Genomic DNA, 44,936 nt, shown 5'->3' with positions numbered 1-44,936 from the left:
CTAATAAGCAGTCGGTTCTTGCCAATTCGAGACGGGCGGGCCCGCAAGGCCCGCCCTTTTGCTTGCCGGATACCGAGAATCACCATAAGCCGTAAGCATGGACTGGCAGGATGAAGGCGTTGTCCTCAGCGTGCGGCATCACGGCGAGAATGCCCGCATTCTCTCGCTGCTGACCGAATCCCATGGCCGTCATGCCGGGCTGCTGCGCGGCTCGGGCCAGAGCAAGTCCGGCGGCGCGATCCAGCCGGGGCAGGTCGTGCGGGCGGAGTGGCGCGCGCGGCTGTCCGAGCAGCTTGGCTACTACACCCTGGAAGCCCTGCAGCATCCCGCCGCACTGATGCTGGACGATCCGGCACGGCTGGCGGCTTTAAGCTGCGCCTGCGCCATGGTCGATGCCGCTCTGCCCGAGCGCGAGCCGCACCCGAATCTGTTCGCCGCCACCCGGGCGCTGTTCTCGCTGATGGCCGATCTGCCCGAACCCGAATCCTGGGGCGCGCTCTATGTGCGCTGGGAGATCGGCCTGCTGGCCGAGATGGGCTATGGCCTCGATCTGGACAGCTGCGCCGCCACTGGCGCGCCCGACAACCTCACCCATGTTTCGCCGCGCACCGGCCGCGCCGTCTCGGCCGAGGCCGCCGCGCCCTATGCCGACCGCCTGCTGGCTCTGCCAGCCTTCCTGGTGCCGGGTCGCAGCGGAAGAACAGCGGAGGGAGCAGGGGTACACGATTCGCGGCAGGACGTGCTGGATGGTTTTGCGCTCACCGGCCATTTCCTGGAAAACCGCCTGTTCGCCCAGTTGCATGCGCCGCTGCCGCTGGCCCGTGCCCGGGTTTTGGACATTCTTCTGCGCGCCTGAACCCGCGCCCGAGAATGGAAGCTTTGCCCCGTCTGGTGTAAAACACACGCCATGAGCAAGCATCTGCCGCCCAAAGACATCCCCGAATCGATTCGCAACGTGCCGCTGCCCGATGCGCTGTCCGAGCGTTATCTGGCCTATGCGCTCAGCACCATCACCTCGCGCTCGTTGCCCGATGCGCGCGACGGTCTCAAGCCGGTGCAGCGCCGCGTGCTGTTCGCGATGCGGCTGCTCAAGCTGGATCCCAATGCCGGCTACAAGAAATGCGCCCGCGTCGTCGGTGACGTAATCGGTAAATACCATCCGCATGGCGACCAGTCGGTCTACGACGCGCTGGTGCGCCTGGCGCAGGATTTTGCCCAGCGTTATCCGCTGGTCGATGGACAGGGCAATTTCGGCAATATCGACGGCGATAACGCCGCCGCGATGCGATACACCGAGGCGCGCCTCACCGAGGTCGCCAATATTCTGCTGGCCAATCTCGATGACGAGACGGTCGATTTCCGCCCCAATTACGACGGCGAAAATGACGAGCCGGTGGTGCTGCCCGCCGGCCTGCCCAACCTGCTGGCCAATGGCGCTAGCGGCATCGCCGTGGGCATGGCCACCTCGATCCCACCGCATAACCTGCCCGAGCTGTGCGATGCGCTGCTGCATCTGATCAAGCATCCCAATGCCGGCATCGAGAAGCTGGTGGAATTCGTGCAGGGCCCGGATTTCCCCACCGGCGGACTGCTGGTCGAGCCGCTGTCCTCGCGCATCGAGGCGTATAAAACCGGCCGCGGCAGCTTCCGCCATCGCGCCCGGTGGCAGAAGGAAGAGCTGCCGCGCGGCACCTGGCAGATCGTCGTCACCGAGATTCCCTATCAGGTGCAGAAATCCAAGCTGATCGAGCGCATCGCCGAGCTGATCACTGAGCGCAAGGCACCGCTGCTGGATGACGTGCGCGATGAATCGGCCGAGGACATCCGGCTTGTCCTGATCCCGAAGAGCAAGAATGTCGATCCCGACGTGCTGATGGAAAGCCTGTTCCGCAGCACCGATCTGGAAACGCGCTTCCCGCTGAACCTGAACGTGTTGGATGGCGGCAAGCTGCCGCGGGTGATGAACCTGCGCGAGGCGTTGCAGGCCTATCTCAATCACCGCCACGAGGTGCTGGAGCGCAAGAGCCGCTATCGTCAGGGCAAGATCGAGCATCGCCTGGAGGTGCTCGACGGTTACCTGATCGCCTATCTCAACCTCGACGAGCTGATCGAGATCATCCGGCGCGAAGACGAGCCCAAGCTGGTGATGATGAAGCGGTTCAAGCTCACCGACGTGCAGGCCGAAGCAATACTCAACATGCGCCTGCGGTCGTTGCGCAAGCTGGAAGAGATGGAGCTGCGCAACGAGCACAAGACGCTGTCGAAGGAACTGGCCGAGCTGAAGAAACTGCTGGCCGATGAATCTCTGCGCTGGCAGGCCATCGCCGGCGAGATCCAGGAGCTCAAGAAGCAGTTCGGCCCCAAGACCGCCCTGGGCAAGCGTCGCACGGCTATCGGCGACGCGCCGGTGATCTCGGAGGAGGTTTTCGAGGTTCTGGTCGAGCGCGAGCCGATCACCGTGATCTGCTCGGCCAAGGGCTGGATCCGCGCCATCAAGGGCCATGTCGCCGACGATGGCAGCGCCGCCTACAAGGAAGGCGACAAGGGCCGCTTCTGGCTGCATGCCGAAACCACCGACAAGTTGGTGCTGTTTGGCACCAATGGCCGCGCCTATACGATCAATTGCGACAAGCTGCCGCGCGGCCGCGGCCATGGCGAGCCGGTGCGGCTCACCGTCGATCTGGGCAACGACCAGGACATCGTGGCGCTGTTCAAATACCAGGGCGACCGCAGGTTCCTGGTGGCGAGCAGCGACGGGCGCGGCTTCATCTGCCCCGAAGCCGAAATGCTGGCCGCCACCCGCACGGGCAAGCAGATCCTGAACGTGCAGTCTCCGGCCGAGGCCTGCGTGTGCAGCATCGTTGAAGGCGACACCGTGGCCGTGGTGGGCGAGAACCGCAAGCTGCTGCTGTTCCCGCTCAACGAACTGCCCGAGATGACCAAGGGCCGCGGTATCACGCTGCAGAAATACAAGGATGGCGGCCTGTCGGATGCCAAAACCTTCACGCTCAAGCAGGGCCTGAGCTGGACGGATTCCTCGGGCCGGACCAAGACCGAGACCGACTTGAAGGAATATCGCGGCGACCGCGCCCAGGCCGGCCGCATCGTGCCGCGTGGCTTTAACAAGAATAACCGCTTCAGCTAGCCGGCCATTTTGATCAGAGACAAGAATAGACAACAAAAACAACAACTAAAACGAGTCTTGAATCAATGGGTGCATCCCTATAAGAGCATTGGTCAGGGTAGGCTCGTCTCAAAAGTAGCGCATGGTCGGTGCATACGGGGATGGCGACCAGAACGCCATCCGGGGGGAATATGGGCCGACAGAAGCTGGCGGCCTGGTCTACGCGCTGGTCGATCCGCGCGACCACTGCATTTTCTATATCGGGCTCACCCGTGATCTGGAGGCGCGCAAGCGCATGCATTTCGCCGGCGGTCATTCCGTGTCGGGTGAAAAGATCAAGGTGATCCGGCGCAACGGCCTGGTGCCGCTGGTGGTCGTGCTGGAGGCCGATATCGCCGAGACGAGATTGCGGTCGGCGGAAGCCTTCTGGATCGAGATCTTCCGCCAGCGCGGCGCGCCGCTGCTCAATGTGCCGAGCGACAGCGCGGAGCGCCGCCGCTTGTGGACCTCCGCACGCAGCGAGGGCTTCGGGGCGCCGAAGCTGACTACCACCATCCTCCGGGTCGAACCGGCCGACGAATTCGAGAATACCGCCGACAGCGAGGAGCGGCGGCGTCACCGCGTGCAACAGCTTGGCCAGCCGCCCAATACCGGCAAGCCCTGGACCGATCACGAAGAGAAGGCCTTGCGCAGCCTGCTGCAACGCGGCCTGCGCGCGGCCGAGATCGCCCGCCGCATCGGCCGTTCACGCGATGCCGTGGCTTCGCGCATGGGGCGGCTCGGGCTGGTTGAGCTGCGGGACAGACGCTTGCCGTCAGCCTCGCCCTAGCCGAGCACGCCGAACAGATACAAAAGAATGATGACGGGGATGGGTATCCCCAGCAGCCAGAGCAGAATGGCTCGCATGTTGCCTCCTGGGCCTGTGTCCTTGCCTAGTCGGAACGGTCGGCAAGACATTTTGTTTCCCCGGGCCGGCTGGGGCTTCCCGCGCTGGCGCTGCCGGGGTTTCATAGCGGCTGCATCCTGCTGAGTCGGGGTGTTTGTACCAACTATGTTCTTATTGTTCGCGAAGCAGGATCGCCCAGTGGCCCTCACAGCTTTTTATTCAGCGCGGCAAACCCGTTCGGGTCAGGGACTGGCCAGATGCTGATCGATTACCTGCAGGCTGCCTTCCTCGGCATTGTCGAGGGGCTGACCGAATTCATCCCGGTTTCCTCCACCGGGCATCTGATCCTGCTGGTCGATCTGCTCGGTTTCGAGGGACCGCCCGGCAAGGTGTTTGAGATCGCCATCCAGCTTGGCGCCATCCTGGCCGTTTGTGTCGTTTACTGGCAGCGACTGTTCGATACACTGATTGGCCTGGGGCGGGATGACACCGCCAACCGCTTTACCGTGAACGTGTTGCTCGGCGTGGTGCCGGCGCTGGTGATCGGCGCGGCGGCGCACGGCTTCATCAAAAGCGTCCTGTTCAATCCCTGGGTCGTTTCGGTGGCGCTGGTCACCGGCGGCATCGCCATCCTGCTGATCGAGCGGTTCACTGGGAAGGGCGAGGTGCGCAGCGTCGACGATTTCTCGTTCCGCCTCAGCCTCAGGATAGGCCTGCTGCAATGCCTGGCCATGATCCCGGGCGTATCGCGCTCGGGCGCCACCATCATGGGCGCACGGCTGCTGGGTGTGCAGCGCGCTGCGGCGGCCGAATATTCCTTCTTCCTCGCCGTGCCGACCATGGTGGCGGCTACAAGTTATGATTTGTACAAGAACTGGTCGGGCCTCACGCTGGATGGCCTTGGGCTGATTGCGGTCGGCCTCGTCGTGTCGTTCATCTGCGCAGCCCTGGTGGTGCGCGGTGTGATCGCCTTCATCAACCGCTACGGCTTCGTGCCGTTCGCCATTTATCGTATCGCCATCGGCCTGGTGATGTTGGCCGTGCTGGGCCTGCGTTGACAATGAAAAAAGACCCGGAGGAAACCGTCCATGCCAGAGGCGCTGCCGCCATCGGTTTATGAAGCCTTCGTCGCCACGGCGCGGAAGCATCCGGAAAACAGCTTCCTCTGCGTGCCGTCGCGTCCGGGGCGCGATTATGCGCCGGACGGGCAGGAGTTGGGCTACGGCGTGGTAGCGCGGATTGTCGATGACCTGCGCAGCCGTTATGCCGCCGCCGGCTATGGCATCGGCCATCGCGTCGGCCTGCTGCTGGAAATGCGGCCGGACTTCTTCTTCCATTACCTGGCGCTGAACGCGCTTGGCTGCGGCATCGTTCCGGTCAATCCCGATTACCGGCACGACGAGATGCTTTACCAGATGCAGCATTCCGAGGCCGATCTGGTGGTGGCCGCGCCGCATCGCGTTGCAGACATGCTGAAAGTGGCGGCCGACCGCAGCGAAAAGCCGCTGCCCGTCCTGGATGCCGGCAACCTGCCGGCCGTGTTTCCGGCGCCGCAGGTGCCGGCGCGCGCCGGCACGCCCGGTCATGATACCGAATGCAACCTGCTCTACACTTCGGGCACCACCGGCCGGCCCAAGGGCTGCGTGCTTACCAATTTCTATGCCCTGAACGCTGGCGCCTGGTATCGCGATATCGGCGGCCTGCTGACGGTGAGACATGGCGAGGATCGTTTCTATAATCCGCTGCCGCTCTTCCACATGAATCACGGCGCCGTGACGGCCACCTGCGCCATGCTGACGGCCAATTGCCTGATCCTCACCGAACGCTTCAGCCCGAATCGCTGGTGGCAGGAAGTGGCCGAGACGCGCGCCACCATCATCCATTATCTGGGCGTGGTGCCGCCGCTGCTGCTGAACCAGCCGGTGACGGAAGACGAGAAGCGCCACCACGTGCGCTTCGGCCTTGGCGCTGGCGTCGAACCGCAACTGCACAGGACCTTCGAGCAGCGTTTCGGTTTCCCTCTGGTCGAGGTGTGGGGCATGACCGAGACCGGCCGCATCTTTGCCGACTGCCACGAGCCGCGCCAGATCGACACACGCGCCTTCGGCCGGCCGCTGCCGGGCTTCGAGGCGATGGTGGCGGGCGATGACGGCCGCGAGGTGCCGCGCGGGCAGGAAGGCGAGTTGCTGGTGCGCCATTCGGCGGCCGATCCGCGCCGGGGATTCTTCTCGGGCTATCTGAAGAACGAGAAGGCCACCGAGGAATCCTGGGCCGGCGGCTGGTTCCATACCGGCGACGTGGTGCGGCAGGCCGAGGACGGCATGATCTATTTCGTCGACCGCAAGAAAAACATCATCCGCCGTTCGGGCGAGAATATCGCCGCCGCCGAGATCGAGGCCTGCCTGCAGGCTCATGAAGCCGTGGCGCAGGTGGCGGTGCTGGCCGCGCCCGACGAACTCCGCGAGGAAGAAGTGATGGCCTGCATCCTGCCCATGCCGGGACAGGCGGCGACGCCGGAACTGGCCGAGGCCCTGTTCGCCTGGAGCTTCGAGCGGCTGGCCTATTTCAAGGCGCCGGGCTGGCTGCTGTTTGTCGACAGCCTGCCCACCACCGGCACCCAGAAGGTGCAGAAGACGCAGATTTTCAGGCCTGGCGAAGACCCGCGCCAGCGGCCGGGGATTTACGATTTCCGGGCGCGGAAAAAGCGGTGAAAATGTCGCAGCCGCCGGGCTTGACCCGGGGCGGTGTGCGGTCTTTTTTCTGCCCCGGAGCGTAATGTGCAGGGTATGGCGATGACCAGTATGACGGCAGTACAGGCGGTAAGCGAAACGCGGCGGCAGGACGCCGAAGCCGTGGCGCGCTGGCTTTTTGCTGTGGCAGGGCTGGTGGCGCTGATGGTGGTGATCGGCGGTCTCACGCGATTGACCGAGTCCGGCCTCTCGATGGTGGAATGGAAGCCGATCACGGGCTGGCTGCCGCCGCTGTCGGAAGCGGCCTGGATGGCAGAATTCGAGAAATACAAGCAGTTTCCCGAATACCAGAAGGTCAATATCGGCATGACCCTGGCTGGCTTCAAGGAAATCTACTGGCTGGAATACATCCATCGCGTGCTGGGCCGCCTGATCGGGCTGGCTTTCGCGCTGCCGCTGGCCTGGTTCTGGCTGCGCAACCGCATTCCGCCGGGCATGAAGCCGCATCTGCTGCTGATGTTCCTTCTCGGCGGCAGCCAGGGCGCACTCGGCTGGTTCATGGTGAAAAGCGGCCTGGTCGACCAGCCCGATGTCAGCCACTACCGCCTCACCGCCCATCTCGGCCTGGCCTTCCTGATCTTCGGCTACCTGCTGTGGGGCGCCCTGTCCATGCTGCGCCATGGCCGCATGGTGGGGCTGCGCGGCAGCGGCATCGCCGGCTGGCTCGGCGCACTGGTATTCCTGCAGATCCTTTCGGGCGGCCTGGTTGCCGGCATGAATGCCGGACTGTCGCATAACACCTGGCCGCTGATGGATGGGGCTTTCATTCCCGATGGCCTGCTGATCATGCAGCCCTGGTGGTATAACATCTTCGAGAATGCGATGACGGTGCAGTTCCAGCACCGCATGGGTGCCTATGCGGTGGCCGTCCTGGCCGTTGCTACCGCTTTTGCGCTGAAAGGACAGGCGCCCACTGGCCTGCGCCACGCTCTGCTCACCGTCGTGCTGCTGCAAATCATTCTGGGCATCGCCACTCTGCTGATGCATGTGCCGATTGCGCTTGGCACGCTGCACCAGGCCGGCGCCGTGCTCGTGCTGGGCGTCGTCGTGGTCCTGTGGCACGACCGCGCCCTGGCGGCGCAGCGATGAGCGATATCGTTCTGCTCTATTGCACGGCGGCCAGCACGGCCGAGGCCGAGAAGGTGGCCGGGGCCGTGGTTGGCCAGCGCCTGGCCGCCTGCGCCAACATCATCCCCGGCATGCGCTCGTTCTACTGGTGGCAGGGAAAACTGGAACGGGGCGAGGAGGCGGTGCTGATCCTGAAAACCCGCCCCGACCTGGTCGAGGCCGCCACCGCGGCGATCAAGGCGGCGCATGGCTACAGCGTGCCCTGCGTGCTGCCCCTCAGCGTAGGCGAGGGCGGCAACGCGGATTACGTGGCCTGGCTGCTGGGCGAGACCCGGCGGGATTGAGTGTTGCGATACAATTTTGGGGTTGCCTGACGGTTGGCTGGAGCTAGTCTGTCGGGGCCTCCCGGAGTATCCAGAATGCAACGCCACGCCGGCTTTCTGACGCTGTCCTTTTCCAGCCTCGCCCACACCTATTCGCACCTGTTCACATTGCTCTATGCCACCGTGGTGCTGGTGCTGGAGCGCGAATGGGGCCTGTCCTATGCCGAGCTGTTCGCGCTTTCCATCCCGATGAGCGTGCTGTTCGGCGCCGCCGCGCTTCCCGCGGGCTGGCTGGGCGACAAATGGAGCGCCTCGGGCATGATGGCGCTGTTCTTCCTCGGCGTCGGCGGCTGCTCGATCCTCACGGGCTTTGCCGATTCACCTTTCGGCATCGTGCTCGGCCTGTCGGGCATCGGGCTGTTTGCGGCCATCTATCACCCGGTCGGCATCCCCTGGCTTGTGCGCAATGCGGTCAATCGCGGCCGGGCGCTCGGCGTCAACGGCCTGTTCGGTTCGGTCGGCACGGCCGGCGCGGCTCTGGTCGCCGGTCTGCTGGCCGATCTGTGGGGCTGGCGCGCCGCCTTCATCGTCCCCGGCGCCGTATGCCTGGTTACCGGCCTGGCCTTCGTCTGGGCGCGGCAGATGAACCTGTTGCTGGATCGCGGCGAGGATGCCGTGCCGACGCCCGTGCCGGTGAAGGGCGACATATGGCGCGTCTTCTGGGTGATGTCCGCCACCATGCTCTGCACCGGGCTGATCTTCCAGGCCACGGCCTTTGCCCTGCCCAAGGTGTTCGACAGCCGTCTGTCGGCCGTGTTCAACGACAGCATGCTGGGCATCGGCGGCATGGTCACCATCGTCTATACCTGCTCGGCGCTGTCGCAGCTTGTCGGCGGCGAACTGGCCGACCGCTATTCCCTGCGCGGCGTCTATATCGTGGTGCAGTGGCTGCAGATCCCGGTCATCCTCACGGCCATGCTGCTGATCCATCCGGCCCTGGTGCCGGTGGCGGCCCTGATGGTCAGCCTGAACGTGGCCGGCCAGCCGGCGGAGAATTCCCTGCTGGCGAAATACACCCCGCCACAATGGCGCGGCCGGGCCTTCGGCGGCAAGTTTGTGCTCACCCTTGGCGTCTCGTCGCTGGGCGTGGCGGTGATTCCGGTGATCTATCAGTTCACCGGCACGCTGGACATCCTGTTCATCCTGCTGGCGGCCTGCGCGGCCGGGGCGGGGCTGTTCGCCCTGCTGCTGCCGCGCGAGGCCAAGGATGCCGGGGCTGAACCGGTGCCGGCCCCGGCCGAATAAGGCTTAGTAGGGCAGGCCGACGTAATTCTCGGCCAGAGCCGTCATCGCCGCCTGCGACGAAACCAGGTATTCCAGCTCGCTGCGCTGGATCTTCTGGTCGAAGCCGCTGCTCTCGGGAAAGCGGTGCAGCTGCGAGGTCATCCACCACGAGAAACGCTCGGCTTTCCACACGCGGCTGAGGGCGCGGGCGGAATAGGCGTTGATGCCGGCCGGCGACTGGCGCTTGTAATACTCCACCAGCGCCTGCCACAGGTAATACACGTCGCTGGCGGCCAGATTCAGGCCCTTCGCGCCGGTCGGCGGCACGATATGGGCAGCGTCGCCGGCCAGGAACAGGCGGCCATGGCGCATCGGCTCGGCCACGAAGCTGCGCAGCGGTGCGATGCTCTTCTCGATGGAGGGGCCGGGCTGCAGGCGCTTGATCGCCTCATCATCCAGCCGGCGCTTGAGCTCCTCGTAGAAGGCCTCGTCCGACCAGTCCTCCACCTTGTCGTCCAGTCGGCACTGGATATAGAGGCGGCTGCGCGTCGGCGAGCGCATCGAGCAGAGCGCAAAGCCGCGCTCGTGGTTGGCATAGATCAGCTCGTCTGACACCGGCGGCTTGTCGACCAGGATGCCGAGCCAGCCGAAGGGATAGACCCGCTCGAAGGTCTTCAGTACCTCGGCCGGGATGCTCTTGCGGCTCACCCCGTGGAAACCGTCGCAGCCGGCGATGAAGTCGCATTCGATCTCGTGCGTCTGGCCATCCTTGCTGTAGCGCACTTTCGGCCTGTCGGTGCCGATATCGTGCAGGCTTACATCCTCCGCCTCGTAGATGGTCTGCGCGCCGATGGCGGCGCGACCGTCCATCAGGTCGCGGGTGATCTCGGTCTGGCCATAGACGATCACGCTCTTGCCGATCAGGTTTTTGAAGTTGATGCGGTGGCGCGCGCCGCCGAAGGAAATCTCGATGCCATCGTGGATCAGGCCTTCGCGATGCATGCGGGCGCCGCAGCCGGCCTCGTCCAGCAGGTCGGCGGCGCCTTTTTCGATCACGCCGGCACGGATGCGGCCCAGCACATACTCGCCGGTCTGGCGTTCCAGGATCACGTTGTCGATGCCGTGTTTGGCAAGCAACTGGCCGAGCAGCAGGCCCGAGGGGCCGGCGCCGATGATGGCGACCTGGGTGCGCATGGTGGTTTCCTCCTGAACCGTGTCGGGGGCAGAAGCTAGCGCCGGCCCGGCTGTGCGGCGATGGACAGGGGCAACAAAACCTAGGACAATCCAAACATCGGAAACAGCAGTCCCAGGAGCCCCGTGTCCGCTGTCCCCACCTACGCCCTCTACGGCGAGGCCGATCATACCGCATATGCGAACTGGCTGCATTGCGAATCGATTCCCGCCCGCTCGGCCCTGTTTGACTGGGAGATCGGGCTGCACCGGCACCAGCATTTCTTTCAAATTCTGAACATGACCCAGGGGCAGGGCGAGGCCCGGCTGGGTGGCCGGGCCGTGCCTCTGCAAGCCGGCATGGCCGTGACCGTTTCGCCCGGTATCGTGCATGGCTTCCGTTTCTCGCCCGATACCGAAGGGCATGTGATCACCCTGCTGGGCGAGCAGGTGAACCGCATTCTGGGTCCGGGATCGGGATTGCAGGCCTTGCTGGCCGAACCGCAGGCGATAACGCTGGGCGATGCGGCGCCCGAGATCGAGCGCAGCGTGGCGGCGGTGGCGCGGGAATTCCCCGGCAGCGCGCCCGGGCGTTTTGGCCTGATCGAGGCGCATGTCGGTATCCTGCTGATCACGCTGGGTCGGCTGGCGGCGCAGACGGCGCAGGCCGCCGAAGCGGCGCCGAACCGCACGGCCCGCTATGCGATGCAGTTTCGCATCCTGCTGGACCAGGCATACCGAACCGAGCGCAGCGTGGCCTTCTATGCCGGCCGCCTGGGCATATCAGAGGTGCATCTCAACCGCGTCTGCCGTGCGGCGCTGAACACATCGGCCCTGGGTGCAATCAACCAGCGCATCGTGCTGGAAGCCACCCGCGACCTCACCTTCACCGTGCTGTCGGTAAAGGAGATCGCCTATTCCCTGGGTTTCGACGATCCGGCCTACTTCACGCGCTTTTTCACCAGGCAGACCGGCCTGACGCCGACTCAGTTCCGCAAGTGCAACGCCGCCTGAGGGTCAGGCCGCATTGAGAGCCCTGTCCAGATCCTTGATCAGATCGGCCACATCCTCGATGCCGATGGACAGGCGGATCACATCGTCGCCCGAGCCGGCGGCAGCGCGCTGCTCGCTGGTCAGTTGGCGGTGTGTGGTGGAGGCCGGATGGATCACCAGGCTGCGCGTATCGCCCACATTCGCCAGATGCGAGAATATCTGTACGGTGTCGACGAACTTGAGCCCGGCCTCGTAGCCGCCTTTCAGGCCGAAGGTGAACGTCGATCCGGCGCCATTCGGCAGGTATTTCCTCGCCAGCGCATGATACCTGTCGCCTTTCAGGCCGGCATAGGAAACCCAAGCCACCTTCGGGTGTTTTGCCAGGAATTCGGCAATGGCCAGCGCATTGTCGCAGTGCTTGCGCATGCGCAGGGACAAGGTCTCCATGCCCGTCAGGATCATGAAAGCGTTGAATGGCGATATGGCCGGCCCCAGATCGCGCAGCGAAATCACGCGGCAGGCGACCGCAAAGGCCATGTCGCCGAAGGTTTCCCAGAAGGTGAGGCCATGATAGGCCGGCGAGGGCTGGGCCAGATGCGGAAACTTGTCGTTCTGGCCCCAGTCGAACTTGCCGGAATCGACGATCACACCACCCATCGAGTTGCCATGGCCGCCAAGAAACTTGGTGGCGGAATGCAGCACGATATCGGCGCCATGCTCGATCGGCCGGCACAAATAAGGCGAGGCCATGGTGTTGTCGATGATCAGCGGGATGCCGGCCGCGTGTGCGATATCGGCCAGTGCCGCGATGTCGCAGACAACGCCGCCGGGATTGGACAGGCTTTCGGCATAGATCGCCCTGGTCCTGGGCGTGATGGCGGCGGCAAAACCATCGATGTCGTCGGGATCGACGAAGGTGGTATGCCAGTCGAAACGCTTGAAGCTGACGCCGAGCTGGGTGATCGAGCCGCCATAGAGCTTGCTGGAGGCGACGATATGGTCGCCCGGATTCATCAGCATGTGAAAGGTGACGAGCTGGGATGCGTGGCCCGAGGCCACCGCGGTTGCCGCCCGGGCATTCTCCAGCGCCGCGACCTTCTGCTCCAGTACCGCCGTGGTCGGATTGGTCAGGCGAGTGTAGATGTTTCCGAAACTTTGCAGATTGAACAGCGACGCGGCCTGGTCGGCATCATCGAAGACGAAGGCCGTGGTCTGGTAGATCGGCGTGCTGCGCGCACCAGTGACCGGATCCGGCGCGGTACCGGCATGCACCTGCAGGGTATCGAACCCGAATGGCGAGGCGTTGTCTGCCGTACGCGCGGCAGTCTTTTTCTCTGAAGCCACGGTCAGATCCTGTTCTGCTTCCTGGAATTGATGACGCGGGTGTTGACGCCCATCCAGCCGATCTCCCGGCTGAGGCGGCCGAATTCGATCTTGGGGCAGCGGTTCATAACCACCTGCAGTCCTGCCGCCTCGGCCTTGGCGGCGGCCTCGTCATGGCGCACGCCGAGCTGCATCCACAGCACCTTAGCGCCGATCCTGATGGCCTCGTCGGCAATCGGCGGGATGGCGGCCGAGGCGCGAAAGCAATCCACCATGTCCACCTTCACCGGAATGTCGGCCAGGCTGGCATAGACCTTCTCGCCCAGGATCTCGCCGCCGGCTTCCTTTGGGTTCACCGGGATGACGCGGTAGCCCTTGTGCTGAAGGTATTTCATGGCGAAGTAGGAGGGGCGATTCCAGTTCGGGCTGGCACCCACCATGGCGATCACGTTCACGCGGCGCAGGATGCCGCGGATATAATCGTCGTCATAGTTGTCGTGGTCGATCTTGTCCAATGTCGCGCTCACGTCAGCGCCCTTCCCATTTCGGTTCGCGTTTCTGGATGAAGGCATCAATGCCTTCCTCGGCATCGTGGGCCAGCATGTTTTCCGTCATCACCCGGCTGGCATAATCGTAAGCCTGGGCCAGAGTCATATCGAGCTGGCGGTAGAAAGCCTGTTTGCCGATCTTGACGGTCAGCGGCGATTTCGCGGCGATCTGGCGGGCAAGGCCCAGCGCAGCATCGGCCAGACCGGCTTCCGGCACCACGCGGTTGACCAGGCCGATCTCGGCGGCGCGGCTGGCCGGCAGCATGTCGCCGGTCAGGAGCATTTCCATGGCATGTTTGCGCGAGACATTGCGCGACAGCGCCACCATCGGCGTCGAGCAGAACAGGCCGATATTCACGCCCGGCGTGGCGAAGCGCGCGGTGTCGGCCGCCACCGCCAGGTCACAGCTTGCGACAAGCTGGCAGCCGGCGGCGGTGGCGATGCCATGTACCTGGGCGATCACCGGCTGGGGCAGGGCGATGATGGACTGCATCAGCATCGAGCATTGCCGGAACAGGGCTTCGTAATGCTGCCGGCCCGGATTGGCGCGCACTTCCTTCAGGTCATGCCCGGCGCAGAAGCCCGGGCCGTTGGCGGCGACGATCACCGCCTTGATGGCGAGGTCGGCCTTGATCAGGTCCAGCTCGGCCTGCAATGCCGCCATCATCCCGACCGAAAGGCTGTTATAGGCCTTGGGCCGGTTCAGGGTCAGTCGGGCGATCCCTGCTTCAGGCTGGTCGCGCAGGACGGGCGTGGCGGTCAGGTCTGGCGCGGCGGACATTGGGGCTTTTCCTCGGGTGCGTCTTCGGGGCTTTCCTTCCGGCCGGGCATGATACGGCGGCGAGCCGGGCAGGGGAAGCAGGCCGGACCGCCCGCAAATCGGCCGCGAATGGCCGTATTTCTGCCCCATTACAACAGGATAAAGCCGATATGACTTGTTCGGCCGCCCCCATTGCACCGCCCATTGGGCCGGCGTAAAACCCGGCTGTGTCCCGGGAGGGAATCGTCCGGAAGACCAGAGCCGGGACATCAGGCCGAATCATCCGCCCGCAGCAACAACCAAGAAAGTCGCGCCATCCATGATCCGTCCGATCCGTACTGCCGTGTTCCCCGTCGGCGGCCTCGGCACCCGTTTTCTGCCGGCCACCAAGGCGATGCCCAAAGAGATGCTGCCGGTGGTGGACAAGCCGCTGATCCAGTACGCGGTCGAGGAAGCCCAGGCGGCGGGGATCGAGGAATTCATTTTCGTTACCGGCCGCGGCAAGCAGGCCATCGAAGATCATTTCGACCGGTCGTATGAACTGGAAGACGTGCTGCGCGAGCGCGACAAGACTGATCTGCTGGAGGCCATCAACAGCTGGATGCCCAAGGCCGGTGCGGTATCCTATACGCGCCAGATGGAACCGCAGGGACTGGGCCATGCCGTGCGCTGCGCCAAGTCGCTGGTCGGCAACGAACCCTTTGCCGTTCTGCTGGCCGACGACCTGATCCTCTCCCCGCGCGGCTGCCTGGCCGAGATGGTCGAGGCCTACAACAAGGTGGGCGGCAACATGATTGCCGCCATGGACGTGCCGCAGGAACACACCAAGCGCTACGGCATCATTCAGCCCGGCAAGGATGCCGACAGGATGGTTGAAGTGAAGGGTCTGGTCGAGAAGCCCAGCCCGGACAAGGCGCCGTCGCGCACGGCCGTTATCGGCCGTTATATCCTGCAGCCCAGCGTTTTCGATCACCTCGACAAGGTGCAGCGCGGTGCCGGCGGCGAAATCCAGCTCACCGATGCTTTGGCCCGCATGATCGGCGAGGTGCCGTTCCACGGCCTGCGTTTCTCGGGTACGCGCTACGATTGCGGCGACAAGATCGGCTTCCTGCATGCCAACATTGCATTCGCCCTGCATCGGCAGGACATGCGCAAGGATGCGGCCGACATCATTCGCGACATCAGCAAGACGCTCTGACAAGCCAGGGCTGGGGGATTAAACGATGCGTGTAGCCATGATCGGCACCGGCTATGTCGGCCTGGTATCGGGAACCTGCTTCTCCGAATTCGGCCACACGGTCGTCTGCGTCGATAAGAATCCCGACCGCATCGGCAGCCTTCTGCGCGGCGAAATCCCGATTTTTGAACCAGGGCTTGAGGATCTGGTCGCCCGCAATGTGAAGGCCGGCCGGCTGTCATTCACCCAGGACGTCAAGGCCGCGGTCAAGGCGGCCGATGCCGTTTTCATCGCCGTCGGCACGCCGTCGCGCCGCGGCGATGGCGAGGCCGATCTGTCCTACGTCTATGCCGCCGCCAAGGAGATCGCCGAGGCCATCGAGGGCTATACCCTGGTGGTGACCAAGTCCACGGTGCCGGTCGGCACCGGCCGGCAGGTCGAGCGCATCATCCGCGAAACCAGGCCGGATGCCGAATTCGAGGTGGCGTCCAATCCGGAATTCCTGCGCGAAGGCGCGGCGATCGAGGATTTCATGCGTCCGGATCGCGTGGTCTGCGGCGCCGAGAGCGAGCGGGCGCGCGAATTGCTGCGCCAGCTCTACCGGCCGCTCTACCTGAATGAAACGCCGATCCTGTTCACCGCACTGGAAACGGCAGAGCTGATCAAGTATGCCGCCAACGCCTTCCTGGCCACCAAGATCACTTTCATCAACGAAATCGCCGATCTGTGCGAGAAGGTGAATGTGAACGTGCAGGACGTGGCGCGCGGCATTGGCCTGGATGGCCGCATCGGCGGCAAGTTCTTGCATGCCGGTCCGGGCTATGGCGGCTCCTGCTTTCCGAAGGATACCCAGGCGCTGGTGGCGACCGGCCGCAAGTTCGATGCGCCGCTTCGCATCGTCGAGACCGTGGTCGAGATCAATGATCGCCGCAAGCGTCGCATGGCCGACAAGGTGATCGAGGCCTGCGGCGGCAGCGTGCAGGGCAAAACCGTTGCCGTGCTGGGGCTGACCTTCAAGCCCGAGACCGACGACATGCGCGACAGTCCCAGCCTGGAGATCCTGCCGGCCCTGCAGGCCAAGGGCGCCACGATCCGCGCCTTCGATCCCGAGGGCATGAACGAGGCGAAGAAGCTGCTGCAGAACGTGGTCTGGTGTTCGGATTCCTACGACGCGGCCAGCGGAGCCGACGCCCTGGTGATCATCACCGAGTGGAACCAGTTCCGTGCGCTCGACCTTGGCCGGATGAAGACGCTGCTGAAGCAGCCGGTACTGGTCGATCTGCGCAACATCTACAAGCCGGCGGAAATGCGCCAGGCCGGGTTCAGCTACTATTCGGTCGGCCGACCGGCCTTCAAGCCCTGAGCCGCGCGCTCGCCGCGCAGGAACCAGCCTAGCGTCAGCAGCAGCAGCGCCAGCGCCAGCCCAAAGGTCCAGCGATAGGCCTCGGCCGGATAGCTGCCGTCCGCGCCGCGCGGCCACAGGTCGATCAGCCAGCCCATCCCCGCCTGCGCGAAGAAGGTAAAACCGAACACCACGCCGTTGAGCAGGGTGTTCACGCGTCCGGCCTGCTCCAGTGCGAATTGCCCGCTCAGGATCGGATAGGCCAGCACGGTGGTGTTGCTGATGATGCCGAAGGCGATCCACAGCAGGGGATTGGTCGGCGTCCAGCCGCTGGCCATCACGGCCAGCACCACGGCATAGAGCACGACGCCCCACACCATCGTGCGGCTGAGCGGAATGCCACGTTTCTGCAGGCGGTCGGCGGCTATGCCGGTCAGCGTGAAGCCGGCGGTCAGCGCGGCGGCCAGCAGGAACAGCACCTGTGCGGCGGCGGCACGGTCGAGCCCACCCACATCGCGCAGATAGGGGCCGGCCCACAGGCCCTGGATCGCCATGCCGCTGGCCATGCCCATCATCGAGACCGGCGCGATGCGCCAGAAGCGGCGGTCGGTCAGGAACTGGCCGCATTCCCGCAGCTGCGTGCCCAGGCCGACGATCTGCGTCGCCGCGCGCGGGCGTTCGGGCACGACGAAGAAGATGGTGAGCGAAGCCAGGATCGTCAGCCCCGCCAGCCCCCAGAACAGCATGGTCCAATGGGCATGCTCCAGCGCCAGCTCCACCGGCAGGGTGGCAGCCAGGGCGCCGAGGCCGCCGGCGGTCATGAACACGCCATTGGCCAGGGCCCAGCGTTCCTTGGGCAGCCATAGCGCGATCGCCTTCATCGCCGACATCAGGCCGCCGGCCACGCCCAGACCGATCAGGGCGCGGCCGATGATCAGGTGGCCGAGATTGGCGCCGATGGCGAACACCACGGCGCCGAGCGCCGCCGAAAGCAGCAGCAGGGCCTGCACGCGGCGCGGACCGAAGCGGTCGAGCAGGATGCCCAAGGGAAGCTGGAAGGCGGCGAAGGCGACGAAATAGGCCGCCGTCAGCGTGCCAAGGTCGCCGGCGCCGATGCCCAGGTCGCGCTGCAGGTTCGGCGCGATCACGGCGTTCACGCTGCGGAACAGGTAGGACATGAAATAGCCGCAGGCAAAGGGCAGCAGCACACGGCCGGCGATAAACGCCATGCTGGAAGTCATGGGGGCGGACATTTCCTCGAACTCTTTTGTATCGTTACGAGACGGCGTACAGGGTTATAGCAGCGCTTTTGCCGGGGAGCGAGAATTCGCCGAGCGGCCGGGCCGCCGTCCCGGCCGGCAGCGCCGCCGCCAGCGCCTCGGCCGAGGCGATGGTGGCATGGTCCGGCATGGTCTTGGCGAGTTGTTCGATCCGCGCCGTGGTGTTGATGGTGTCGCCCAGCAGCACGATCTCGCGTTTCACTTCCCCCATTTCGCCGGTCACCACCTCGCCGGCATGCAGCACGGCGCGGAATTCCGGGGCCATGCCGAAATCGCGCAGGTAATCGTCGCGCAGGGATGCCAGCCGGGCATGGGCCTCGGCCACCGCGGCGAAGGCGCCCGCCGGATTGCGGCCGCCGCCCAGCGGCCAGGTCACGATCATCGAGTCGCCGACATATTTGTGGATCACGCCCTGCCAGGCCAGTACCGGCTCGGTCAGGTCGGAGAAAAAGCGGTTGAGCAGGCGGTGGAAGGCCAGGTCGCCGATGCGTTCGGCGATCGCCGTCGACCCCCGCATGTCGAAGAACACGAACAGGCGCCTTTCCCGGCGCGGATGGTGGTAGCGGCCCAGCAGCATGTCGCGCAGCACGCCCGGCCCGAGCAGCAGGGACATTTCCATCATGAAGGAAAACAGCGTGCTGAAGATCAGCGCGAAGGTGACGGTAATGATCGTGGTGCGGTTGAAGCCGGTGCCGGGATCGCCTTCGATGCGGAAGAGATGCCCGCCCAGCCAGATGCTGCCCAGGATCGCCGCGCTGTAATAGGCGCCCTTGATCAGGACCAGCCAGAGGAAGGGCAGGCTGCGCAGCCGGGCGCGGCCGGTATTGACCAGGAAGATATCGAACCAGCCGATCAGGCCGCCGATCATCAGGCCGGTGAAGATGCCGCGCAGCGTGCCGCGGACGATGTCCTCCAGCAGTTCATGGGGCTCGCCATGGGCCAGGATATAGGTGAGGACGCCGCCGTAGATCGCGCCGGCCAGGGCCGAGACCACCAGCACGTAGGTCAGGGTCTTCCGGTAGCGGCGCTGGAGGTTGGGCGAGGTCATGGGGAACTTGGAGCGGGAGGGGCCGCCATCATAGGAAGGCTGTTCCCGCCTGGAAAGCGCAGCCTGCGCACCGGTCCCGAAATGAAACCGCCGCGGTGATGGTCGTCACCGCGGCAGCAGACCGGGACCCGTCGGGCGGGCTCAGGCGTCGGGCGAAACGACGGAGCAGGTCAGCTTCTCGCGCTTGAAGCGCTGGCAGGCCGATTGGGCATCGGTCTGGCTCAGGCCGGTGAGGCGGGCGCGGTAGAGCGTGATCTTGCCGGCATCGACCGCATCGACCAGCGGCTCGGCCGAAGGCAGCTTGTCGCGCACCCGGTCGAGCAGCTTCTCGGCCGAGGCGGCCTGCTTGAAGGCGCCGAGCTGCACGGCCCATTCGCCGCCGCCGGCCGCTGCCTTGGCCGGACGGGGCTTCGTGGCCTTGGGCGTCGCGGCCTCGGCGCTGGAGATCAGGGCGAAGTTCCGGTCGGGCTGCTTTTCAACCATCACCGGCGCGTCGCGGTCGTCGATCTTCTCGAAGGCAGTGTCGAGCAGTTCGATCATACGGTTGTCGCGGGCGGTGACGCTGGTGCCGCCGAACACGACGCCGATCACGCGGCGGCCGTCGCGCTTGGCCGAGGCAACGAGGTTGAAGCCCGAGGCCCGGATATAGCCGGTCTTGATGCCGTCCACGCCCTCATAGCGTTTCAGCAGGTGGTTGTGGTTGTTGAACACCCGGTCGTTCCATTCGAATTCGGGCGTGGAGAAGTAGGTGTAGTAGGCCTTGTGGTTCTTCAGCAGGGCGAGGGCCAGGGTGGCCATGTCGCGCGCGGTCGATTTCTGGCCGGGATTGGGCAGGCCCGAGGCGTTGCGGAAAGTGGTGCTGGTCATGCCGAGCTGGTGGGCGCGGCGGGTCATCATGGTCGCAAACTGCGTCTCGCTGCCGCCGATCGCCTCGCCCAGGGCCACGGTCGCGTCATTGGCCGACTTGGTCACGGCGGCCAGGATGGCGTCGCGGACGGTGAGGGTCTGGCCCGGACGCAGGCCGATGGCCGAGGGAGCCTGGCCAGCGGCATGGGCGCTGACTGGAATGCGCTGGTCCAGCTTCAGGCGGCCGTCCTTCAGGGCGTCGAAAGCCATGTAGAGGGTCATCATCTTGGTCAGCGAGGCCGGGTAGCGCAGGGTATCGGCCTCATGCGCGTGAAGGACGCGGCCGGTATCGGCATCCAGCACGATGGCAGAATAGCCGCCGGCGTGGGCCGGGTTCGGCAGCAGGGCGGCAAGGGCCAGAATGAAACAGATTGTTACAACGGCGGGCAGAGTCCGACGCGAAAACCGACAAAAACCGTACATTATTCCCCCGCATCGTCCGCGCCTGACAGGCAGGCTGTTTCGGATGTGTGTCCAGGCTGGGTGGGTTTCCCCGCCGCGAATCGGATGTAGGATATTAACCATGCCACCCCTTGTCCAGCGGATTGTTTCGTAAGAACTTGAATCTGCTGGATTCATCCCCAGATTCAGCCGCGACTGGCGAGATAGCTTGAAAGACTAGGATCATGCCGCTTAAGAAATCGTTCTCAACGTTTTCCGCTCTGACGGGAGCCGTTCTGTTGCTGGCCGGGTGCGCGGCCGTCGGTCCCACGGACGACCCGTTCCTGCGCAGCCTGACCTGGCAGCGCTACGTGGGCGGCGACGATATCGCCCGCGCCTGCCAGCCCGGGCAGCCGGAGCGCTGGCGGCTGGTCTACAATGCCGTGGAGGACGAACAGCGCCGGACCTATGACCTGACGGCCCTGGCCGAGGGCGGGGCGATGCTTGAGGTGCAGGCGATCGGCCGGCCCAATCTCAACGACCCGAAGACCCCGATCTCGCTCCGCGATCCCCTGGCGCCCTGGCGTGGCCAGCGCGCCATGTATCGCCTGGATGCGGCGGAATATGCCCGTCTCAAGCAGGCGATCGCGGCGGCCGGCTTCGAGGCGCCGGCGCCCGAAGGCCTGTTCCTGCGCGGCGACAGCTTCTACTGGACGGCGAGTGCCTGCCGCAATGGCGGCTTCCATTTCCATGCCTGGTCCTGGCCCTCGGCGGAATTTGATCGCATGGCCGTGCCGCTGCTGGAGGCCCTGCAGCCCTTCGACAAGACCGGGGTGGAGGCGCGGCAGCCTTATCCCGTGGCCCTGCCGCCCTACAGCAGCTATCTCAATGCGCCGGATACCGGCAGCGGGCGACAGATTCCGCATCGCTTCCAGGTGCAAGGGAATGGGCTGCGGTACACCCAGGGAACCATCAATTAGCTGATTTTTATAAGTAATTGCCCGAATACTGCTGCGGCGCACAAGAAATTTGTGCGCCGCACAATTTTTAGGTTGACGTCGGGGCGGTCAGCCCCTATTTTTAGGCTTGTTGCAGCGCAGCATTTAACTCTCGCAGCCGCCCCGCAAAGCGGGTCCGGCCCGTTACCAACCGGACAAGCAAGGACGTTTCCCATGGCTACCAAGAGCAAGACCACCAAGACCGAAACCGAAGCCCTCGCCGGCAATCCCTACGAGGCCGTGATTTTCGCCTCCAAGGAGCAGATCGAGAAGGCCCTGAAGGCCTCGACCGATGCGGTTGAGAAGGCGTTTTCGATGAGCAAGGAGCGTTTCGACGTCGTTGCCAAGAGCGTCGATGATGCCGCCAAGCTGGGCAAGGACCAGGTCGAAGCCCTGGTTTCGGCCGGCAACGTTGCCGCCAAGGGCATCGAGAGCATCAACGCCGAGGTCATGGCCTTCACCAAGAGCCAGATCGAGGACCAGATCTCCGCCACCAAGGCGATGATGGGTGCCAAGACCCTGCAGGAACTGATCGAACTGCAGAACGATTTCGCCAAGAGCGCCTTCGAGGCCTACACCGCTCACACCACCAAGCTGAGCGAAGTGGCCACCAAGGTCGCCCAGGAGACCTTCGCCCCGATCAACGCGCAGGTTCAGGCCACCGTCGAGAAGATTGTTAAGCCGCTGGCCGCTTGAACAGGCGGGCCCGCAGCCCAAGTTTCCTCCCCAGAGTACATTGCGTCTGGAGCCCGGTGGTCACACCGGGCTCTTTTTTTGTCCCAAGGGTGCTGGTATTTTTAACACTTGAAGCCATATCATCGTTCCGTGCACCGCATTTCTGGTGCCGCTAAGCTTGGATTTGAGGCATGAGCGAACGGGATGGACGTGACGGGCGCGGGCGCACCGAGGTCGGCGTGGTCACCAAGACCCGGCCGAAGACGCAGAAGCCGCCCATGTACAAGGTGCTGCTGCTGAACGACGACTACACCCCGATGGAATTCGTCGTTCATGTGCTTGAGCGCTTTTTCAACAAGGCCCGCGAGGAAGCCACGCGGATCATGCTGCATGTTCACCAGAAGGGCGTGGGCATCTGCGGCGTGTTCACCTACGAGGTGGCCGAGACCAAGGTAACCCAGGTGATCGATTTCGCGCGTCAGCATCAGCACCCGCTGCAATGCACCATGGAACGCGACTGAGGGAGGCAACGGCGCATGGCATCATTCTCCCGCACGCTTGAGCAGACTCTGCACCGGGCCCTGTCGCTGGCCGGCGCCAAGAAGCATGAATTCGCCACGCTGGAGCATCTGCTGTTCGCCCTGACCGAAGATCAGGATGCGATTGCCGTGCTGCGGGCGTGCAATGTCGATGTCGAGAAGCTGCGCCAGCGCCTTGGCAATTTCATCGACGAAGAACTGCGCGGGCTGGTGGCCAGCGTGGCGCAGGATGCCAAGCCCACGCTCAGCTTCCAGCGCGCCGTGCAGCGCGCGCTGTTCCACGTGCAGTCGTCGGGCCGCGAGGAGGTCACCGGCGCGAACGTGCTGGTAGCGATTTTCTCCGAGCGCGAAAGCCATGCCGTGCATTTCCTGCAGGAGCAGGACATGACGCGCCTGGACGCGGTCAGCTATATCAGCCATGGCGTCGCCAAGGCTCCGACCCGCAACGAGCGGCGTCCGGTGCGCGGTGCCGACAGCGATGTCGAACAGCGGGCGGAGCGCGCCGAGCGTACCGAGCGCAATACGTCGAAGGACAAGGAGGCGCTCAGCGCCTATTGCGTCAACCTCAACGAGAAGGCCAAGGCCGGCAAGATCGACGCGCTGATCGGCCGCGAGGCGGAGATCGAGCGCACGATCCAGATCCTGTGCCGCCGCACCAAGAACAACCCGCTCTATGTCGGCGATCCGGGTGTTGGCAAGACGGCCATCGCCGAGGGGCTCGCCCGCCGCATCGTGCGCGGCGAGGTGCCGGAAATTCTGAAGGATGCCACCATCTACGCGCTGGACATGGGTAGTCTGCTGGCCGGGACCCGCTATCGCGGCGATTTCGAGGAGCGCCTCAAACAGGTGATGCAGGAGCTGGAGGCCCAGCCCGGCTCGATCCTCTTCATCGACGAAATGCATACGGTGATCGGCGCCGGCGCCACCTCGGGCGGAGCGATGGATGCCTCCAACCTGCTCAAGCCCGCACTGGCTTCCGGCGCGCTGCGCTGCATCGGTTCGACCACCTACAAGGAATTCCGGTCCTATATCGAGAAGGACCGTGCGTTGCTGCGCCGGTTCCAGAAGATCGACGTCAACGAACCGTCGCTGCCCGATGCCGTGAAGATCCTGAAGGGGATCAAGACCTATTACGAACAGCATCACGGCGTGCGCTACACCGAGGATGCGATCAAGGCGGCCGTCGAGCTCTCGGCCAAGTACATCAACGACCGCAAGCTGCCCGACAAGGCCATCGACGTGATCGACGAAGTCGGCGCGGCCGAGCTGATGAAGCCGGAAAGCAAGCGCCGCAAGACCATCGGCGTGAAAGAGGTCGAGGCCATCGTTGCCAAGATCGCCCGCATCCCGCCCAAGTCGGTCTCGCGCGAGGACAAGGAAAGCCTGCGCAACCTGGATGCCGAGCTGAAAAGGGTGGTCTACGGCCAGGACGAGGCCATCGATGCGTTGGCCAGCGCGATCAAGCTGGCGCGTGCCGGCCTGCGCGAGCCCGAGAAGCCCATCGGCAATTACCTGTTCTCCGGCCCCACCGGCGTCGGCAAGACCGAAGTGGCGCGGCAGCTCGCCCAGATCATGGGCGTGGAACTGATCCGCTTCGACATGTCGGAATACATGGAACGCCACAGCGTCTCGCGCCTGATCGGCGCGCCGCCCGGCTATGTCGGTTTCGACCAGGGTGGCCTGCTGACCGATGCCGTCGACCAGCATCCCCATTGCGTTCTGCTGCTCGACGAAATCGAAAAGGCCCATGGCGACCTGTTCAACATTCTGCTTCAGGTCATGGATCACGGAAAGTTGACCGACAACAACGGCAAGCATGTCGATTTCCGCAACGTGGTCCTGATCATGACCACGAATGCCGGCGCATCCGAGATGTCGAAGCAGGCCATCGGCTTCGGCCGCGGCATGAAGGAAGGCGAGGACGAGGAAGCGATCAAGAAGCTGTTCACGCCGGAATTCCGCAACCGGCTCGATGCCGTGATCGCCTTTGCGCCGCTCTCCACCGATGTGATCAACCGCGTGGTCGACAAGTTCGTGGCGCAGCTGGAAGGCCAGTTGGCCGACCGCAACGTCACCATCGCATTGACCGACGAAGCGCGCGCCTGGCTGGCCGAACGCGGCTATGACAAGCTTTATGGCGCGCGACCGCTGGGCCGCGTGATCCAGGAAAACATCAAGAAGCCTCTGGCCGACGAACTGCTGTTCGGCCAGCTCGTGAAGGGCGGTCATGTCCTGGTCAAGGTGGCCGACGACAAGCTGGCCTTCGAATTCACCGGGGAAAAGGGCGGCGGCGACAAGGGCGGTTCGGCCGGCGGCGGCGCCGGGAAGGTACCCGAGTACGTGCACTGAGGGTTGCCGGACCCGGGCTCTGCCCGGGTCAGCCTGCTCCGGGTTGCCTAACTCTGGGTAAACCTGCCGCGGACCGCGAGTCCGTAGACATCATATCTCCGTAAAATTACAGTCGCGCCCAGGACGCGCGGAATCCTGCGATTCCGCGCGGTCGCTATATAGAAAAACAAGGAGGCAATGTATGGCCGTTATCCGATTGAAGGCCGCCCTGCTGGCCGGCGCCTTTGCGCTGGCTGCGCCGCTGGCGATGCCGCTGATGGGTGGAGAAGCATTCGCACAGGGCAAGACCCTGCGCTGGGCGAGTCAGGGCGATTACCTGACCATGGACCCGCACAGCCAGAACGAGGGCCTGACCCGTACCGGCAGCTTCCAGACCTATGAAGGCCTGGTGGGCTACAGCGCCGACCTGAAATTCGTGCCCGCGCTGGCCACCTCGTGGAAGCCGGTCAACGACACCACCTGGGAATTCAAGCTGCGTCAGGGCGTGAAGTTCCATGATGGCAGCGATTTCACCGCCGATGACGTGGTCTTCTCGGTGAAGCGCGCCCAGCATCCGAATTCGGATTTCAAGACCTACATCGCCAGCGTCAAGGACGTGAAGAAGATCGACGCGCAGACCGTGCATGTCGAGACCAACGGTCCGAACCCGATCCTGCCGAACCAGATCGCCAACATCTTCATCATGTCCAAGGCCTGGGCTGAGAAGAACAACGTGGTCAATCCGCAATCCTACAAGGACAAGGAAGAGACCTTCGCGGTGCGCAACACCAATGGCACCGGCCCGTTCATGCTCAAGCTGCGCGAACAGGATGTGCGCACGGTGATGGCCCGGAATCCGAACTGGTGGGGCCTTAAGGACAATCCGCACAACATCGACGAGATCGTCTATACCCCGGTCACCACGCCGGCCACCCGCGTCGCCGCGCTGATCTCGGGCCAGCTCGATTTCGTGCTCGACGTGCCGGTGCAGGACGTGGAGCGCGTCAAGCGCTCGCCGGGCCTGCAGGTGAAGAAGACCAACGAGATCCGTTCGATCTTCCTCGGCCTGGATGTCGGTAGCCCCGAGCTGAAATACTCCGACGTGAAGGGCAAGAACCCGCTGGCCGACAAGCGTGTGCGCCAGGCCATGTATCACGCCATCGACATGAACGCGATCGCGCAGAAGGTGATGCGCGGCGATGCCGTGATCGCCGGCATGATCACTTCGCCCGGCGTGCATGGCTACGACAAGGCCATCGACAAGCGCCTGCCGTATGACGTGAACAAGGCCAAGGCCCTGCTGAAGGATGCCGGCTATGCCAACGGCTTCGGCATCCGCCTCGACTGCTCGAACGACCGCTACGTGAACGACGAGGGCATCTGCCAGGCAGTGGTCGGCATGCTGGCCCAGGTCGGCATCAAGGTCGAACTGGTGGCGCAGTCCAAGACACTGCATTTCCCCAAGCTGCAGAAGAAGGATACCAGCTTCTTCATGCTCGGCTGGGGCGTGCCGACCTTCGACTCGCATTACGTGTTCTCGTATCTGGTGCAGACTCCGGACGGCAAGAACGGCGCCTGGAACTTCACCAACTACTCGAACCCGAAGCTGGACGGCATGATCAACGCCATGCTGAACGAGCTCGACCAGGGCAAGCGTGACAAGCTGATCGCCGATGCCTGGCAGATCGTGAATGACGAGATCATCTACCTGCCGCTGCACCATCAGGTGCTGAACTGGGCGATGAGTGACAAGCTCGACATGCCGATCATCGCGGACAACGTGCCGCGCTTCCACTTCGCCAAGATGAAGTAATCGGCCCTGCCGCCCCCGGTTCTGCCGGGGGCGGCAGCCTCTTTTATAAGTAAAGTCCCATGCTCGGTTATATCGTCGGACGCCTGGCCCAGGCGGTGGCTGTCATGCTCGCCGTCGCGCTGGTGGCGTTCCTGCTGTTCAATTATGTCGGCGACCCGATCAACAACATGGTCGGCCAGGAGGCCACCACGATCGATCGCCAGGAGCTGCGCGACCAGCTTGGCCTCAATGACCCGGCCCCCGTGCAGTTCGGTCGTTTCCTGGCCAATGCCGCCGAAGGCAATTTCGGCCTGTCCTATCGTCTCAAGCGACCGGTCGCCGTCCTGATCCAGGAGCGCCTGCCGGCGACGCTAGAACTGGTCTTACTTTCCGCCCTGCTGGCGCTGGCCGTCGGTCTGCCGCTAGGCGTCTATACCGCCTTGCGGCGCGACAGCTGGATCAGCCAGTTCATCCTCACCACTAGCCTGATCGGCGTGTCGCTGCCCACCTTCGTGATCGGCATCGGCCTGATCTACCTGCTGTCGGTGCAGTTCGACCTGCTGCCCAGCTTCGGCCGCGGCGAGGTCGTGTCGCTGGGCTGGTGGAGCACCGGCTTTCTCACCAAATCCGGCTGGGCTGCCATCATCATGCCGGCGATCACGCTGAGCCTGTATCAGCTCACCCTGGTGCTGCGCCTGGTGCGCACCGAGATGCTGGAGGTGCTGCGCACCGACTACATCAAGTTTGCGCGCGCCCGCGGCCTGACCGACCGCATCGTGCATTTCCGCCACGCGCTGAAGAACACCATGATGCCGGTGATCACCATCGTCGGCCTGCAGATCGGCTCGCTGATCGCCTTTTCCATCGTCACCGAGACGGTGTTCCAGTGGCCGGGCATGGGCCTGCTGTTCATCCAGGCGGTCGGTTTCGCCGACATTCCGGTGATGGCGGCCTACCTGGTGATGGTTGGCTTCATGTTCGTGGTGCTGAACCTAGCCGTGGACCTGATCTATTTCCTGATCGATCCGCGCCTGCGCATCGACCGGGCCAAGGCGGCGGGGAAGGCGACATGAGCGACGCCACGATGCACGGCACCCTTGCAACCCTGCGCCGCTGGTACGACAGCGATCTGGCCTACAGCTTCCGCCGTTCGCCCGCCGTGGTCGTCTCGGCGGTGGTGGCGCTGACGATCATCCTTGCTGCCGTCTTCGCCCCGCTGGTGGCACCGTTCAACCCCTTCGACCCCGGCGCGGTGCGGCTGATGGACGCCTTCACGCCGCCGGCCTGGGCCGGGCAGGGCATGGGCGCCTATCTGCTCGGCACCGACGACCAGGGCCGCGACCTGCTCTCCACCATCCTCTACGGCAGCCGCATCTCGCTGCTGGTCGGCTTTTCCGCCATCGTCTTCGCTGCCGTGTTCGGCACGCTGCTCGGTGTGCTGTGCGGCTATCGCGGCGGCTGGCTCGACATGGTGGTGATGCGCGCGGCCGACGTGCAGCTCACCATTCCCAGCATCCTGATCGCCCTGATGATCGACGGCATCGCCCGCACGGCGCTGCCGCGCGAGCTGCATAATGAGATCGCCATCTTCGTGCTGATCTTCGCCATCGGCGTGGCGGACTGGCCGCAATTCGCCCGCGTCGCCCGCTCGGCCGCCCTGGTCGAACGCAACAAGGACTATGTGGCCGCCGCCCGCGTGATCGGCCAGCCCGACTGGGTGATCGTGCTGCGCCATGTGCTGCCCAACACGCTGGGGCCGGTGCTGGTGTTGGCGACCGTGGGCCTGGCGCTGGCGGTGCTGTCGGAGGCCACGCTCAGCTTCCTCGGCGTCGGCGTGCCGCCGACCCAGCCCTCGCTGGGCACGCTGATCCGGGTGGGCCAGAGCTTCCTGTTCAGCGGCGAATGGTGGATCACCTTCTTCCCGGCGCTCACGCTGGTGCTGCTGGTGCTGGCGGTGAACGTGCTGGGCGACTGGCTGCGCGACGCGCTGAATCCCAAGCTGCGCTAGGCTTTCCCGGCTAGTTCTTCATGGCCTTGCGGGCGGCGTCTTCCCACTGGCGCTGCTTGGCTGCATCGGGCGGCAGGCCGGGACGGCCCTCGGCATGCAGCCGGGCCAGTTCCTGCATGGCGGCGACATAGCCGCTGTTAGCGGCGCGCTCCAGCCAGTGCAGCTCCTGCCGCGGATCGGTCGCGACGCCGTCGCCGCTGCCATAGCGCATGCCGAGCGCATAGGCCTCGGCGGCATCGCCCAGTTCGGCGGCGCGCAGGCCGGCGCGCAGGGCCTGCGGCTTGTTCTTCAGGTAGCGGTAACAGTCGGCCAGCAGGGTCCAGGCCTTCACATGGTCGGGATTGTCCTGCACCAGGCGCTCCAGCTCGGCCGCCGCCTGCGGATATTCGTTGATCAGCGCGGCATAGCCGGCGAAGCGGTAGCGGTAGTCCGCCGCGCCGTTCGACATCGCGATGGCCTGCCGCAAGGCCGCCAGCCCGTCGCCGTAGAAACCGCTGGCGAAATAGGCCTCGCCCAGCAGGGCATGCAGCGCCGGATCGCGCGGCTGTTTGGCGATGGCGGCCTCGCAGGCCTTGGTCAGGCCGCGCTGCGCTTCGTCCCGGCATTGCGTGCGCAGGTCCTGGGCTGTGGCCGGCAGGGCGAGCAACGCGGCTCCCAGCGCGAGGGCGGCAAGGCGGATCACAGGCAGGCCCGGATGTCGGCGGCCAGTTTCGCGATGCTTTCGTGGTCGCCCGGCGTCAGGCTCCAGTTCAGGCTGCCATTGTCGCCGAAGCGGCGCGGCAGCACATGCACGTGGTAATGCAGCACCGACTGTGCCGCGCCCTGGCCGTTGGCCTGCACAATGTTGATGCCGTCAGGTTTCACGGCCTCGTTGACGGCGGCGGCGATCTTCTTGGCCGTGCGCGCCACGGCCGCGACGCTCTCCTCGCTGGCCTCGTGCAGGTTGGCGAAATGGCCCTTGCTCAGCACCAAGGCATGGCCCGGCATGAAGGGGTTGATGTCCATGATCGCGAAGGTGAGCTCGTCTTCATAGAGTTTGAAGCTGGGCGCGTCGCCCTTCACGATCTTGCAGAAGATGCAGCCGGCATCATGCGGCATGGCAGCCATCCGAGTCCTCCCATTGTTTTCGCCGATCTTAGCCGGCTGTGCCGGGGCAGGCTATTCCGTTTCGGGCTCGGTCTGCACCTGACGAAAAGGTGAATGCTGGTCCAGCGCCTCGATCATGCCGGCCATGTAGGCCCGTTCTTCCTCCAGATAGCGTGCCACGGCCTGCTGGAAACCCGGATCGGCCATCCAGTGGGCGGAATGGATCGGCACCGGCAGATAGCCGCGCGCCAGCTTGTGCTCGCCTTGGGCGCCGGCTTCCACCCGGGCCAGGCCATGGCGGATGGCATAGTCGATGGCCTGGTAATAGCAGCATTCGAAATGCAGCCCCGGATGGTATTCGACGCAGCCCCAGTTGCGGCCATAGAGCGCATCCGATCCCAGCATGTTCCAGGCGCCGGCGATCCAGCGGCCCGCGCGGCGCGCCATCACCAGCACGATGCGCTCAGGCATCGTTTGATGCAGGCGGGCGAAGAAGTCGCGGTTCAGATACGGCCGGCCCCATTTGCGATTGCCGGTATCCATGTAGAACGCGAAGAAGGCATCCCAGTGTTCGGGGGTCAGCGCGTCGCCCTGCAGCGTGACGATCTCGATGCCGGGCGCCACCGCCTCGCGGCGTTCCTTGCGGATCGCCTTGCGCTTGCGCGAGGCAAGCTGGGCGAGGAAGGCCTCGAAATCGGCGTAATCATCGTTGCGCCAGTGGAACTGCTCGCCCAGCCGCAGCAGCAGGTCCGGCTGTTCCCCGGCCCAGCGCGCCTGATCTTCGGGCAGGAAATTCACATGCAGCGAGGACAGGCCATGCTGGCGCGCGATGCCCTGCGCGCCCCGCAGCAGCGCCGCAGCGACAGTGTCGAAATCCTGTCCCGGCGCCACCAGGAAACGCGGACCCGTCACCGGCGTGAAGGGCACGGCGCACAGCAGCTTGGGGTAATACTGCCCGCCGGCCCGGGCACAGGCTTCGGCCCAGCCATGGTCGAAGATGTATTCGCCCTGGCTGTGGCCCTTCACATACAGGGGCAGGATGCCGGCAACCGCGCCGTCGATCTCGGCCACCAGATGCAGGGGCTGCCAGCCGGTGCGCGGCGTCACGCAGCCCGATTGTTCCAGCGCGTTCAGGAAGGCATGGGCGACGAAGGGATTGTCCCGGCCGGCGCAGCGGTCCCAGTCGGCAGCCGTCAGGTCGGCGACGCGCTTCAGGCTGCGCAGCTCGATCCGCTCGCTGGAGGCCGCGCTGCGTGTCATGCCAGAACGCTCATGCTTGGGTAGATAGGTCCTCGAAGATCACGTTGTCGGCATGGGCGGCCGCGCGGGCGCGTTCGGTGGGCGTGCGCACGGTCCAGCTTAAGATCGGCAGGCCGCGCCGCCGCGCCGCCGCCGTGATCTCCGACGGCAGGTCGCGCACGTCATAGGCCAGGAAATCCGGCTCGCCATAGCCGTTCATCAGGGCGCGCTTCAGCTGCCACCGGGTGAACCAGTTAAGGCCTTTTGTCATGTCGGCAAGGTTGGTGGAAATCTGCCCGCGCACGATCTGCGGCGCATGCTTGTGGAACCATTTCACGGTGCGCGGATTGAACGACTGCACCACGCAGGGGCCGGGATAATGCTGCAGCATGCGGGCCACGCTGTCCTCAAGCTGGCCCGGCAGCTCGCCCTTGTCCTTCTTCAGTTCCACCACCAGCGGCACCTGGCCCTTCACCTGGTCCAGCAGGTCGCGGAAGCTTGGCACGGTCTCGCTCGTGCCCAGCAGCGTCAGCGGCTTCAGCTCGGCCAGCGGCATCCGCTTCACGATGCCCTCGCGGCCGCACAGGCGCGTCAGGTCCGGGTCGTGGAACACCACCACCTGGCCGTCGCCGGTGATGCGCACGTCCGTCTCGATGGCAAAGCCCGCATCGATGGCCTTCTGGAAGGCCAGCCGCGAATTTTCCGGCACGCCCTTGGCGATGTCATGCAGGCCGCGATGGGCCACCGGGGTCTTGGTCAGCCACTTGGGCAATTCCCGTTTGCTCATGGTCTTGGATCTCAATGCAGCAGGAAGATGGCATCGGCCTCGAAGGCGATGTCGAAGGGCAGGGACGGCGCGGTGGTGGCGCTGCGGATCGGCAGGGCATCCGTGCCGAACAGATCGGCGAACAGGTCGGTCACGCCGTTGGCCACGCGATGCGCTTCGGTGAAATCCGGCCCCGCATTGGTCAGGCTCAGCACCTTCACGCAGCGCGCGATGCGCTGCAGATCGCCGTCGCAGGCCAGGTTCATGTGCGCCAGCAGGTTCAGGCCGGTAAGGCGGGCGGCGGCATAACCATCCTCGATGCTCAAGGCTTGGCCCACCTTGCCGCGATAGCGGATTTCCTTGCCCCAGGTGGGCCCCACGCCGGCCACATGCACCAGCTTGCCGGTCGCGAAGAAACCCATATAGGTGGCCACCGGCGGCGGAGCCGGCGGCAGCTCCAGCCCCATGGCCTTCAGCTTCGCCGCGACGTGGCTCATACGCTCAGGCGATCTCGAAGATGGCGTCCACCTCCACCGACACGCCGCGCGGCAGCGACACGGCGCCGACGGCAAAGCGGGCATGCTTGCCGGCATCGCCGAACACCTCGACCATCAGGTCGGAGGCGCCGTTCACCACCTGCGGATGGTCGATGAAATCGGGCGTGCAGTTCACGAAGCCGCCCAGCTTGGCCACGCGCTTCACGCGGTCCAGGCTGCCGCCCAGGGCATGGCGCGCCTGCGCGATGATGTTCAGGCCGCAGAGCCGCGCGGCCTGCTTGCCGGTCTCGATATCCATGTCGGCGCCCAGCTTGCCCAGATAACGCACTTCGCCGTTGAAGATGGTGATCTGGCCGGCCACGAACAGCAGGTTGCCGGCGATCACGGTCGGCACGTAATTGGCGGCCGGCGCGGCCGGGTTGGGCAGTTCGATCTTGAGGGCGGCGAGGCGGGCGTCGTGGCTCATGGTGGGCCTTTCCGGTCATCTGGGGATGACCGGTTCTAGCCCGGAAGCCGCCGCCATGGCAACGCGCCGGCAGGGTATTGGCCCATGCCTGAAAGGAGTCAGTTCTGGCGCCCGGTCAGGAACGTCTGGCCTGCTTGCGGGCATACATGGCCCGGTCGCTGTCGCGCAGCAGGGCGGGCAGGTCGGTATCGCCGTCATAGCCGGCAAAACCATAGCTCAGGCCGGCCGGGATCAGGGCATCGCCGTGGCGCACTGGCTGGCGTTCGATCTGCGCGGTCAGGTCGGCCAGGCGGGCCTCGGCCTGGGCCAGGCTGGCGCCGGGCATGGCCAGCACGAATTCGTCGCCATGCAGGCGGGCGAGGCAGTCGGTGGCGCGCGCGGCGGGCCGCAGGCGCAGGGCGATCTGCCGCAGCACGGCATCGCCGGCGGCATGGCCGTGGCGGTCGTTGATCGCCTTGAAGCGGTCGAGGTCGAGGAAGGCGAGGCAGCCGCCGCGCTGCTCGCGCCGGGCGCGGGCCAGCTCGGCCTGCATGAAGGATTCAAAGGCGCGGCGGTTGGGCAGACCGGTGAGTTCGTCGGTGGACGACATCGCCTGCAACTCGTCGATGCGGGCCTGCTGCTCCACCAGCCGCTGCTCGCTTTCGGCCGCCGCCGTCAGGATCTGCTCCACCAGCTCACGCTTGCGCGGATCGGGGTCGCGCCGCAACGCCAGCCGCAGGCGCAGCACCAGACTGGCGAAACCCGGGCCGGCATGGCGGGACGCAGCCTGGGCGTCGCCCGCATTGGCGGGCCAGGAAGAAATCGGGGAATCGTTGGCTGGAATCATGGTGTTCGGTCCTCACACCATGACAAAGCAAGCAGTATGCCAGAAGAAAATGGCGGAAAAACGGTATTAATGGCGCGGGCCGGCCGGCAGGATTTGCCGGGCGGCCAGCAGCGGGACAGGGCCTGCTTTCCGTTTGTCCCGGCTTCCCCGGGCGATATCATTCCGGGCATCCGCCACACGCTCCGGCCTTCGCCCTGGCCCGCACCGTATCATTGAGATCACCCCTCGTAGGATTTATGGTGTTGTCCACAACCACCGAGGGAGGCCATATGAAGAAGAAAATCGCGCTAGCCGGCGCAATCGCTGTGGGCCTTGTTATTTCTGGCATTGCATACGCTGAACTTGTCAATCCTCGGACTGTTCACTCGTTCTTCCCCGGGCACACGCATGATGACGACGGACTGACCACCAGCGCCCCCCAGCATAGCGGGGGCACGGATCGCTTCGGCTGCCATAATGCCTCTGTGCCGTACCATTGCCATTGAACAGTAACTGACGTTCATAATGACTGATGATGGCCCTGCTTTATTGGCAGGGCCAATTTTCTAAGGAATTGCCCGGCCTGGAATAGTGGCTGCACGCAATTGGGGTCCGACCCCAATTATTGGAAATAGCGACCTTCTATCTGAGAAGGCGGCGGCAGTATTTCTGGCTATGCTTTCTGTTCATCGTCTTGGTACTTGATGAAGCCGGTGACGACGCAAAGTAGTCTGTACAGATTGCTGTGGATGCGAGCGGCGTCCGCTATCAGAGACAGAATTCTTGCCTCATCGTATGTTTCGGCGACCCGCTTCTGTTTGCGGTCGGCGTTGAACGTGAACTTTCCTGCGGTCGTCTGGTTGACATGCCCGAATTCCCAACCGCCATGCACCAGATAATTCCGGTGATTAAAGGTGGTTTTTATGCCGTCGAGTGCTGCGGTGAGGTCAGTAATAAACTTCGGGTCACCTCTAACCTTTGCCAGTTGCTTCAGGAGCTTAATCTTTCGGCTGATGCTGGTAATCCCGGAAGTGATTGTTTCCCCGCCGTCTCTGTCGACTTTAAGGATGAACCAAAGAAGGCGGTCGATTATGGATTCAATATGGCCGCAGTATATGCAAAGCACGCCAATTCCAGGGGCGAATGCCGCCGGCACCACGGTTTGCGCTATTTCTCCGGCATGGACGAAATGGCTCAACTTAAGGTCTGCTTTTTTCATTGAGGCCCCATGAAACGCGATGATCAGAAGCGAGACGTAACAGAAAGTAGCCGAGGACAGACCTCTATTTCAGTGGATCGCCCGCCATAAACATCCTTATAGCCTGATCTCCGTCTGGATGCGGTCGAACGGCACGGTGAAGCCTTCATCCTTCTGCTTGCGTAGCAGGCCGATATCCAGCAGGGCTTTCACGTCCTGATGCACGTTCTTGTAGCTGCGCTTCACGCCAGCGGCGATTTCAGTGATGGTACGCGCCTTGTGCCGGCGCAGGTATTTCAGCAGGTCCTGCCGTTTGGGCGAGAGGATGCGGGCGGCATCGTCCAGCGTCTGGAAATGGATATGGGTTTCGGCGATGGCCGCGCCGCCCTCCAGCGCATGCCATTGGTCGAGGAAGTCTCGGCCCATGGCCTCCAGGCTCTGCCGGCCAACAGTCACGCGCACGCGGGAAGGTGCCTTGGTGGGGGATGCTGTCTTGGTCATAGCTTGTCGCCTCCGTTCCTGCGTACGTCCGCGATGAAATCCGCCATCAGCTTTTCCGGGGTGGTGAAACGGTAGGCCGTTTCCTGGCCCCGGATGTGCTTGTGGTCGCCCTTGCCGCGTTCGTTGTCGTAGCCGACGATCCGCTCGCCCATCCGGCCGAAGAACAACCGGTATTTGAAGCCGTGCGCCGATCCCGGCACGGGCGAGGGCACGAGCCATATCGTCATCTCGATGATGTGGCCGTCGGGGTAGACCGTCTTGGACTGGTAGAACCTCGTCGCGGCGATCATATGGCGTGAGATACCATAATTGGCTGTATGGCGTACAGCGCCATAATCGGCCCACCGCCTGGATAGCAGTCTGCTCTGGACTTTCCGCTAATAGTTCCTATAATGTTCCAATAGAGTCAAGTGCCATTTGCCACAGGCGGAGTCCCGGGCCGGGTTCAGAGCCCATCAAGGCATGCAGATGTATGCGATATGCGGCGATAGCGCCCGTTAGGTCGCCATGGCCCGCCTTAACGTCTGATACGCGCCGATAAGCGAAACGAACTCAAACGAACCTGAGTGGACCCAAATGAACCTGAATGAACCCAAATGAACTGAAATAAACCGAAATGAACCTGAACGAACCCCAATGAACCTGAACGAACCGGAACGGGCAGAAATGAAGCCAGGCGAATGACGCGCGGCCGATCTTTGCGCAGGGGCCGCCGGCCACCCACCGCCCACCTGCGCCGCCAATCGCCCAACCGGGCAGGCGTTTCTTTCTTGCAGTGCGAAGGGTATTCTTGAGTCGGATCATATTTTCAGCGCCGGGCCATATCCGGCCCCATTCGAAGGCCCCCATGTCGGCTGTTGCCAGATTGCGCGTTTTCATCCTGCTGCTCGCCCTGGCCGCCTTGCCGGCCGGCACCGCACCTGTTGTTGCCCGCGCTGCCGATACCAGCGACATGGCTTCCCTGGCCCAGGGCCTGGTCAGCCACAAGGCGCTGTATGGCCTGTCGGTTGCCAAGCTTGATGCCCGCAATTATCGCAACGGCATCGCCGGGGGCTTGAGCCTGGAATTCGTCAATGCCTGCGACGGCTATGTGCTGAACCAGCGCTTCCTGATCGAGACCAGCACCGAAGACGGCACGCTGCTCAACAACATGGTGCTGAATTCCTGGGAATCGCTCGATGGCCTGCGATTCCGCTTCAAGATGAAGGACGAGGTGAACGGCGACCTCGATCAGGAGATCGCCGGCGAGGGCAGCCTGAAGGCGCGCGGCGAGGCCGGCCTCGTGCGCTTCACCCAGCCCGAGGATACCGAGCTGGCCCTGCCGGCCGGCACGGCCTTTCCCACCGACCACACGCTGCGCCTGATCCTGATGGCGCGCAAAGGCGGCAACTGGCTGCATGCCGCCATCTATGACGGCGCCTCGGCCGAGGGCTACAGCGAGGTGGGCGGGTTCATCGGCGCCGAGCTGCCGGTGGAAAAGGGCGAGACGCCCATGCTGGCGCCGCTGAAAGGGCAGCGCTCCTGGCGCGTGCGGCTGGCCTATTTCATGTCCGACAAGCCGCAGGACACGCCCGATTACGAGATCGCCTACCGCCTGTTCGAGAATGGTGTGGCCGACGACATCGTGTTCGATTACGGCGACTACGCCATCCGCGCCACGCTCAAATTCCTGGAGCTGAAGCCGCGCGATCCCTGCTGATAGTTTAGGCCTCGCCCGGCGCCCATAACCAGGCGGCGCCACGCACGCCGGAACTGTCGCCATGGCGGTTTTTCACAAGCTTTGTCGTGACGGTGTCGGAGAAGACGTAAGCGCCCCACAGGCGCGGCACGGCATCATACAGGCGCTCCAGATTGGAAAGCCCGCCGCCCAGCACGACGATGTCGGGATCCAGCACGTTGAGGATCGCCGCCAGGCCGCGCGCCAGCCGGTTTTCGTAGCGCTGCAGGGCCGCTTCCGCCGCCGCGTCGCCCGCTTGCGCCGCGGCTGCGATGGCGGGGCCGTCCAGCGCGCGGCCGGTATGCTTGCGGAAATCCAGCTCCAGTCCGGTGCCCGAGAGGAAGGTCTCCTGGCAGCCATGCTTGCCGCAGTAACAGAGCGGGCCGGGCGTTTCGTCGGGGTGCGGCCATGGCAGAGGGTTGTGGCCCCACTCGCCGGCGATGGCATTGGGGCCGGTCAGCGCGCGGCCATCCACCACCACGCCGGCGCCGCAGCCGGTGCCGAGGATGGCGCCGAATACCACGGCATGGCCCGCGCCGGCGCCGTCGCTGGCCTCTGAGAGGGCGAAGCAGTTGGCGTCGTTGGCCAGCCGCACGCGGCGTCCGGTCGCCGCGGCCAGGTCGCGGTCCAGCGGATGGCCGATCAGCCAGGTGGAGTTGGCATTCTTGATCAGGCCCGTGGCCGGCGAGATGGTGCCCGGAATGCCCACGCCGACCGGCGCCTTCATGGTCGCCTCTTCGGCCTCTGCCGCCACCGCCGCCGCCAGGTCGCGCAGGGCGGTCACGGTGGCGCGATAGTCGCCGCGCGGGGCCTTCACGCGGCGCCGGGCCCGGATCCGGCCGTCATCGGCCAGCGCGATGGCCTCGATCTTGGTGCCGCCCAGGTCGATGCCGATGCGCATGGTCACGTCGCCTCCAGCAGGCCGGCGATCAAATCGCGCAGGTCCGGCCATGTCTCGGCACGGTGATGGCAGTCGGCGGCCGGGCCGAGCAGGGCGGCCAGCCGCGGATCGGCGATGAAATGCAGGCGATGCACTGCGGGCGCCAGTTTGGCCACCGAGGCGTGGTTGTGGGGGATGTCGTCGATGAACACGGCCGGCGCGGCGGCGCGGGCGATGAGTTCCGCTACGGCAGGGCCTTTCGGGCCGCTATTGGCGATCAGCGGAAAATCCATGCCGTGCCGCCGCAGCGCCCGCAGGCGGGCCTCGCGCGCCGACAGCGGCACGTTGCTCAGCACCAGCACGCGGCCCCTGGCGCTCAGCGATTCCAGGGCCGCGGCGGCGCCATCCACCGGTTCCAGGCTTTCAGTCGCCTCGTCGAAAAAGCGCTGCAGCAGGGGATGCAGCAGTTCGGCGGCGAGCGGCTGGTCGTCCTGCCGCTGGCGGATGTTGCCGTAGAGGGCATAGGAGGCCCAGTCGAAATACAGCCCCTGGCCGGCCAGGAAGGTCTCCAGACCGCGCATGAAATAGAACAGCACCTCGTCGGCATCGACGATGATCAGGGGCTGGCCCGACGCGATGGTTAGCCCGGCGATCTGCTCGGCAACCGGCGCGGGAAGGGGCGGAATTGGGTCGGGAATCTGCATCATTGACTGTATAATGGACGAACTATTGTCATGGTAAACGGCTTGGCCGGGCCGATCCAGGATGCTACAAAACCCTGGATACTCAGCAAAATATGGCGCAGGGCAGCGATAGAATATCCGGGGAAGGCGTCTGATGAGCAAGACAGTACTGATCGTCGAGGACAACGAGCTGAATATGAAGTTGTTCCACGACCTGCTTGATGCGCATGGTTACCAGACCCTGCAGACCAAGGATGGCATGGAAGCGCTGGCCATGGTGCGCAAGCACCGGCCCGACCTGATCCTGATGGATATCCAGCTTCCCGAGGTGTCGGGCCTGGAAGTGATCAAGTGGATCAAGGAAGACGACAACCTGCGCACCATTCCCGTGGTTGCCGTCACTGCCTTTGCGATGAAGGGTGATGAGGAAAAGATGCGCGAGGGCGGCTGCGACGCCTACATCGCCAAGCCCATCTCGGTCGGCAAGTTCATCGAGACGGTCAAGCAGTTCCTTGAGCCCCGGGCCTGAAGCCAGCACTGATTCCCGATGACCGCGCGCATATTGGTCGTCGATGACATCCGCACCAACATCAAGGTGCTGGAAGCCAAGCTGACCAGCGAATATTACGAGGTGATCACCGCCGGCTCCGGACCCGAGGCGCTGGATGCCGTTGCCATGCAGAAGCCCGACCTGATCCTGCTCGACGTGATGATGCCGGGCATGGACGGCTTCGAGGTCTGCCGCCGGCTGAAGGCCGATCCCGATGCCGCCCACATCCCGGTGATCATGGTCACCGCGCTGGGCGATCCGGAGGACCGCGTGCAGGGCCTCAGCGCCGGCGCTGACGATTTCCTCACCAAGCCGGTGGATGATATCGCCATGTTCGCGCGCGTGCGGTCGCTGCTGCGCGTCAAGCTGATGCTCGACGAGCTGCGCATGCGCGAGCGGACCTCTGCTTCGCTGGGCGTGATCTCGCCGCCGGTGCCCAAGCTGGATGAGGATTACGCATCGGCGCAGATCCTGATCGTGGAAGACAATCCGCGCGACCAGGTGCGGCTGCAGCGCATGCTGGACGGGCAGTTCCGCACCGAACTGATCGCCGACGGCATGGAAGCGCTCAATCGCGCGCGCCAGACGGAATATGACTCGGTGGTCGTCAGTCTGAGCCTGCAGAATCCCGATGGCTTGCGGCTGTGCTCGCAGTTCCGCACCACCGAGGAAACCCGCAACGTGCCGATCCTGCTGCTGGTGGGGCCGGACGACCAGAAGCAGCTGGTGAAGGGCCTGGAGATCGGCGTCACCGATTATGTAGTGCGGCCGATCGACCGCAACGAATTCATCGCCCGCTTGCGTGCCCAGGTGCGCCGCAAGCGCTATCAGGACCGCCTGCGCCAGCATTACCAGCAGAGCATGGAAATGGCGGTGACCGATCCGCTGACCGGGCTCTATAACCGCCGCTACATGGCCTCGCACCTGGCCACCTTGCTGACCCAGAGCGCCAGCCAGCACGGCACCGCCGTGGTGATCCTCGATCTCGACCATTTCAAGCAGATCAACGACAGCCACGGCCACCAGGCCGGCGACGAGGTTCTGCGCGAGGTGGGCAACCGCATCGTGCGCAATATCCGCGGCATCGACATGGCCTGCCGCTATGGCGGCGAGGAATTCGTCGTGCTGATGCCCGACACCGATCTTGATTCCGCCGAGGTGGTCGCCAACCGCCTGCTGCATGCACTCGCCGACAAGCCGGTCATGACGCGCAATGCCGGCGGGCTGACGGTCACCTGTTCGATCGGCTGCACGTCCTCCGGCCCGAACGACAATGCCGAGAGCCTGCTCAAGCGTGCCGACGAGGCGCTGTACGAAGCCAAGAACGGCGGCCGCAACCGGATCATCTACCGGTCGGCATAAATCCGGCAGCCACCATCGGCACAAACGAAAAGCCCCGCCGAAAAGCGGGGCTTTTTCTTGGCGCCACCCGTGCGGATGCGCCAGCGAAAGCTGGATTACTTGATCTTGGCTTCCTTGAACTCGACATGCTTGCGCGCCACCGGGTCGTATTTCTTGAACGACAGCTTCTCGGTCTTGGTGCGCGGGTTCTTCTTGGTGACGTAGAAGTAGCCGGTGTCGGCGCTGCTCACCAGCTTGATCTTCAGGGTAGTCGGCTTGGCCATGACTTACGATTCCACAATTGGCGGTCGGCTTGGGATTGGCGGCGCAGCATAGGGATTCGCACCCCGATGTCAACCGCTTATGGTTTTTCCCAGCTGATCAGGGGTTTACCCCGGCGATAGCGCCAGAAAACCGGCCGTCCGGGCCGCAGGTCGGGCCCCAGCCGGCCGACCACGTCGCGCAGCATGAATTCCGTGATGTCGGCCAGCGGCAGGCGCAGGGCGGCTTCCAGCGGCCGGAAGGCCAGGTCCAGCAGCTCGCCCGAACCGCCCAGACTGACCGGCAGGCCGCTGACATCCTGCAGGAAAAACCGGGCATGGAACCGGATCGGGCTTTCGGCGGGCGTTATCGCCCGGCCAAGATACTGCAGGCCGGAAGCGTCGGGCCGCAGCCGGCCGCCTTCCACCCGGCCCAGCACGATCCCGGTTTCCTCCCAGGTTTCGCGCAGGGCGGCCAGCGCAAGGGCCTGGGCCAGGGGTGGCTGGCAGCCTATGTGTGATACGGTATTATTATTTATATTCATATTACTATCAGAAATATCTCGCAGATCGCTTAAATCCACGCGTCCACCCGGAAAGGCATAAACATCGGGCAGGAAGCGGTGTTTGCCAGCCCGGCGGCCGAGCAGTATTTCCAGCGGGCCGGGCCCGCTGCGGCGCACCAGGATCAGGCTGGCGGCATCCCTGGGCTTTACCGGTCTGGAGGGGGGCAGGCTCATTCCCAGTCCAGCCGGCGCTGGCCATGGCGCATGTAGTGGAAGGGCACGCGGCAGGCCGGATCGCCGGCGCTGCCCGGTTGCAGCCAGTCTTCCAGGGTGGCGATAACGAACTGGGTGATGTTGGGCAGCGGCAGGCTTTCGGTCTCCTGCCGGGTCACCCAGCTCAGCTTGTCGAGTTCGGGAGAGGGGCGCAGGGTGCCGGTGGCGGCCTCGGCCGGGGCGGCGAAGAAGCGGGCATCGAAACGCCTCGGGCGTCCCGGCGGGGTGATCGCCCGGCAGACATAGAGCAGGTGCGAGGGGTCCGGGGCCAGACCGCCGTTGCAGAAGGCCACCCAGTTGGCCGGGGCCGGGCCGGGCCGGGCGTCCGGCTGGGCAGCGGCTGGGATTGCAATGCGCAGGCCGGACTCCTCGAATGTCTCGCGGATCGCGGCCAGGGCGAGCGCCAGGGCCTTGCGCGGGCCGGTGCCCCTGCAGCGGGCCAGCCGTGTGGCACTGACCGGGTTCAGCGGCGCGGCAGGGCGGATTTTATAGTCGGCAAGGTCGAGCCGGCCGCCGGGAAAGACGTAGCGGTTGGGCATGAAGGCGCTGGCGCCGTGGCGTTCGCCCATCAGCACCTCGAGCCGGTCTCCGCGCCGGCGGTAGAGGATCAGCGTGGCCGCGTCGCGGATCGGTTGTGGCGGTTTCGGTTTTTCGTGCTGCGAGTCGCCGGACGTCATCCGCGGCAGTATAGCGCGTTTGCCGGATCAGTGCGGCTCGCTGCCGAAGCCGTGCATGCGCCGGGCCCATTGCAGGCCGATCAGGGCGCCCTTGATATGCGGCAGCAGCCACAGGCAGAGCAGCAGGGTCAGCGGCAGCCACAGCGCCATATGCAGCCATTCGGGCGGCTGCACATGCTGTTCCAGCATCAGCATCAGCGGCACGATGATGTGGCCGACGATCAGGATGGTGAAATAGGGCGGCGCATCGTCGGCGCGATGGCCGGCCAGTTCCAGTCCGCAGGACGGACAGGCGTCGTTGACCTTGAGATAACGGCCGAACATGCGGCCCTGGCCGCAGGCCGGGCAGCGCGCGCGCCAGCCACGCATCATCGCCTCGCCCATCGGGCGCTCCGTCAGGTCGTCGAGCGAGACCTTAATCACAGCCAGCCTTTCCGCTTGAAGAACCAATAGGGCAGCACGGCAGAGGCAACCATCAGGCTGATCGCCACCGGATAGCCGAAATCCCACGACAATTCGGGCATGTGCTCGAAATTCATGCCGTAGATGCTGGCGATCAGCGTGGGCGGCAGGAACACGGTGGCGGCCACGGAAAAGATCTTGATGATCTTGGTCTGCTGAATGTTGATCAGGCCCAGCGTCGCATCCAGCAGGAAATTGCCCTTATGTGCCAGGAAGGCGGCCTGCTCGTTCAGCGACTGCACGTCGCGCGCCAGCGTCTTCAGCCAGGTGCGGCTTTCCTTGGTGCCGCGCTGTTCGGCCATGGTGAGCGTCAGGAACGCGATCAGGCGCGTGAGCGACACGAGGCTGTCGCGGATGCGCGAATTCAGGTCCTCGACATGGCCCAGCTTCCGCACCGCTTCCTCAAGGTCTACCTCGTCAGCCGATTCATGCTCCTTCACGCCATGGCCGAAGATGTTGCGCGATACGCCATCCAGGTCCTTGCCGGCGATCTCCAGCACGTCGGCGGCGCGGTCGATGATGGAGTCGAGCAGCCCGCACAGCGCCGCATCGGGCGAGGCGGCCAGGCTGGGCTGGCGCTGGGCGCGGGCGACGAACTGTCGGAAAGACAGCGGATCGGCAAAGCGCAGCGTCACCGTGGCGCGTGGCGTGCGCATGAAGGTGACGGCCGTGGTCTTGGGCTGCTCCGTCTCGGCATGGAACAGGATGTTCGCGGTCATGTAGCTGGCATCGCCTTCGCGATACAGCCGGCTGGAAATCTCGATCTCCTGCATCTCCTCGCGGGTCGGCATCTCGATGCCGAGCAGGCGTTCGATGGCCTTTTCTTCCGACTGGCTGGGTTCGAGCAGGTCGATCCACACCACGCCGTCGGGCAGCGTGGAGTCGGGGGTAAGCTCGATGCGTTGCAGCTGGCCGCCTTGCGGCAGGTAGGCAGTGATCATGCTGGCCATCCCTGGTTCCGGCGCCGACCCGGCGGTGCGGCGCGGCGCCCTTTTAGCCCCGGATGCCGGACCTGGGAAGCCCTGAAACCATCCTGCGGCAAATTTGTCCTCAGCCGCAGGATGCCGCCCGGATGCGAAGGATTTATGGCGATACCGGGGCGGCGGCCGGCAGGGGCAGGCCGCGCGCCTGCAGCGCGGCGCGCAGGCGGTCGGGGTAGTCGGTGATCAGGCCATCCACTTTCAGGCCGATCAGGCGATCCATCTCGGCCGGATCGTTCACGGTCCAGGGAATCACCTGCAGGCCCAGGGCATGGGCCTCCGTCACCAGGTCTGCCGTCACGTTGCGCCAGAAGGGCGACCACACCTGGCCATTTGCCGCTTTCACGAGTGCCGGCGTGGAGACATGGTCATCGGCATCCAGCCCGCCCAGCCAGGGGCTGGCATCCGGGCGGCCGCGCTGCACGTTATCGGAGGCCGTGCCCTCGATGGTGAGATGCACGCGCGGAATCTCGGGGGCCAGCCTGGCGGCCTCGGCCAGCGTGCGCCAGTCGAAGGACTGGATGCTGGCGCGCTGGCTTGCGTCGGCCTTGCGGATGGCCTGCACCACGGCCTGGGCAAGCTGTGCCGGCGTTGCCGTTTCATCGGGCTTGAGCGGGCTGAGCTTGGTCTCGATGTTGAAGCGTACGGACGTATTGCCGCTTTTCGCCGCCAGGGCAAACACGTCCTCCAGCGTCGGCATGCGGGTGCCATCCGCCGGCTTCTGCTCGGGATAGGTCTGGCCGTAACGGCTGGCCGGATCGAGCCGGCCGACATCGTAACGCTGAAGGTCGGCCAGCGTGCTGTGCCAGATTGCGGGGCCCGGCGCGGCGATCCATTTGCCGTCCAGCCGGGCAAGATGCGGTTGCAGCAGCGGATCGTGGCCGACCATCAGATGGCCGTCGCGCGTGAGCCCCACATCCAGTTCCAGCGTGCTGACGCCGAGCGTGAGCGCGGTGGCGAAGGCGGGCAGGGTGTTTTCCGGCGCCAGGCCGCGCGCGCCGCGATGGCCCTGCAGGTCGAAGGCAAAGGCCGGTGCAGACAGCAATAAGAGAGCAAGAGTGGCCGTGACGCGGATCATTTGCGTTTCCTGCTGCGATGCTTGGTCCAGCTCGGGCGGTTGGTGGTTTTCTTGATTGCCGGCTTGCCCCCGCGGGCGCGCGGTACGCTGCCCCCGCTGCCCAGGATCTCGAAACGCAGCCCGCCGGTGACGGGCGTGGCTTCTTCCAGCCGCACGGTGACGGTATCGCCCAGGCGGTAGCGTTTTTTCGTGCGCTTGCCGACCAGGGCGCGATGCGCCTCGTCATGGGCGTAGAAATCATCCGACAGCGACGAGATCGGCACGAAGC

47 protein-coding genes (1 of these 47 running past the window's edge) are annotated in these 44,936 nt (G+C 64.7%); 21 read left to right on the top strand and 26 right to left on the bottom strand.

Annotated features, from left to right (window positions below):
- The first annotated feature begins 97 nt into the window (after positions 1-97).
- The 8 genes from recO (at position 98) to ACK4FK_RS11000 (ending at position 9,456) form a co-directional block, all read left to right on the top strand.
- The gene (recO, locus tag ACK4FK_RS11035; protein WP_409745002.1) at positions 98-856 is read left to right on the top strand and encodes a DNA repair protein RecO; all 759 of its coding nucleotides are present in this window, start codon (positions 98-100) and stop codon (positions 854-856) included.
- A gap of 51 nt (positions 857-907) precedes the next feature.
- Positions 908-3,145 carry a DNA topoisomerase IV subunit A gene (gene parC, locus ACK4FK_RS11030; RefSeq protein WP_409745001.1) on the top strand — a complete coding sequence of 746 codons (2,238 nt, stop codon included), beginning with the start codon at positions 908-910 and terminating at the stop codon, positions 3,143-3,145.
- 121 nt (positions 3,146-3,266) lie between these two features.
- On the top strand, positions 3,267-3,953 hold the full coding sequence (locus ACK4FK_RS11025) for a GcrA family cell cycle regulator (protein WP_409745000.1): 687 nt from the start codon (positions 3,267-3,269) through the stop codon (positions 3,951-3,953).
- A gap of 314 nt (positions 3,954-4,267) precedes the next feature.
- Positions 4,268-5,068 carry an undecaprenyl-diphosphate phosphatase gene (locus ACK4FK_RS11020; RefSeq protein WP_409744999.1) on the top strand — a complete coding sequence of 267 codons (801 nt, stop codon included), beginning with the start codon at positions 4,268-4,270 and terminating at the stop codon, positions 5,066-5,068.
- A 30-nt stretch (positions 5,069-5,098) separates the two neighbouring features.
- Entirely contained in the window at positions 5,099-6,721 is a 1,623-nt protein-coding gene (locus ACK4FK_RS11015; protein ID WP_409744998.1) for an AMP-binding protein, read from the top strand.
- An 81-nt stretch (positions 6,722-6,802) separates the two neighbouring features.
- A complete protein-coding gene (locus ACK4FK_RS11010; RefSeq protein WP_409744997.1) occupies positions 6,803-7,849 on the top strand; it encodes a COX15/CtaA family protein in 1,047 nt (348 codons plus the stop codon).
- A complete protein-coding gene (cutA, locus tag ACK4FK_RS11005; RefSeq protein ID WP_409744996.1) occupies positions 7,846-8,172 on the top strand; it encodes a divalent-cation tolerance protein CutA in 327 nt (108 codons plus the stop codon). Before ACK4FK_RS11010 ends, cutA begins: the two co-directional genes overlap by 4 nt.
- A 75-nt stretch (positions 8,173-8,247) precedes the next feature.
- Positions 8,248-9,456, top strand: coding sequence for an MFS transporter (locus tag ACK4FK_RS11000; RefSeq protein WP_409744995.1), 1,209 nt, complete (start codon positions 8,248-8,250; stop codon positions 9,454-9,456).
- A gap of 3 nt (positions 9,457-9,459) precedes the next feature.
- Here ACK4FK_RS11000 and pobA read toward each other — a convergent pair whose 3' ends face one another.
- The gene (pobA, locus tag ACK4FK_RS10995) at positions 9,460-10,629 is read right to left on the bottom strand and encodes a 4-hydroxybenzoate 3-monooxygenase (protein WP_409744994.1); all 1,170 of its coding nucleotides are present in this window, start codon (positions 10,627-10,629) and stop codon (positions 9,460-9,462) included.
- Positions 10,630-10,752: 123 nt separating this feature from the next.
- Here pobA and ACK4FK_RS10990 point away from each other — a divergent pair, with 123 nt between their 5' ends.
- Positions 10,753-11,619, top strand: coding sequence for a helix-turn-helix domain-containing protein (locus ACK4FK_RS10990; RefSeq protein WP_409744993.1), 867 nt, complete (start codon positions 10,753-10,755; stop codon positions 11,617-11,619).
- A gap of 3 nt (positions 11,620-11,622) precedes the next feature.
- Here ACK4FK_RS10990 and ACK4FK_RS10985 read toward each other — a convergent pair whose 3' ends face one another.
- Genes ACK4FK_RS10985 through ACK4FK_RS10975 form a run of 3 tightly spaced genes read right to left on the bottom strand, consistent with a single transcriptional unit; the run spans position 11,623 to position 14,250 of the window.
- Positions 11,623-12,942, bottom strand: a complete 1,320-nt coding sequence (locus ACK4FK_RS10985) for an O-acetylhomoserine aminocarboxypropyltransferase (RefSeq protein ID WP_409744992.1) — start codon at positions 12,940-12,942, stop codon at positions 11,623-11,625.
- 2 nt (positions 12,943-12,944) lie between these two features.
- Complete coding sequence (locus tag ACK4FK_RS10980) at positions 12,945-13,448, bottom strand: CoA-binding protein (RefSeq protein ID WP_409744991.1); 504 nt, start codon at positions 13,446-13,448, stop codon at positions 12,945-12,947.
- A 1-nt stretch (position 13,449) separates the two neighbouring features.
- Positions 13,450-14,250 (bottom strand): enoyl-CoA hydratase, encoded by an 801-nt coding sequence (locus ACK4FK_RS10975; protein WP_409744990.1) that lies wholly within the window; start codon positions 14,248-14,250, stop codon positions 13,450-13,452.
- Between the two features lie 298 nt (positions 14,251-14,548).
- On the opposite strand from ACK4FK_RS10975, the gene galU reads away from it, so the two are divergent.
- Positions 14,549-15,427 (top strand): UTP--glucose-1-phosphate uridylyltransferase GalU, encoded by an 879-nt coding sequence (galU, locus tag ACK4FK_RS10970; RefSeq protein WP_409744989.1) that lies wholly within the window; start codon positions 14,549-14,551, stop codon positions 15,425-15,427.
- 25 nt (positions 15,428-15,452) lie between these two features.
- The gene (locus ACK4FK_RS10965; protein WP_409744988.1) at positions 15,453-16,769 is read left to right on the top strand and encodes a UDP-glucose dehydrogenase family protein; all 1,317 of its coding nucleotides are present in this window, start codon (positions 15,453-15,455) and stop codon (positions 16,767-16,769) included.
- On the opposite strand, the gene ACK4FK_RS10960 is transcribed toward ACK4FK_RS10965, so the two are convergent.
- The 3 genes from ACK4FK_RS10960 to ACK4FK_RS10950 form a co-directional block, all read right to left on the bottom strand.
- Positions 16,736-17,989, bottom strand: coding sequence for an MFS transporter (locus tag ACK4FK_RS10960; protein ID WP_409744987.1), 1,254 nt, complete (start codon positions 17,987-17,989; stop codon positions 16,736-16,738). The two genes, ACK4FK_RS10965 and ACK4FK_RS10960, sit on opposite strands and share 34 nt — an antisense overlap.
- Before the next feature lie 34 nt (positions 17,990-18,023).
- Positions 18,024-19,076, bottom strand: a complete 1,053-nt coding sequence (locus ACK4FK_RS10955; RefSeq protein WP_409744986.1) for an adenylate/guanylate cyclase domain-containing protein — start codon at positions 19,074-19,076, stop codon at positions 18,024-18,026.
- Positions 19,077-19,217: 141 nt separating this feature from the next.
- The gene (locus ACK4FK_RS10950) at positions 19,218-20,405 is read right to left on the bottom strand and encodes a serine hydrolase (RefSeq protein ID WP_409744985.1); all 1,188 of its coding nucleotides are present in this window, start codon (positions 20,403-20,405) and stop codon (positions 19,218-19,220) included.
- Positions 20,406-20,662: 257 nt separating this feature from the next.
- Here ACK4FK_RS10950 and ACK4FK_RS10945 point away from each other — a divergent pair, with 257 nt between their 5' ends.
- The 7 genes from ACK4FK_RS10945 (at position 20,663) to ACK4FK_RS10915 (ending at position 28,703) form a co-directional block, all read left to right on the top strand.
- The gene (locus ACK4FK_RS10945) at positions 20,663-21,343 is read left to right on the top strand and encodes a hypothetical protein (protein ID WP_409744984.1); all 681 of its coding nucleotides are present in this window, start codon (positions 20,663-20,665) and stop codon (positions 21,341-21,343) included.
- Between the two features lie 192 nt (positions 21,344-21,535).
- Positions 21,536-22,057, top strand: coding sequence for a phasin family protein (locus ACK4FK_RS10940; RefSeq protein WP_409744983.1), 522 nt, complete (start codon positions 21,536-21,538; stop codon positions 22,055-22,057).
- 170 nt (positions 22,058-22,227) lie between these two features.
- A complete protein-coding gene (gene clpS / locus ACK4FK_RS10935; protein WP_300299458.1) occupies positions 22,228-22,557 on the top strand; it encodes an ATP-dependent Clp protease adapter ClpS in 330 nt (109 codons plus the stop codon).
- Positions 22,558-22,572: 15 nt separating this feature from the next.
- A complete protein-coding gene (clpA, locus tag ACK4FK_RS10930; protein WP_409744982.1) occupies positions 22,573-24,924 on the top strand; it encodes an ATP-dependent Clp protease ATP-binding subunit ClpA in 2,352 nt (783 codons plus the stop codon).
- Positions 24,925-25,105: 181 nt separating this feature from the next.
- The gene (locus ACK4FK_RS10925; protein ID WP_409744981.1) at positions 25,106-26,716 is read left to right on the top strand and encodes an ABC transporter substrate-binding protein; all 1,611 of its coding nucleotides are present in this window, start codon (positions 25,106-25,108) and stop codon (positions 26,714-26,716) included.
- 59 nt (positions 26,717-26,775) lie between these two features.
- Positions 26,776-27,768 carry an ABC transporter permease gene (locus tag ACK4FK_RS10920; protein ID WP_409744980.1) on the top strand — a complete coding sequence of 331 codons (993 nt, stop codon included), beginning with the start codon at positions 26,776-26,778 and terminating at the stop codon, positions 27,766-27,768.
- Positions 27,765-28,703: an ABC transporter permease gene (locus tag ACK4FK_RS10915; protein WP_409744979.1), complete on the top strand. Its 939-nt coding sequence runs from the start codon at positions 27,765-27,767 to the stop codon at positions 28,701-28,703. The genes ACK4FK_RS10920 and ACK4FK_RS10915 overlap by 4 nt, the downstream gene beginning before the upstream one ends.
- A 10-nt stretch (positions 28,704-28,713) precedes the next feature.
- Here ACK4FK_RS10915 and ACK4FK_RS10910 read toward each other — a convergent pair whose 3' ends face one another.
- From ACK4FK_RS10910 to ACK4FK_RS10865, 10 genes are all read right to left on the bottom strand, one after another.
- Positions 28,714-29,385, bottom strand: a complete 672-nt coding sequence (locus tag ACK4FK_RS10910; RefSeq protein ID WP_409744978.1) for a tetratricopeptide repeat protein — start codon at positions 29,383-29,385, stop codon at positions 28,714-28,716.
- A complete protein-coding gene (locus ACK4FK_RS10905) occupies positions 29,382-29,810 on the bottom strand; it encodes an HIT family protein (protein WP_409744977.1) in 429 nt (142 codons plus the stop codon). Before ACK4FK_RS10905 ends, ACK4FK_RS10910 begins: the two co-directional genes overlap by 4 nt.
- Before the next feature lie 51 nt (positions 29,811-29,861).
- Positions 29,862-31,049, bottom strand: a complete 1,188-nt coding sequence (locus ACK4FK_RS10900) for a GNAT family N-acetyltransferase (protein ID WP_409744976.1) — start codon at positions 31,047-31,049, stop codon at positions 29,862-29,864.
- Between the two features lie 10 nt (positions 31,050-31,059).
- Positions 31,060-31,815 (bottom strand): glycerophosphodiester phosphodiesterase, encoded by a 756-nt coding sequence (locus ACK4FK_RS10895; protein WP_409744975.1) that lies wholly within the window; start codon positions 31,813-31,815, stop codon positions 31,060-31,062.
- A gap of 11 nt (positions 31,816-31,826) precedes the next feature.
- Entirely contained in the window at positions 31,827-32,291 is a 465-nt protein-coding gene (locus ACK4FK_RS10890) for a RidA family protein (protein ID WP_409744974.1), read from the bottom strand.
- 4 nt (positions 32,292-32,295) lie between these two features.
- Positions 32,296-32,757, bottom strand: coding sequence for a RidA family protein (locus ACK4FK_RS10885; protein WP_409744973.1), 462 nt, complete (start codon positions 32,755-32,757; stop codon positions 32,296-32,298).
- Positions 32,758-32,872: 115 nt separating this feature from the next.
- A complete protein-coding gene (locus ACK4FK_RS10880) occupies positions 32,873-33,583 on the bottom strand; it encodes a GGDEF domain-containing protein (protein WP_409744972.1) in 711 nt (236 codons plus the stop codon).
- A gap of 652 nt (positions 33,584-34,235) precedes the next feature.
- Positions 34,236-34,781, bottom strand: coding sequence for a hypothetical protein (locus ACK4FK_RS10875; protein WP_409744971.1), 546 nt, complete (start codon positions 34,779-34,781; stop codon positions 34,236-34,238).
- A 96-nt stretch (positions 34,782-34,877) separates the two neighbouring features.
- Positions 34,878-35,261 carry a helix-turn-helix domain-containing protein gene (locus ACK4FK_RS10870; protein ID WP_409744970.1) on the bottom strand — a complete coding sequence of 128 codons (384 nt, stop codon included), beginning with the start codon at positions 35,259-35,261 and terminating at the stop codon, positions 34,878-34,880.
- Complete coding sequence (locus tag ACK4FK_RS10865; protein WP_409744969.1) at positions 35,258-35,551, bottom strand: DUF6516 family protein; 294 nt, start codon at positions 35,549-35,551, stop codon at positions 35,258-35,260. Before ACK4FK_RS10865 ends, ACK4FK_RS10870 begins: the two co-directional genes overlap by 4 nt.
- A gap of 557 nt (positions 35,552-36,108) precedes the next feature.
- Here ACK4FK_RS10865 and ACK4FK_RS10860 point away from each other — a divergent pair.
- A complete protein-coding gene (locus tag ACK4FK_RS10860; protein WP_409744968.1) occupies positions 36,109-36,960 on the top strand; it encodes an EipB family protein in 852 nt (283 codons plus the stop codon).
- A gap of 4 nt (positions 36,961-36,964) precedes the next feature.
- Here ACK4FK_RS10860 and ACK4FK_RS10855 read toward each other — a convergent pair whose 3' ends face one another.
- Both ACK4FK_RS10855 and ACK4FK_RS10850 read right to left on the bottom strand, forming a co-directional pair.
- A complete protein-coding gene (locus ACK4FK_RS10855) occupies positions 36,965-37,879 on the bottom strand; it encodes an ROK family protein (protein ID WP_409745021.1) in 915 nt (304 codons plus the stop codon).
- Between the two features lie 2 nt (positions 37,880-37,881).
- Positions 37,882-38,565 (bottom strand): hypothetical protein, encoded by a 684-nt coding sequence (locus tag ACK4FK_RS10850; RefSeq protein WP_409744967.1) that lies wholly within the window; start codon positions 38,563-38,565, stop codon positions 37,882-37,884.
- Positions 38,566-38,695: 130 nt separating this feature from the next.
- On the opposite strand from ACK4FK_RS10850, the gene ACK4FK_RS10845 reads away from it, so the two are divergent.
- Complete coding sequence (locus tag ACK4FK_RS10845; protein ID WP_300299482.1) at positions 38,696-39,070, top strand: response regulator; 375 nt, start codon at positions 38,696-38,698, stop codon at positions 39,068-39,070.
- 18 nt (positions 39,071-39,088) lie between these two features.
- Positions 39,089-40,453 carry a PleD family two-component system response regulator gene (locus tag ACK4FK_RS10840; protein ID WP_409744966.1) on the top strand — a complete coding sequence of 455 codons (1,365 nt, stop codon included), beginning with the start codon at positions 39,089-39,091 and terminating at the stop codon, positions 40,451-40,453.
- 95 nt (positions 40,454-40,548) lie between these two features.
- On the opposite strand, the gene rpmG is transcribed toward ACK4FK_RS10840, so the two are convergent.
- From rpmG to rnr, 7 genes are all read right to left on the bottom strand, one after another.
- Positions 40,549-40,716, bottom strand: coding sequence for a 50S ribosomal protein L33 (gene rpmG / locus ACK4FK_RS10835; RefSeq protein ID WP_300299488.1), 168 nt, complete (start codon positions 40,714-40,716; stop codon positions 40,549-40,551).
- Positions 40,717-40,793: 77 nt separating this feature from the next.
- The gene (locus ACK4FK_RS10830) at positions 40,794-41,237 is read right to left on the bottom strand and encodes a hypothetical protein (protein WP_409744965.1); all 444 of its coding nucleotides are present in this window, start codon (positions 41,235-41,237) and stop codon (positions 40,794-40,796) included.
- Between the two features lie 191 nt (positions 41,238-41,428).
- A complete protein-coding gene (locus ACK4FK_RS10825) occupies positions 41,429-42,148 on the bottom strand; it encodes an NUDIX hydrolase (protein WP_409744964.1) in 720 nt (239 codons plus the stop codon).
- A 27-nt stretch (positions 42,149-42,175) separates the two neighbouring features.
- Positions 42,176-42,571: a DUF983 domain-containing protein gene (locus ACK4FK_RS10820; RefSeq protein WP_409744963.1), complete on the bottom strand. Its 396-nt coding sequence runs from the start codon at positions 42,569-42,571 to the stop codon at positions 42,176-42,178.
- Positions 42,568-43,551: a magnesium transporter CorA family protein gene (locus ACK4FK_RS10815; RefSeq protein WP_409744962.1), complete on the bottom strand. Its 984-nt coding sequence runs from the start codon at positions 43,549-43,551 to the stop codon at positions 42,568-42,570. The genes ACK4FK_RS10820 and ACK4FK_RS10815 overlap by 4 nt, the downstream gene beginning before the upstream one ends.
- Positions 43,552-43,693: 142 nt before the next feature.
- Positions 43,694-44,668 carry a glycerophosphodiester phosphodiesterase gene (locus ACK4FK_RS10810; RefSeq protein ID WP_409744961.1) on the bottom strand — a complete coding sequence of 325 codons (975 nt, stop codon included), beginning with the start codon at positions 44,666-44,668 and terminating at the stop codon, positions 43,694-43,696.
- A protein-coding gene (rnr, locus tag ACK4FK_RS10805; protein WP_409744960.1) for a ribonuclease R crosses the window boundary here: on the bottom strand, positions 44,665-44,936 show its 3' end. 1,990 nt of this gene lie beyond the right edge of the window; 272 of the gene's 2,262 nt are visible here — the last part of the coding sequence; its start codon lies off the right edge, out of view; it ends in the stop codon at positions 44,665-44,667. Before rnr ends, ACK4FK_RS10810 begins: the two co-directional genes overlap by 4 nt.

The organism is Ferrovibrio sp., from assembly GCF_046297895.1.
GTDB lineage: Bacteria > Pseudomonadota > Alphaproteobacteria > Ferrovibrionales > Ferrovibrionaceae > Ferrovibrio.
This window is presented reverse-complemented; position numbering and strand designations above follow the sequence as displayed.

Bases quoted from the DNA above. Each gene is read 5' to 3' on its own strand.
- recO (WP_409745002.1), top strand. From the start codon at position 98: ATGGACTGGCAGGATGAAGGCGTTGTCCTCAGCGTGCGGCATCACGGC.
- parC (WP_409745001.1), top strand. From the start codon at position 908: ATGAGCAAGCATCTGCCGCCCAAAGACATCCCCGAATCGATTCGCAAC.
- ACK4FK_RS11025 (WP_409745000.1), top strand. From the start codon at position 3,267: ATGGTCGGTGCATACGGGGATGGCGACCAGAACGCCATCCGGGGGGAA.
- ACK4FK_RS11020 (WP_409744999.1), top strand. From the start codon at position 4,268: ATGCTGATCGATTACCTGCAGGCTGCCTTCCTCGGCATTGTCGAGGGG.
- ACK4FK_RS11015 (WP_409744998.1), top strand. From the start codon at position 5,099: ATGCCAGAGGCGCTGCCGCCATCGGTTTATGAAGCCTTCGTCGCCACG.
- ACK4FK_RS11010 (WP_409744997.1), top strand. From the start codon at position 6,803: ATGACCAGTATGACGGCAGTACAGGCGGTAAGCGAAACGCGGCGGCAG.
- cutA (WP_409744996.1), top strand. From the start codon at position 7,846: ATGAGCGATATCGTTCTGCTCTATTGCACGGCGGCCAGCACGGCCGAG.
- ACK4FK_RS11000 (WP_409744995.1), top strand. From the start codon at position 8,248: ATGCAACGCCACGCCGGCTTTCTGACGCTGTCCTTTTCCAGCCTCGCC.
- pobA (WP_409744994.1), bottom strand. From the start codon at position 10,629: ATGCGCACCCAGGTCGCCATCATCGGCGCCGGCCCCTCGGGCCTGCTG.
- ACK4FK_RS10975 (WP_409744990.1), bottom strand. From the start codon at position 14,250: ATGTCCGCCGCGCCAGACCTGACCGCCACGCCCGTCCTGCGCGACCAG.
- galU (WP_409744989.1), top strand. From the start codon at position 14,549: ATGATCCGTCCGATCCGTACTGCCGTGTTCCCCGTCGGCGGCCTCGGC.
- ACK4FK_RS10965 (WP_409744988.1), top strand. From the start codon at position 15,453: ATGCGTGTAGCCATGATCGGCACCGGCTATGTCGGCCTGGTATCGGGA.
- ACK4FK_RS10960 (WP_409744987.1), bottom strand. From the start codon at position 17,989: ATGACTTCCAGCATGGCGTTTATCGCCGGCCGTGTGCTGCTGCCCTTT.
- ACK4FK_RS10955 (WP_409744986.1), bottom strand. From the start codon at position 19,076: ATGACCTCGCCCAACCTCCAGCGCCGCTACCGGAAGACCCTGACCTAC.
- ACK4FK_RS10950 (WP_409744985.1), bottom strand. From the start codon at position 20,405: ATGTACGGTTTTTGTCGGTTTTCGCGTCGGACTCTGCCCGCCGTTGTA.
- ACK4FK_RS10940 (WP_409744983.1), top strand. From the start codon at position 21,536: ATGGCTACCAAGAGCAAGACCACCAAGACCGAAACCGAAGCCCTCGCC.
- clpS (WP_300299458.1), top strand. From the start codon at position 22,228: ATGAGCGAACGGGATGGACGTGACGGGCGCGGGCGCACCGAGGTCGGC.
- clpA (WP_409744982.1), top strand. From the start codon at position 22,573: ATGGCATCATTCTCCCGCACGCTTGAGCAGACTCTGCACCGGGCCCTG.
- ACK4FK_RS10925 (WP_409744981.1), top strand. From the start codon at position 25,106: ATGGCCGTTATCCGATTGAAGGCCGCCCTGCTGGCCGGCGCCTTTGCG.
- ACK4FK_RS10920 (WP_409744980.1), top strand. From the start codon at position 26,776: ATGCTCGGTTATATCGTCGGACGCCTGGCCCAGGCGGTGGCTGTCATG.
- ACK4FK_RS10915 (WP_409744979.1), top strand. From the start codon at position 27,765: ATGAGCGACGCCACGATGCACGGCACCCTTGCAACCCTGCGCCGCTGG.
- ACK4FK_RS10905 (WP_409744977.1), bottom strand. From the start codon at position 29,810: ATGGCTGCCATGCCGCATGATGCCGGCTGCATCTTCTGCAAGATCGTG.
- ACK4FK_RS10900 (WP_409744976.1), bottom strand. From the start codon at position 31,049: ATGACACGCAGCGCGGCCTCCAGCGAGCGGATCGAGCTGCGCAGCCTG.
- ACK4FK_RS10895 (WP_409744975.1), bottom strand. From the start codon at position 31,815: ATGAGCAAACGGGAATTGCCCAAGTGGCTGACCAAGACCCCGGTGGCC.
- ACK4FK_RS10890 (WP_409744974.1), bottom strand. From the start codon at position 32,291: ATGAGCCACGTCGCGGCGAAGCTGAAGGCCATGGGGCTGGAGCTGCCG.
- ACK4FK_RS10885 (WP_409744973.1), bottom strand. From the start codon at position 32,757: ATGAGCCACGACGCCCGCCTCGCCGCCCTCAAGATCGAACTGCCCAAC.
- ACK4FK_RS10880 (WP_409744972.1), bottom strand. From the start codon at position 33,583: ATGATTCCAGCCAACGATTCCCCGATTTCTTCCTGGCCCGCCAATGCG.
- ACK4FK_RS10875 (WP_409744971.1), bottom strand. From the start codon at position 34,781: ATGAAAAAAGCAGACCTTAAGTTGAGCCATTTCGTCCATGCCGGAGAA.
- ACK4FK_RS10870 (WP_409744970.1), bottom strand. From the start codon at position 35,261: ATGACCAAGACAGCATCCCCCACCAAGGCACCTTCCCGCGTGCGCGTG.
- ACK4FK_RS10865 (WP_409744969.1), bottom strand. From the start codon at position 35,551: ATGATCGCCGCGACGAGGTTCTACCAGTCCAAGACGGTCTACCCCGAC.
- ACK4FK_RS10860 (WP_409744968.1), top strand. From the start codon at position 36,109: ATGTCGGCTGTTGCCAGATTGCGCGTTTTCATCCTGCTGCTCGCCCTG.
- ACK4FK_RS10855 (WP_409745021.1), bottom strand. From the start codon at position 37,879: ATGCGCATCGGCATCGACCTGGGCGGCACCAAGATCGAGGCCATCGCG.
- ACK4FK_RS10850 (WP_409744967.1), bottom strand. From the start codon at position 38,565: ATGATGCAGATTCCCGACCCAATTCCGCCCCTTCCCGCGCCGGTTGCC.
- ACK4FK_RS10845 (WP_300299482.1), top strand. From the start codon at position 38,696: ATGAGCAAGACAGTACTGATCGTCGAGGACAACGAGCTGAATATGAAG.
- ACK4FK_RS10840 (WP_409744966.1), top strand. From the start codon at position 39,089: ATGACCGCGCGCATATTGGTCGTCGATGACATCCGCACCAACATCAAG.
- rpmG (WP_300299488.1), bottom strand. From the start codon at position 40,716: ATGGCCAAGCCGACTACCCTGAAGATCAAGCTGGTGAGCAGCGCCGAC.
- ACK4FK_RS10830 (WP_409744965.1), bottom strand. From the start codon at position 41,237: ATGAATATAAATAATAATACCGTATCACACATAGGCTGCCAGCCACCC.
- ACK4FK_RS10825 (WP_409744964.1), bottom strand. From the start codon at position 42,148: ATGACGTCCGGCGACTCGCAGCACGAAAAACCGAAACCGCCACAACCG.
- ACK4FK_RS10815 (WP_409744962.1), bottom strand. From the start codon at position 43,551: ATGATCACTGCCTACCTGCCGCAAGGCGGCCAGCTGCAACGCATCGAG.
- ACK4FK_RS10810 (WP_409744961.1), bottom strand. From the start codon at position 44,668: ATGATCCGCGTCACGGCCACTCTTGCTCTCTTATTGCTGTCTGCACCG.